This window comes from Shinella curvata, from assembly GCF_022899935.1.
Taxonomy (GTDB): Bacteria; Pseudomonadota; Alphaproteobacteria; order Rhizobiales; family Rhizobiaceae; genus Shinella; species Shinella curvata.
In genome coordinates this window covers 466,597-520,378 of record NZ_JALJCJ010000003.1, presented here as the reverse complement: position 1 = coordinate 520,378, position 53,782 = coordinate 466,597, and the positions used below count along the sequence as shown (strand labels likewise).

59 protein-coding genes (2 of these 59 running past the window's edge) are annotated in these 53,782 nt (G+C 64.3%); 20 read left to right on the top strand and 39 right to left on the bottom strand.

Going from position 1 to position 53,782, the window contains the following annotated elements; translation table 11 throughout:
* The 3 genes from ybaK to MUU55_RS14050 all read left to right on the top strand — a co-directional run.
* On the top strand, nt 1–174 hold the final stretch of the coding sequence (gene ybaK, locus MUU55_RS14060; protein ID WP_244761360.1) for a Cys-tRNA(Pro) deacylase. Its footprint begins 300 nt before the window's first position; only the last 174 of its 474 coding nucleotides appear in the window; its start codon lies beyond the left edge, outside the window; the stop codon is at nt 172–174.
* Nucleotides 175–242: 68 nt separating this feature from the next.
* On the top strand, nt 243–1,508 hold the full coding sequence (locus MUU55_RS14055) for an aminopeptidase (RefSeq protein ID WP_244761359.1): 1,266 nt from the start codon (nt 243–245) through the stop codon (nt 1,506–1,508).
* Nucleotides 1,505–2,293, top strand: coding sequence for a pyrroline-5-carboxylate reductase family protein (locus MUU55_RS14050; protein WP_244761358.1), 789 nt, complete (start codon nt 1,505–1,507; stop codon nt 2,291–2,293). Before MUU55_RS14055 ends, MUU55_RS14050 begins: the two co-directional genes overlap by 4 nt.
* Here MUU55_RS14050 and MUU55_RS14045 read toward each other — a convergent pair.
* Nucleotides 2,253–3,155, bottom strand: a complete 903-nt coding sequence (locus MUU55_RS14045; protein WP_244761357.1) for an EamA family transporter — start codon at nt 3,153–3,155, stop codon at nt 2,253–2,255. The two genes, MUU55_RS14050 and MUU55_RS14045, sit on opposite strands and share 41 nt — an antisense overlap.
* Before the next feature lie 83 nt (nt 3,156–3,238).
* On the opposite strand from MUU55_RS14045, the gene MUU55_RS14040 reads away from it, so the two are divergent.
* Nucleotides 3,239–3,721 carry a MarR family winged helix-turn-helix transcriptional regulator gene (locus tag MUU55_RS14040; protein ID WP_244761356.1) on the top strand — a complete coding sequence of 161 codons (483 nt, stop codon included), beginning with the start codon at nt 3,239–3,241 and terminating at the stop codon, nt 3,719–3,721.
* Between the two features lie 53 nt (nt 3,722–3,774).
* Here MUU55_RS14040 and MUU55_RS14035 read toward each other — a convergent pair whose 3' ends face one another.
* The 3 genes from MUU55_RS14035 to MUU55_RS14025 form a co-directional block, all read right to left on the bottom strand.
* Nucleotides 3,775–4,365 (bottom strand): NAD(P)H-dependent oxidoreductase, encoded by a 591-nt coding sequence (locus MUU55_RS14035; RefSeq protein ID WP_244761355.1) that lies wholly within the window; start codon nt 4,363–4,365, stop codon nt 3,775–3,777.
* A gap of 7 nt (nt 4,366–4,372) precedes the next feature.
* Nucleotides 4,373–5,974 carry an exodeoxyribonuclease VII large subunit gene (gene xseA, locus MUU55_RS14030; protein ID WP_244761354.1) on the bottom strand — a complete coding sequence of 534 codons (1,602 nt, stop codon included), beginning with the start codon at nt 5,972–5,974 and terminating at the stop codon, nt 4,373–4,375.
* 72 nt (nt 5,975–6,046) lie between these two features.
* On the bottom strand, nt 6,047–6,823 hold the full coding sequence (locus tag MUU55_RS14025) for a helix-turn-helix domain-containing protein (protein ID WP_244761353.1): 777 nt from the start codon (nt 6,821–6,823) through the stop codon (nt 6,047–6,049).
* Between the two features lie 126 nt (nt 6,824–6,949).
* Here MUU55_RS14025 and MUU55_RS14020 point away from each other — a divergent pair, with 126 nt between their 5' ends.
* The 4 genes from MUU55_RS14020 (at nt 6,950) to MUU55_RS14005 (ending at nt 10,339) form a co-directional block, all read left to right on the top strand.
* Nucleotides 6,950–7,360, top strand: a complete 411-nt coding sequence (locus tag MUU55_RS14020; protein WP_244761352.1) for a hypothetical protein — start codon at nt 6,950–6,952, stop codon at nt 7,358–7,360.
* Between the two features lie 141 nt (nt 7,361–7,501).
* Entirely contained in the window at nt 7,502–8,527 is a 1,026-nt protein-coding gene (locus tag MUU55_RS14015) for a histone deacetylase family protein (RefSeq protein ID WP_244761351.1), read from the top strand.
* 163 nt (nt 8,528–8,690) lie between these two features.
* The gene (locus MUU55_RS14010; RefSeq protein ID WP_244761350.1) at nt 8,691–9,599 is read left to right on the top strand and encodes an EamA family transporter; all 909 of its coding nucleotides are present in this window, start codon (nt 8,691–8,693) and stop codon (nt 9,597–9,599) included.
* A gap of 74 nt (nt 9,600–9,673) precedes the next feature.
* Complete coding sequence (locus MUU55_RS14005; RefSeq protein ID WP_244761349.1) at nt 9,674–10,339, top strand: YiaD family glycine zipper/OmpA-like lipoprotein; 666 nt, start codon at nt 9,674–9,676, stop codon at nt 10,337–10,339.
* A 255-nt stretch (nt 10,340–10,594) separates the two neighbouring features.
* On the opposite strand, the gene MUU55_RS14000 is transcribed toward MUU55_RS14005, so the two are convergent.
* Nucleotides 10,595–11,374 (bottom strand): C40 family peptidase, encoded by a 780-nt coding sequence (locus MUU55_RS14000; protein WP_244761564.1) that lies wholly within the window; start codon nt 11,372–11,374, stop codon nt 10,595–10,597.
* Nucleotides 11,375–11,538: 164 nt separating this feature from the next.
* Here MUU55_RS14000 and mbfA point away from each other — a divergent pair, with 164 nt between their 5' ends.
* The gene (gene mbfA / locus MUU55_RS13995) at nt 11,539–12,522 is read left to right on the top strand and encodes an iron exporter MbfA (protein WP_244761348.1); all 984 of its coding nucleotides are present in this window, start codon (nt 11,539–11,541) and stop codon (nt 12,520–12,522) included.
* Nucleotides 12,523–12,913: 391 nt separating this feature from the next.
* Here the strand turns inward: mbfA and pheT are convergent, their stop codons facing one another.
* The 6 genes from pheT to infC all read right to left on the bottom strand — a co-directional run bounded on the left by pheT (nt 12,914) and on the right by infC (nt 18,804).
* A complete protein-coding gene (pheT, locus tag MUU55_RS13990; RefSeq protein ID WP_244761347.1) occupies nt 12,914–15,340 on the bottom strand; it encodes a phenylalanine--tRNA ligase subunit beta in 2,427 nt (808 codons plus the stop codon).
* Between the two features lie 24 nt (nt 15,341–15,364).
* Complete coding sequence (gene pheS / locus MUU55_RS13985) at nt 15,365–16,450, bottom strand: phenylalanine--tRNA ligase subunit alpha (protein WP_244761346.1); 1,086 nt, start codon at nt 16,448–16,450, stop codon at nt 15,365–15,367.
* Nucleotides 16,443–17,309, bottom strand: coding sequence for a lipopolysaccharide kinase InaA family protein (locus tag MUU55_RS13980; protein ID WP_244761345.1), 867 nt, complete (start codon nt 17,307–17,309; stop codon nt 16,443–16,445). The genes pheS and MUU55_RS13980 overlap by 8 nt, the downstream gene beginning before the upstream one ends.
* Nucleotides 17,310–17,396: 87 nt before the next feature.
* Nucleotides 17,397–17,801, bottom strand: a complete 405-nt coding sequence (gene rplT / locus MUU55_RS13975; protein WP_119257270.1) for a 50S ribosomal protein L20 — start codon at nt 17,799–17,801, stop codon at nt 17,397–17,399.
* A 38-nt stretch (nt 17,802–17,839) separates the two neighbouring features.
* The gene (rpmI, locus tag MUU55_RS13970; protein ID WP_029620731.1) at nt 17,840–18,043 is read right to left on the bottom strand and encodes a 50S ribosomal protein L35; all 204 of its coding nucleotides are present in this window, start codon (nt 18,041–18,043) and stop codon (nt 17,840–17,842) included.
* 224 nt (nt 18,044–18,267) lie between these two features.
* Nucleotides 18,268–18,804, bottom strand: coding sequence for a translation initiation factor IF-3 (gene infC / locus MUU55_RS13965; protein ID WP_244761563.1), 537 nt, complete (start codon nt 18,802–18,804; stop codon nt 18,268–18,270).
* Nucleotides 18,805–19,040: 236 nt separating this feature from the next.
* On the opposite strand from infC, the gene MUU55_RS13960 reads away from it, so the two are divergent.
* Together MUU55_RS13960 and MUU55_RS13955 are read left to right on the top strand one after the other, a co-directional pair.
* The gene (locus MUU55_RS13960) at nt 19,041–19,856 is read left to right on the top strand and encodes an alpha/beta hydrolase (RefSeq protein ID WP_244761344.1); all 816 of its coding nucleotides are present in this window, start codon (nt 19,041–19,043) and stop codon (nt 19,854–19,856) included.
* A 267-nt stretch (nt 19,857–20,123) separates the two neighbouring features.
* Complete coding sequence (locus MUU55_RS13955) at nt 20,124–20,732, top strand: transglutaminase-like cysteine peptidase (protein WP_425314181.1); 609 nt, start codon at nt 20,124–20,126, stop codon at nt 20,730–20,732.
* A gap of 226 nt (nt 20,733–20,958) precedes the next feature.
* Here the strand turns inward: MUU55_RS13955 and MUU55_RS13950 are convergent, their stop codons facing one another.
* Entirely contained in the window at nt 20,959–21,957 is a 999-nt protein-coding gene (locus MUU55_RS13950) for an aldo/keto reductase (protein WP_244761342.1), read from the bottom strand.
* 149 nt (nt 21,958–22,106) lie between these two features.
* Here MUU55_RS13950 and MUU55_RS13945 point away from each other — a divergent pair, with 149 nt between their 5' ends.
* Nucleotides 22,107–22,997 carry a LysR family transcriptional regulator gene (locus MUU55_RS13945; RefSeq protein WP_244761341.1) on the top strand — a complete coding sequence of 297 codons (891 nt, stop codon included), beginning with the start codon at nt 22,107–22,109 and terminating at the stop codon, nt 22,995–22,997.
* Here the strand turns inward: MUU55_RS13945 and MUU55_RS13940 are convergent.
* Nucleotides 22,994–23,437 (bottom strand): GNAT family N-acetyltransferase, encoded by a 444-nt coding sequence (locus MUU55_RS13940; protein ID WP_244761340.1) that lies wholly within the window; start codon nt 23,435–23,437, stop codon nt 22,994–22,996. The two genes, MUU55_RS13945 and MUU55_RS13940, sit on opposite strands and share 4 nt — an antisense overlap.
* A gap of 1 nt (nt 23,438) precedes the next feature.
* On the bottom strand, nt 23,439–24,389 hold the full coding sequence (locus MUU55_RS13935) for an aldo/keto reductase (RefSeq protein ID WP_244761339.1): 951 nt from the start codon (nt 24,387–24,389) through the stop codon (nt 23,439–23,441).
* A gap of 155 nt (nt 24,390–24,544) precedes the next feature.
* On the opposite strand from MUU55_RS13935, the gene MUU55_RS13930 reads away from it, so the two are divergent.
* Nucleotides 24,545–25,531, top strand: coding sequence for a Gfo/Idh/MocA family protein (locus tag MUU55_RS13930; RefSeq protein WP_244761338.1), 987 nt, complete (start codon nt 24,545–24,547; stop codon nt 25,529–25,531).
* A gap of 78 nt (nt 25,532–25,609) precedes the next feature.
* Here MUU55_RS13930 and MUU55_RS13925 read toward each other — a convergent pair whose 3' ends face one another.
* From MUU55_RS13925 to MUU55_RS13915, 3 genes are read right to left on the bottom strand one after another with little or no spacing between them, the layout of a single operon-like run.
* Complete coding sequence (locus MUU55_RS13925) at nt 25,610–25,954, bottom strand: ArsC family reductase (RefSeq protein WP_244761337.1); 345 nt, start codon at nt 25,952–25,954, stop codon at nt 25,610–25,612.
* A 47-nt stretch (nt 25,955–26,001) separates the two neighbouring features.
* Nucleotides 26,002–26,622: a YitT family protein gene (locus tag MUU55_RS13920; RefSeq protein ID WP_244761336.1), complete on the bottom strand. Its 621-nt coding sequence runs from the start codon at nt 26,620–26,622 to the stop codon at nt 26,002–26,004.
* A gap of 8 nt (nt 26,623–26,630) precedes the next feature.
* The gene (locus MUU55_RS13915) at nt 26,631–27,800 is read right to left on the bottom strand and encodes an amino acid aminotransferase (RefSeq protein WP_244761335.1); all 1,170 of its coding nucleotides are present in this window, start codon (nt 27,798–27,800) and stop codon (nt 26,631–26,633) included.
* Nucleotides 27,801–27,949: 149 nt separating this feature from the next.
* On the opposite strand from MUU55_RS13915, the gene MUU55_RS13910 reads away from it, so the two are divergent.
* On the top strand, nt 27,950–28,429 hold the full coding sequence (locus tag MUU55_RS13910; RefSeq protein WP_244761334.1) for an Lrp/AsnC family transcriptional regulator: 480 nt from the start codon (nt 27,950–27,952) through the stop codon (nt 28,427–28,429).
* A 62-nt stretch (nt 28,430–28,491) separates the two neighbouring features.
* Nucleotides 28,492–29,361, top strand: coding sequence for an endonuclease/exonuclease/phosphatase family protein (locus tag MUU55_RS13905; RefSeq protein WP_425314180.1), 870 nt, complete (start codon nt 28,492–28,494; stop codon nt 29,359–29,361).
* Here the strand turns inward: MUU55_RS13905 and MUU55_RS13900 are convergent.
* Both MUU55_RS13900 and MUU55_RS13895 read right to left on the bottom strand, forming a co-directional pair.
* On the bottom strand, nt 29,333–30,793 hold the full coding sequence (locus MUU55_RS13900; RefSeq protein ID WP_244761332.1) for a phospholipase D-like domain-containing protein: 1,461 nt from the start codon (nt 30,791–30,793) through the stop codon (nt 29,333–29,335). The two genes, MUU55_RS13905 and MUU55_RS13900, sit on opposite strands and share 29 nt — an antisense overlap.
* A 129-nt stretch (nt 30,794–30,922) precedes the next feature.
* Nucleotides 30,923–31,981, bottom strand: a complete 1,059-nt coding sequence (locus tag MUU55_RS13895) for a succinylglutamate desuccinylase/aspartoacylase domain-containing protein (RefSeq protein WP_244761331.1) — start codon at nt 31,979–31,981, stop codon at nt 30,923–30,925.
* A 146-nt stretch (nt 31,982–32,127) separates the two neighbouring features.
* Here MUU55_RS13895 and MUU55_RS13890 point away from each other — a divergent pair, with 146 nt between their 5' ends.
* The 3 genes from MUU55_RS13890 to MUU55_RS13880 all read left to right on the top strand — a co-directional run bounded on the left by MUU55_RS13890 (nt 32,128) and on the right by MUU55_RS13880 (nt 33,935).
* Nucleotides 32,128–32,688 carry a methylated-DNA--[protein]-cysteine S-methyltransferase gene (locus tag MUU55_RS13890; RefSeq protein ID WP_244761330.1) on the top strand — a complete coding sequence of 187 codons (561 nt, stop codon included), beginning with the start codon at nt 32,128–32,130 and terminating at the stop codon, nt 32,686–32,688.
* Nucleotides 32,689–32,769: 81 nt separating this feature from the next.
* Entirely contained in the window at nt 32,770–33,348 is a 579-nt protein-coding gene (locus tag MUU55_RS13885) for a TetR/AcrR family transcriptional regulator (protein ID WP_244761329.1), read from the top strand.
* A gap of 101 nt (nt 33,349–33,449) precedes the next feature.
* Nucleotides 33,450–33,935, top strand: coding sequence for a hypothetical protein (locus tag MUU55_RS13880; RefSeq protein ID WP_244761328.1), 486 nt, complete (start codon nt 33,450–33,452; stop codon nt 33,933–33,935).
* A 112-nt stretch (nt 33,936–34,047) separates the two neighbouring features.
* Here MUU55_RS13880 and guaA read toward each other — a convergent pair whose 3' ends face one another.
* From guaA to MUU55_RS13815, 13 genes are all read right to left on the bottom strand, one after another.
* Nucleotides 34,048–35,610 carry a glutamine-hydrolyzing GMP synthase gene (gene guaA, locus MUU55_RS13875; protein WP_244761327.1) on the bottom strand — a complete coding sequence of 521 codons (1,563 nt, stop codon included), beginning with the start codon at nt 35,608–35,610 and terminating at the stop codon, nt 34,048–34,050.
* A gap of 53 nt (nt 35,611–35,663) precedes the next feature.
* Entirely contained in the window at nt 35,664–36,308 is a 645-nt protein-coding gene (locus MUU55_RS13870; protein ID WP_244761326.1) for a 5'-methylthioadenosine/S-adenosylhomocysteine nucleosidase, read from the bottom strand.
* Nucleotides 36,305–36,754, bottom strand: coding sequence for a PaaI family thioesterase (locus MUU55_RS13865; RefSeq protein WP_117368392.1), 450 nt, complete (start codon nt 36,752–36,754; stop codon nt 36,305–36,307). The genes MUU55_RS13870 and MUU55_RS13865 overlap by 4 nt, the downstream gene beginning before the upstream one ends.
* 80 nt (nt 36,755–36,834) lie before the next feature.
* A complete protein-coding gene (locus tag MUU55_RS13860) occupies nt 36,835–37,290 on the bottom strand; it encodes a TspO/MBR family protein (protein ID WP_244761325.1) in 456 nt (151 codons plus the stop codon).
* Nucleotides 37,291–37,328: 38 nt separating this feature from the next.
* The gene (locus MUU55_RS13855) at nt 37,329–38,435 is read right to left on the bottom strand and encodes a DUF1513 domain-containing protein (protein ID WP_244761324.1); all 1,107 of its coding nucleotides are present in this window, start codon (nt 38,433–38,435) and stop codon (nt 37,329–37,331) included.
* Complete coding sequence (locus MUU55_RS13850; protein WP_244761323.1) at nt 38,435–39,562, bottom strand: imelysin family protein; 1,128 nt, start codon at nt 39,560–39,562, stop codon at nt 38,435–38,437. Before MUU55_RS13850 ends, MUU55_RS13855 begins: the two co-directional genes overlap by 1 nt.
* Nucleotides 39,562–41,097 carry a di-heme oxidoreductase family protein gene (locus MUU55_RS13845; protein WP_244761322.1) on the bottom strand — a complete coding sequence of 512 codons (1,536 nt, stop codon included), beginning with the start codon at nt 41,095–41,097 and terminating at the stop codon, nt 39,562–39,564. Before MUU55_RS13845 ends, MUU55_RS13850 begins: the two co-directional genes overlap by 1 nt.
* Nucleotides 41,098–41,145: 48 nt before the next feature.
* Complete coding sequence (locus MUU55_RS13840) at nt 41,146–42,423, bottom strand: imelysin family protein (protein ID WP_244761321.1); 1,278 nt, start codon at nt 42,421–42,423, stop codon at nt 41,146–41,148.
* A gap of 199 nt (nt 42,424–42,622) precedes the next feature.
* The gene (locus tag MUU55_RS13835; protein ID WP_244761320.1) at nt 42,623–43,912 is read right to left on the bottom strand and encodes an RsmB/NOP family class I SAM-dependent RNA methyltransferase; all 1,290 of its coding nucleotides are present in this window, start codon (nt 43,910–43,912) and stop codon (nt 42,623–42,625) included.
* 77 nt (nt 43,913–43,989) lie between these two features.
* Entirely contained in the window at nt 43,990–44,352 is a 363-nt protein-coding gene (locus MUU55_RS13830; protein WP_244761319.1) for a septal ring lytic transglycosylase RlpA family protein, read from the bottom strand.
* 362 nt (nt 44,353–44,714) lie between these two features.
* A complete protein-coding gene (locus MUU55_RS13825; protein ID WP_244761318.1) occupies nt 44,715–45,593 on the bottom strand; it encodes an SDR family oxidoreductase in 879 nt (292 codons plus the stop codon).
* Nucleotides 45,590–46,732 (bottom strand): tRNA epoxyqueuosine(34) reductase QueG, encoded by a 1,143-nt coding sequence (queG, locus tag MUU55_RS13820; protein WP_244761317.1) that lies wholly within the window; start codon nt 46,730–46,732, stop codon nt 45,590–45,592. Before queG ends, MUU55_RS13825 begins: the two co-directional genes overlap by 4 nt.
* Nucleotides 46,733–46,742: 10 nt before the next feature.
* Nucleotides 46,743–47,435 (bottom strand): glutathione S-transferase family protein, encoded by a 693-nt coding sequence (locus MUU55_RS13815; protein WP_241599652.1) that lies wholly within the window; start codon nt 47,433–47,435, stop codon nt 46,743–46,745.
* A 188-nt stretch (nt 47,436–47,623) separates the two neighbouring features.
* On the opposite strand from MUU55_RS13815, the gene MUU55_RS13810 reads away from it, so the two are divergent.
* Nucleotides 47,624–48,430: an undecaprenyl-diphosphate phosphatase gene (locus MUU55_RS13810; RefSeq protein WP_244761316.1), complete on the top strand. Its 807-nt coding sequence runs from the start codon at nt 47,624–47,626 to the stop codon at nt 48,428–48,430.
* Nucleotides 48,431–48,469: 39 nt separating this feature from the next.
* Here the strand turns inward: MUU55_RS13810 and MUU55_RS13805 are convergent, their stop codons facing one another.
* From MUU55_RS13805 to dnaN, 7 genes are all read right to left on the bottom strand, one after another.
* Nucleotides 48,470–48,619, bottom strand: coding sequence for a hypothetical protein (locus MUU55_RS13805; RefSeq protein ID WP_226920886.1), 150 nt, complete (start codon nt 48,617–48,619; stop codon nt 48,470–48,472).
* A 253-nt stretch (nt 48,620–48,872) separates the two neighbouring features.
* Complete coding sequence (locus MUU55_RS13800; RefSeq protein ID WP_244761315.1) at nt 48,873–49,853, bottom strand: complex I NDUFA9 subunit family protein; 981 nt, start codon at nt 49,851–49,853, stop codon at nt 48,873–48,875.
* A gap of 120 nt (nt 49,854–49,973) precedes the next feature.
* On the bottom strand, nt 49,974–50,261 hold the full coding sequence (locus tag MUU55_RS13795) for a DUF1330 domain-containing protein (RefSeq protein ID WP_226920884.1): 288 nt from the start codon (nt 50,259–50,261) through the stop codon (nt 49,974–49,976).
* Between the two features lie 16 nt (nt 50,262–50,277).
* Nucleotides 50,278–50,976, bottom strand: coding sequence for an orotidine-5'-phosphate decarboxylase (gene pyrF / locus MUU55_RS13790; protein WP_244761314.1), 699 nt, complete (start codon nt 50,974–50,976; stop codon nt 50,278–50,280).
* Nucleotides 50,977–50,978: 2 nt separating this feature from the next.
* The gene (locus MUU55_RS13785) at nt 50,979–51,560 is read right to left on the bottom strand and encodes a histidine phosphatase family protein (RefSeq protein WP_244761313.1); all 582 of its coding nucleotides are present in this window, start codon (nt 51,558–51,560) and stop codon (nt 50,979–50,981) included.
* Between the two features lie 9 nt (nt 51,561–51,569).
* Complete coding sequence (gene pmtA, locus MUU55_RS13780; RefSeq protein ID WP_244761562.1) at nt 51,570–52,172, bottom strand: phospholipid N-methyltransferase PmtA; 603 nt, start codon at nt 52,170–52,172, stop codon at nt 51,570–51,572.
* Between the two features lie 218 nt (nt 52,173–52,390).
* Nucleotides 52,391–53,509, bottom strand: a complete 1,119-nt coding sequence (gene dnaN / locus MUU55_RS13775; protein WP_244761312.1) for a DNA polymerase III subunit beta — start codon at nt 53,507–53,509, stop codon at nt 52,391–52,393.
* A gap of 246 nt (nt 53,510–53,755) precedes the next feature.
* On the opposite strand from dnaN, the gene rsmI reads away from it, so the two are divergent.
* A protein-coding gene (gene rsmI / locus MUU55_RS13770; RefSeq protein WP_244761311.1) for a 16S rRNA (cytidine(1402)-2'-O)-methyltransferase crosses the window boundary here: on the top strand, nt 53,756–53,782 show its start. 900 nt of this gene lie beyond the right edge of the window; 27 of the gene's 927 nt are visible here — the first part of the coding sequence; it begins with the start codon at nt 53,756–53,758; the stop codon falls past the right edge of the window.

Sequence of the window (53,782 nt, the reverse complement as noted above, 5' to 3'; positions counted from 1 at the left end):
GGCGGCATCAGTCCGTTCGGGCAGAAGAAACAGGTGCCGACCGCCATTGAAGAGGCCGCGCTGGCGCATGAGGCGGTCTATATGAACGGCGGCCAGCGCGGTTTGCAGGTGCGGCTGGCGCCGCGCGATGTCCTGTCGGCGCTGAAGGCGATTTCCGCTTCCGTCATCGCCTGATTGCGCCTTCTCATTCGGCCTTGAGCACACTAAGTTTCATTCATCGATTTCAGAAAGACAGGCCTGCCATGACATATCCCGCTAATTCCGCTGCCGCCGTCGATCCCGCAAAACTCGACAAGCTCGCCGAGGTCGCCGTGCGTGTCGGCCTGCAGCTTCAGAAGGGGCAGGACCTCGTGATGACGGCGCCGATTGCCGCCCTGCCGCTCGCTCGCCTCATCACCAAACATGCCTACAAGGCGGGTGCAGGTCTCGTCAGCACCTTCTATGCCGATGAGGAGGCGACGCTCGCCCGTTACCACAATGCGCCGGACGAAAGCTTCGACCGCGCCTCGGACTGGCTCTACGAGGGCATGGCCAAGGCCTATGCCAATGGCGCGGCGCGCCTCGCGATCGCCGGCGACAACCCGATGCTGCTCGCCAACGAGGACCCGGCCAAGGTCGCCCGCGCCAACAAGGCCAATTCCATGGCCTACAAGCCGGCGTTGGAGAAGATCGCCAATTTCGACATCAACTGGAATATCGTCTCCTATCCGAACCCGTCCTGGGCCAAACAGGTGTTCCCGAACGACCCCGAAGATGTGGCGGTCGAAAAGCTCGCCAACGCGATCTTCGCCGCCTCGCGCGTCGATGTCGCCGATCCCGTCGGGGCCTGGGCCGCGCACAATGCCGGCCTTGCCAAGCGTTCGGCCTGGCTGAACGGCGAGCGCTTCGCAGCGCTTCACTTCAAGGGTCCGGGCACCGATCTGACGGTTGGCCTCGCCGACGGCCACGAATGGCATGGCGGCGCGTCGACCGCCAAGAACGGCATCACCTGCAATCCGAACATTCCGACGGAGGAAGTGTTCACGACGCCGCATGCGCTGCGCGTCGAAGGCCACGTTTCCTCGACCAAGCCGCTGTCGCATCAGGGCACGCTGATCGACGATATCCAGGTGCGCTTCGAAGGCGGCCGGATCGTCGAGGCGAAGGCGTCCAGGGGCGAGGCGGTGCTGAACAAGGTGCTGGATACCGACGAGGGCGCGCGCCGGCTCGGCGAAGTGGCGCTGGTGCCGCATTCATCGCCGATCTCGGCGAGCGGCATCCTGTTCTACAACACGCTGTTCGACGAAAACGCCTCCTGCCACATCGCGCTCGGCCAGTGCTATTCGAAGTGCTTCCTGGATGGCGCGAACCTTTCGCCGGAACAGATCCGCGCGCAGGGCGGCAATGAAAGCCTGATTCACATCGACTGGATGATCGGTTCCGACAAGGTGGATATCGACGGTATCCGCGACGACGGAAGCCGCGTTGCCGTCATGCGTGGCGGCGAGTGGGCCGGCGAGCGAGCATGACCCATCTCGGCGTGATCGGTGGGGGTGGATGGCTGGCGGGGGCTTTGCTCCGGCCGGTCCTGATAGACCGCATCGTCAAGCCGGCAGATCTCGTGCTGTCCTCGCGCTCCGGCAACATTTCGGGTTTCGAAGCCTGGCCGGGTGTGCATATGACGACGGACAATTCGATCCTGGTCGATGCGTCCGACGTCATCCTCCTTTCCATCCGCCCGGCCGACATCGAGGAGCTCGACCTGGACCTCCGTGGTCGTTTCGTGATCTCCGTCATGGCGGGGGTGACGGTGGAGGAGATCACTGAACGCTTCGGCGCGCAACGCATCGTGCGGGCGATGCCGAATGCCTGCGCCGAACAGCGCCTTTCCTTCACGCCTTGGTTTGCGACGCAGGATGTTCGCAGGTCCGATCTGGATTTTACACGGCGGTTCTTCGAGGCTTCCGGTCGTGCGCATGTCATCAGCGACGAGCAGGAGCTTGATTATTTCACGGCGCTGACGGGCTCGGGAGCGGCCTTTCCGGCGCTGATGGCGGATGCGATGATCCGCCATGCCATCGAGTCCGGCATCGATCCCGACATGGCCGATATCGCCGTGCGCCAGCTCTTCCTGGGGGCCGCCACGCAGATGGCGAGCCTGACCGAGACACCCGCCGATATCGTCGATCTGTTCATGGACTATCGCGGCACCACCGCCGCCGGCCTCTCCGCCATGGTCGAGGCCGACCTTGCCCATGCCGTCTTCAAGGGGCTTACGGCCGCGCAGCGAAAGGCGTTGCAGCGCGACGCTTGACCGATGTCGCCGCCGGGGCGGATTGTGCCCATTGGCTGAGCCACACGCTTGCGAGAATCACCACCATGCCGATGCCCTGCAGGGGGCTGAGATCCTGTGAAAGCAACGCCCATCCCACGATGACGGCAACGAGCGGGCTCAGGAAGCCGAGTGGCGAGACGGTCGCCGGATCGAGCCGCGACAGGCCGCGGAACCAGACGATATAGGTGGCCGCCGCGCCGATGCCGCCGAGATAGACAAAGCCGAGCAGGTTCTGCGCGGAGGGAACCGGCAAGGCGGGCTCGAAGAACAGCGCGACGGGCACCAGCAGCAGGCCGCCGGCCGTCAGCTGCCAGGCGGTGAAGGTGAGCGGCGGCACGGGCGGCTGCCAGTGGCGCGACAGAACCGTGCCGAACGCCATGGAGACCGCGCCGGCGAGACCGGCGGCGATGCCGATCGGATCGAGGTGGGCGGCCGGCGTCAGCACGAGAAGCGCCACACCACCGATGCCGGCAAGGCCCGCGAGCACGGAGAGCGGCCGCACGGACGTGCCTATGACGGCGCGCGAAAGGCCGAGAACGATCAGCGGCTGGATGGCGCCGACGGTGGCGGCAACGCCGCCGGGCAGGCGATAGGCGGAAACGAAGAGCATGGCCCAGAAGAATGAGAAGTTCAGTGCGCCGAGCAGGACCGTGCGCGGCCACCAGATGCCCTTCGGCAACTGGCGAACGAGAAGCATCAGGATGAGGCCGGCCGGCAGGGCGCGCAGCATGGCGACGGTGAGCGGGTACCCGGCCGGCAGAAACTCGGTCGTCACGAAATAAGTGCTGCCCCAGATGGCGGGCGCGGTTGCGGTCAGCAGGATGTCGGAATTGCGAGACATAAGTATCTCCATACAAAGAATCTTGACGTCAAGATATATGAATTTATCTTGACGTCAAGATATTTGACGTCTTTAGTCCTGCCATGGATCATGTCGACAGAATTCTTGCCCAATGGAACCGCGAACGGCCCGACCTCGATGTCGAGCCGATGGGTCTTCTCGGCCGCATCGCGCGGCTGCGCACACACCTAGCGCGCGAAGTCGAGAAGGCGCTTTCGGCGCACGGGCTCAATTCGGCGAGTTTCGACGTGCTGGCGACGCTGCGTCGCTCCGGACCGCCCTATCGGCTGTCACCCGGCGACCTCATCGCCACGACCATGGTGTCGTCGGGCACCATGACCAACCGGCTCGACCAGCTGGAAAAGGCAGGTCTCATCGAACGCGAAAACAACCCGGACGACCGGCGCGGCGTGATCATCGCGCTGACGCCGAAGGGGCTGGCGCTGGTCGATGCGGCGGTGACGGACCATGTCGAGAACCAGCATAAGCTGCTTGACGGCCTCGACGCGCAGGAGCGCGCGGCGCTCGATGGCCTGCTGCGCAAGTTTCTCGGTGCGTTTGAGTAAAGCAATCGCAGCAAAAGTGCCGAGCGGTTTTGCGTCCGCGATTGCGCGATGTCTCAGATCCGGTCGACGAGCCTTTCGACACGCAGCAGATGCGCGCGGCGCCTTGTGTCGTCGATGCGGTCCATGTCGTGCAACGAGACCAGCTTGAAATCCAGCCCCTTGGCGCAGAAGGCGGCGATGCCACGCTTCAACAGGCGCTTGACGGGATTGCCCATGTAGAAATTGACCACCCACCAGGGCGAGCCCGTCGTGGTGAAGGCCCAGAACAGGTGGATATTGCCAAGCCGCGGCTGGATGCGGCCGCCCTTCGGATCGTTCTCGAAGGCGACGCCGGGCGCGAAGACACGGTCGAAAAAGCCCTTCAGGATGGCCGGGAAATTGAACCACCATTGCGGGAAGACCAGAACCAGCCCATCGGCTGCTCTCAGCCGGCTGATATAGGGTTCGGCTTCGGAGGGATCGTAGTCCGGCTCGAAATAGCGGTTGCGCTCGGACACGCTGAGGCGCGGGTCGAAGTTTTCGCGATAGAGATCGAGAAGATCGACCGTGTGGCCGTTCTCCGTGAGCTTGCGGCGCACCGCCTCCGCCGTGCTGGCGGCAAAGCTGTCTTTCAGGGGATGGGCGAGCACGAGCAGGATACGCATGGCGGCCTCAGAACAGCGAGCCCTGGCGAGGCGCCGGTTTGGCCGCCTCCGCTTCCGGCTTGGCCGGCTTTTTGCGCGGTGGCGTACTGCCGCCCGAAGGGGTGCCCGCGCCGGTGACGGCTTCGACGCTGCCATCGGCGAATTCGATGGCGATGGCGCGGCCGGGGCCAAGCGCGGCGGCACCCTTTACTGGTACGCCGGCTTCATCGTGAACGATCGCATAGCCGCGTTTCAGCACGTTGCGGTACGAGAGCGATTGCAGCACGCGGTCCTGCGCCTGAACGAGGGCGCGGCGGCGCGAGAGGTTGCCCGACAGCGCGCTCTCGGCCCGCAAGGCGAGGCCTTTCAGCCTGTCGCGTGACCGCTCGGTCTGCGTCTTGATGCGGGCGGGCGTGGCGCGCAGCGACACGTCGAAGGCGGAGAGGCGTGCGCGCAACTGGTCGAGGCGACGCTCGACGATGCGCTCGGCGCGTTGCACGCGATCGGCGACGCGCTGGCGGCGTTCGGCGATGCGGGTCAGCAGCATGTCGGGGCGCAGATGCGCGGCGGTGCGCTCGAAGGCGCGCCGCTTGTTGACGGTGTTCATCTGCAGGCCACGGCCAAGCCCGGCGGCGGCCTCGTCGAAGCGGCGGCGCGGCAGCGCGAGAAGCTGATCGAGAGACGGCAGCGCGCGGGCAAGTGCACGCACGCCCTGCCGGCGATTGTCCATCTGCCGCGCCGTCGCGCCGCGCAGCCGGGCGGTAAGCGAAGCGATTTCGGCGTCGAGATCGGCCTTCACGGGTACGGCCATTTCGGCGGCGCCCGTCGGGGTGGGCGCACGGCGGTCGGCGGCGTGGTCGATCAACGTCCAGTCGGTTTCGTGGCCGACAGCCGAGATCAGCGGGATTTTCGAGGCCGCCGCGGCGCGCACGACGATCTCGTCGTTGAAGCTCCAGAGGTCTTCCAGACTGCCGCCGCCGCGCGCGACGATCAGCACGTCCGGGATGCGGATCGGGCCTAACGGATCGAGCGTGTTGAAGCCCTCGATGGCGGCCGCCACCTCCTGTCCCGAGCCCTCGCCCTGCACCTTGACGGGCCAGACGACGACATGGACCGGGAAGCGATCGGCGATGCGGTGCAGGATATCGCGGATGACGGCGCCGGTCGGCGAGGTGACGACGCCGATGACCTTCGGCAGGAAGGGCAGCGGCTTCTTGCGCTCGGTATCGAACAGGCCCTCGGCGGCGAGCTTGCGGCGCCGTTCCTCGAGCAGTGCCATCAGCGCGCCGGCGCCGGCCGGCTCCAGCGCCTCGATGACGATCTGGTATTTCGACGAGCCGGGGAAGGTGGTGATCTTGCCGGTAGCGATCACCTCCATGCCCTCTTCCGGCTTGAAGCGCAGGCGCGAAAAGCTGCCCTTCCAGATCACGGCGTCGATGCGCGCCTTGTCGTCCTTCAGCGAAAAATAGGCGTGTCCCGAGGAATGCTGGCCACGATAGCCGGAAATCTCGCCGCGCACCCGGACCTGGTCGAAGGCCTGCTCGATGGTGCGCTTGATGGAGCCGGACAGGTCCGACACCGAATATTCGGTGAGGTTGGTCGGCGAATCAGTCTCGGAAAAGAAGCTCATGGGGCAAGTGTAGTGCGTTTGGCGCGGCAGGACAGGGTGGAGCGGCCGGCATCCCCAGCGCTGTTGCGGACGTCATATGCCCTCGAAATGCGCACGCGTCTCGGCATCGGCCGGGAAGAAGCTCTCGATCAGCACGCCCTGCACGAGCGCATCTTGCGTCGAGCCGAAGGAGGTGAGCGTGGTGATCCAGTTGAAACGCTTCGTGCCGATCTTCATCTCGATGGGCAGGATCGGCAGGCGGTCGCCCTCCGGGAAGGTTTCGATTGCTGTCTTGATGTCGTCCTGCGCGGCGAGCCGCTCGATGCGCTTGAGCAGCGGGCTGCGTGGTCCCTGCAGCCAGGCTTCCGCGCGGATGCGGTGCACGAGATCGGCGGCCGATTGCGCCCAGTTGACGACGATGGTGCGTAGCGGTGTGGGGCCAAGATAGGCATCGAGGAAATTGTCGCCGGGGGAGACGGCAATGCCCGCCATGCCGGCAAGGCCGAGAAAGGCCTGGTTGGCGGTGAGCACATTGTATTCATGATCGAAGACCACGCCTGGATAGGGATCATGCCGGCCGAGAATGAGGCCGATCGCCTCGGCGACAGCGGGTGGCACGGAGGCGAGGCTTCTGGCCGGCGCCGTGCCGAAGCGCGGGCGAAAGCCGGCGGCGGAAAACAGCAGGCCCTGATCGCGCGCGGGAATGTCGAGCACGGCGGAAAGGCGGAGAATCATGCCTTCCGAAGGACGTGAGCGGCCGGTTTCGAGGAAGGAGAGGTGGCGCGAGGAAATGCCGGCCTCGTTTGCCAGTTCCAGCTGGCTCATGCGCCGGTGGCTGCGCCATTCCTTCAGGTGTTCGCCGAATTCCATCTTAGCCTCCCTTGATTGCCCGCGCACTCAACACGAGACGGGGCATGATTTCCATTACCTCTGACGTAATTGGTTTGCCGCACGGCGGCCGGCAGGATGGCTTCATCGAAACGAAAGGAGCCCACCATGTTCGCCACCCTCAACCGCAATCTCCTGAAGTCCATCATGCTCTTCGACGGCGTCTTCTCACTCGCCACCGCCGGCCTGCTCTTTGCCTTTTCCGGCCCGATCAGCGGCCTCGTCGGTCCGCTCGCCACGCCCGACGTCCTCCGGGCCTTCGCCGTCTTCTTCGTCTTCTGGGGTGGTTTTCACCTCGCCGTCGGCCGGCAGGAGCAGCCGTCACCCGCCGCTGTGCGCTTCGTCATGATCGGCGATGCGCTCTGGGTGCTCGGCAGCGTCGCCGTGCTCGTTCTCGGTCACGGCAGCCTGACGGCGGTCGGCATGGGCCTCATTGCTGTCGCCACCGTCGCGGTCGCCGATATCCTGCTGATCAAGCAGATCGGCCTCGGCCGCCAGCGCAAGGCCCTGCTCGCCTGACGCATCCTTGGCCCCGCAATCCGCTCCTGCCATCGGCCGGGGCGGATTTGCATTTTGGGCGAAAACCTACCCCGCGGGAGAGATTTCCCTTGCCGGAAAAATGCACTACCGTCCCGGCCATTAAAACAATGGGGACTTTTCATGCGCGTTATCTTTTCCGAGGACCACAAGCTCAGGAACGCTCGCAGCGAGCTTTACGGCGGCGAGCTCGTGCCGCCGTTCGAGGCACCGTTCCGGGCCGAATGGATTCTGGCCGCGGTGAAGGATGCCGGCTTTACCGACATTGCGGCACCCGAGCGCCACGGCCTCGAAACCGCGCACAAGGTGCATGACGCCGGCTACCTCTCCTTCCTCCAGACCGCCTGGGACCAGTGGAAAGCCGCCGGTTATAACGGCGAGGCGATCGCCACGTCCTTCCCGGTGCGGCGCACTTCGCCGCGCATCCCGACCCAGATCGACGGTCTGCTCGGCTACTATTGCAACGCCTCGGAAACGGCGATCTCGCCCGGCACCTGGGAGGCGGCGCTCTCCTCCATGCAGACGGCGCTGACGGCGGCCGATATCGTCGTCGGCGGCGCAAAGTCCGCCTTCGCGCTCTGCCGCCCACCGGGCCACCATGCCGGCATCGACAGTTTCGGCGGCTATTGCTTCATCAACAACGCGGCCGTCGCCGCACAGCGCTTCCTCGACAAGGGTGCCAAGAAGGTCGCGATCCTCGACGTCGATTTCCACCACGGCAACGGCACGCAGGATATTTTCTACGAACGCGACGACGTCTATTTCGCTTCGCTGCACGGCGATCCGGCCGAGGCCTTCCCGCATTTCCTGGGTTATGCCGAGGAGACCGGCAAGGGTGCGGGTGCCGGCACCACGCAGAACTATCCGATGCCGCCGGGCACGCCCTATTCCGTCTGGGAGGCGGCTCTGAAGGATTCGCTGAAGCGCATCGAAGCTTTCGGCGCGGAGGTGATCGTGCTCTCGCTCGGCGTCGATACGTTCGAGCAGGATCCAATCTCCTTCTTCAAGCTGACCTCGCCGGATTACATCACGATGGGCAAGGCGGTCGCCGCGAGCGGCGTGCCGGTGCTCGTCTGCATGGAAGGCGGCTACGGCGTGCCGCAGATCGGCCTCAACGTCGCCAACACGCTGCGAGGCATTGCAGGCTGACATCCAAAGCAATTCCAGCAAAAGTGTGCTGCGGTTTTGCGTCCGGAATTGCGCAAGAGGAGATGCGCTTGCATCAAATTTCCTGAAGCAAGGCGTCACGATTATCCATTTGTGTGATGGCAGACCCTCCTCTAGGACTGGGTGCCCTAGGGGAGGAGTTCTTATGGCAGATCAACAGGCGGCGGCCGGCGGCGGCGGCCTCTCGGGCTCGGGCAATGCGGGGCTCTTCACGGGCATCCTGCTGTGCTTCGGCTCCATGTCGAGCATCCAGTTCGGTTCGGCCTTTTCGGCGACGGCGATCCATGCCTTCGGCCCGTCGACCACGACTTTCCTGCGCCTCGTCATGGCTGCCGTCATCCTCGCGCTGATCGTGCGCCCGCCCATGCGCTCCTACAGCCGCGAACAGTGGAAGAGTGCCGCCCTGCTCGGCGCCACCATGGCGGTGATGACGCTGTGTTTCTTCGCGGCGATCGCCCGCATTCCACTTGGCCTTGCCGTCGCCATCGAATTCCTCGGGCCGCTGGCGGTTGCTACCTGGTCGCTCGGCAAGGGCTGGCGGCTGGTCTGGCCGGTTGCGGCGTTCATCGGTGTCGTGCTCCTGTCGCATGACGGCGCGGGCTGGGTCGGCGATCCCGTGGGCATGCTGTTTGCCGTCGGCGCGGGCATCGGCTGGGGCACCTATATCATCCTCATGAAGAAGACCGGGGCGGTGTTCAAAGGCCTTGAAGGTCTCTCGATGTCGCTCCTCTTCGCCGCCATCGCCGCCGCGCCTTTCGGGCTGCCGAACGTCGGCGAGGCCATGAACCCGGAAGGGCTGGGCATGATGCTCGGCCTTGCCATTCTCGTGCCGCTCTTTCCCTATGCGCTGGAGATGATCGCACTGCGCCGCATGCCGATGTCGGCCTTCGGCATCCTGATGAGCCTCGAACCGGCGCTCGGGGCGCTGGCCGGTTTCCTGGTGCTCAGCCAGCCGATGACCCCCTTGCAGATGTTGGGCACGGCGCTCGTCGTGGCGGCCAGCGCAGGCGTCACCTCCAGCGGAAACGGCAACGGCGAGGCCAAATCGGCCTGAAATGCGCCCCCTTTCATGTTCCTGCCGCAATCGCTAGGTTGAAGCAGAATCATCGACGTTTCCGGGGACACTCCATGTTGAAGAAAGTTGCGCTCGTCGCGCTCGCAGCGACCTACCTTTCCGCCTGCACGACGACGGATCCCTATACGGGCGAACGAAAGGTTTCCAACACTGCCGGTGGCGCCGCCATCGGCGCCGGCGTCGGCGCGGTCGCAGGCCTTCTCATCGGCAACAATCCGGTGCAGCGCCGCAACGCGGCCCTGATCGGTGCGGGTATCGGCGCGCTCGCCGGCGGCACCATCGGCAACTACATGGACAACCAGGAAGCCGAGCTGCGTGCACAGCTGCAGGGCACCGGCGTCTCGGTGACGCGTGTCGGCGACCGCATCGTTCTCAATATGCCCTCCAACGTGACCTTCGCGACGGATCAGGATCAGGTGAACTCCGCCTTCTATCCGACGCTCGATTCGGTCGCGGTCGTGCTGCGCAAGTTCGACAGGACGCTGATCGACGTCGACGGGCACACCGATTCGGTCGGCAATGCCGGCTACAACATGGACCTCTCCAACCGCCGTGCGAACTCGGTCGCCAACCATCTTGCCTCGCGCGGCATCGATCCGCGCCGCATGTCGGCCATGGGCTATGGCATGGACCGGCCGATCGCCTCCAACGCGACGGAAGCCGGCCGCGCGCAGAACCGCCGCGTGGAGATCTCGATCTCGCCGCTCAGGCAGAGCTGATAGCGGCCGCGTTCATTGCCGGATTGTGGAAGGGCCGTTTTACGGCCCTTTTGCTTTTGGGGATGATGTCTGGTCGTGCCGTGCGGGTGGATCCTCGGGTCAAGCCCGAGGATGACAGAGAGGAGGAAACGGCCTGCTCCACAAACGGGTTGTGGTGTCCGCCATACCTCTCCGTCGTCATCCTCGGCTTGTCCCGAGGATCCACGCCACGAGCGCGGCCTGTGCGCAAGGCAATGGCCCGGCAAACCGCCGCCTTTACGGCCCTTCCCGATTTGGCGCCCATTCCAGCCGTTTGTAGTCGAAACCGTATTCCAGCGTCGGTTTGACGATCTCGAAATAGGGCGAGAGGTCGAAGTCGCGCGGGGTGTAGAGCGAGTGGTGGCGGATGTGCAGGATCTCTTCACGCGAATAGGTCGAGGTGGCCGCGGCGTGGCCGGGCGCGCGCGTCACGTCGGGCAGGATCGGATAGCGGATGCGCTCGAAGGCTTCGGCGATCAGCGTCGAGCAGATCGCCCGCGTCGGATCACCGGAGCCGAAGGCGATCATGCGGCGGCGCCAGCGCACCGGAATCGGCGGCGTCGGCAGGAAATAGCGCAGCATGTCGGTGATGTTCTTCAGGTCGTACTTCATGCCAAGGCGCGAGACCATGAAGGAGACCAACATGTCGCGATCGTCGGGTGTCAGACCGACCGGGCGGCAGATACGGGTGTTGTAGGTGCGGTATTTGGTGAGCGGCACGGCCACGCACCCCTCGCCGAGATTGACCTCGATGAGCTGCGGCCGCTCGGTCGCGCGCAACGCCGCCTGTTCCAGCGTCAGCGGCACCTGGTCGCCGACGAAGAGCGCGGCATGCGACCAGGTCGATTGCGTCAGATACTTGATCGCCGCCGAAACCTTCTGGTTGCCCTCGACGAGCAGGATATCGCCAGGACGCAGCGTGCGCGCCAGCGTTTCCGGGTCGGAGGGCGTATAGGGCTCGTAGCCGGAGGTCTGGCTTTGCAGCCGATCGGCGAGTGTTCGGCCGAGACGGTCCATCAGCGTGTCGCGGCTTGTGGAAAGCGGCCTCAGTGCGGCGGTCACGTCTCTTCCCTTGCAGTCTTGTCGGTTTCCACTCTAGCCCTACGAGCGACATCCTGTCGAGGTTGACCAAACGCCACCGCATCCTATATTTAGAATAATTCTAAACTGGATATTCGACGATGTTTTCCCGCCTTCGCCGCCCCGGCAAACGCAGCCTCGAATCGCTGAGCGAACAGGAAATCCTGGCGCTCGCCATCTCCTCGGAAGAGGACGACGGGCGCATCTACCTCGCCTATGCGGATGCGTTGCGTGACGCCTATCCGCATTCCGCCCGCGTTTTCGAAGAGATGGCGGCGGAGGAGAGCCACCACCGCCAGATGCTGATCGACCGGCACATTGCGCGCTTCGGCGATCGCATTCCGCTGGTGCGGCGCGAATTCGTGCGGGATTTTCCGGAGCGCAAGCCGGACTGGCTGATCGGCAACATGCCGCTCGAAAACATTCGCGCGCAGGCGGAGGCCATGGAGGAGGCGGCGCACCGTTTCTATCTGACGGCGGCGGCGCGCACGCAGGATGCGGCGACGCGCAAGCTGCTCGGCGATCTGGCGCTGGCGGAGAAATCCCATGAATCGCTCGCGCGGCGTCTCGGCGAAGAGCACACGCCCGTGGATGTGAAAGAGGAGGAGGACCAGACGGCGCGGCAGCAATTCGTGCTGACCTATGTGCAGCCCGGCCTTGCCGGCCTGATGGACGGCTCGGTCTCGACGCTGGCGCCGATCTTCGCTGCCGCCTTCGCCACGCAGGATACCTGGCAGACCTTCCTCGTCGGCCTGTCGGCCTCGGTCGGCGCGGGCATTTCCATGGGCTTTACGGAAGCCGCGCATGACGACGGCAAACTGTCCGGGCGTGGCTCGCCGGTCAAGCGGGGCCTCGCCTCCGGCATCATGACGGCGCTCGGCGGCCTTGGCCACGCACTGCCCTATCTCATTCCGAATTTCATGCTGGCGACCAGCATCGCGGTCTTCGTCGTGTTCGTGGAGCTGTGGGCGATCGCCTTCATCCAGAACCGCTATATGGAGACGCCGTTCTGGCGCGCGGCGATGCAGGTGGTGCTGGGCGGCAGTCTCGTGCTGGCGGCGGGCGTGCTGATCGGCAATGCCTGAGGGAAGGGCTCAGCGTCCGGTGGGGCGGTTCATGTCGCGCACGACCCAGCGGAAAAAGAGATAAAGACCCGCGCCCATGGCGATGACGGGCAAAAGATTGGCAAAGAATTCCATTTCGACCTCATTGTCCTCCCGATGCAGGAGTTAAGGTCTTGCTAACCAATCCGCAAGCGCCGGGCGGGTGACGCAGCGTTCACGAATTGCGATATCCGCTCACGAAATCTTTGGAGCGCGTCGGCCGTCCTCCTCGTCATCCTCGCCCTGAGCCGAGGATACACCACTCACGACGTGCCGGCGGATGGATGCTCGGGTCAAGCCCGAACATGACGGAGAGGGAGAGAGGGCTTTGCCCAATAGAAAACGGGGCGTTGCCGCCCCGTTTTGGTCTCGATCAGGCGCGCAGCGTGCCGCCGGTCGTCTTCACGACATTGCCGACGATCTTGCCGGTCAGCGCCTCGAAATCCTCGTCGGTCAGCGTCTTGTCGGTCGGCTGGATGACGACCTCGATGGCGATGGATTTCTTGCCTTCGCCGACCGATGCGCCCTCGAAGACGTCGAAGACGTTGACGGCGGAGATCAGCTTGCGGTCCGCGCCCGTCGCGGCGCGCACGATGGCGCCGGCTTCCACCGTCTTGTCGACAACGAAGGCGAAGTCGCGTTTCACGGCCTGCAGCGAGGAGAGATCGAGCGCCGGCTTGGTGCGTGTCGCCTTCTTCTTCGGATCGGGCATGGCATCGACGAAGATCTCGAAGCCGGCGAGCGCGCCGGAGACATCGAGCGCACCGAGCGCCTTCGGATGGAACTCGCCGAAGTAACCGAGAACGATCTTCGGACCCATCTTGATCGTGCCGGAGCGGCCGGGATGATACCAGGCCGGCGCGCCGGGCTCGATCTGGACATTGCCCATCGGCAGGCCGCAGGCCTCGATTACGGCCAGCGCATCGGCCTTGGCATCGTAGACGTCGACCGGCTTGCCGCCGCCCTTGGCGGCGTTCGACCAGAGGCGGCCCGATCCGGCAAGCGTTGCCGTGCCGCGACGCACGCCACCGGCCACGCGGCGCTGGCCCTCGGGCCTGTCGTTCTCATAGGTGCCGGAGACTTCGAACAGCGCGACGTCGCCATAGCCCTTGTCGGCATTGCGCTGGGCGGCTGCGAGCAGGCCCGGCAGCAGCGAGGGACGCATGTCGGACATGTCGGCCGCGATCGGGTTCGACAGCGCGAGCGACGGCGCGCCGCCGCCGAAGAGCTCGGCATGGGCCTTCGGGATGAAGGACCAGGTGACGGCTTCCAGCATGCCGCGCGCGGCGAGTGCTCGCTTGGCAAGACGCGAGCGGATCTGCAGCGTCGTCAGGATGCGGCCATTGACCGATCCGTGGCTTTCGAGCGGCGCCGGGCGAATATTGTCGACGCCGTGGATGCGCATGACTTCCTCGACGAGATCGGCCTTGCCATCCACATCGGGACGCCAGGAGGGAACGGCGACGGAAACGCGTTCGCCCGAGCCCGTCACGGTGAAGCCGAGGCGGGTCAGGATATCGACGCTCTCTTGCGAGGTGACGTCGAGGCCGGTCAGACGCTTCACTTCGGCGAAGGGGAAATCGACGATCTTGGCGTCATAACCCTTGTAGCCGACGACGTCGGTTTTGGCCGGCGTGCCGCCGCAGAGTTCGAGCACCAGTTTGGTGGCGCGCTCGAGGCCGGTAACCATGTATTCCGGGTCGACGCCGCGCTCGAAGCGGTAACGGGCGTCGGTGATGATGCCGTGCGCGCGGCCGGTCTTGGCGATGTTCATCGGGTCCCAGAGGGCCGATTCGATCAGCACGTCGACGGTGTTTTCGTCGCAGCCGGAATGCTCGCCGCCCATGATGCCGCCGATCGATTCGACGCCGTTGTCATCGGAGATGACGACGTTGGCCGGGTTCAGCGTGTATTCGCGCGTATCGAGCGCCAGCACCTTTTCGCCCTCGGCCGCGCGACGCACGACGAGGTCGCCCTTCACCTTGGCCGCGTCGAAGACGTGCAGCGGACGGCCCTGGTCGAAGGTCATGTAGTTGGTGATGTCGACGAGCGCATTGATCGGGCGAAGGCCGATGGCGATGAGCCGCTGCTGCATCCAGCGCGGGCTCGGGCCGTTCTTCACACCGCGCACGAGGCGGAGTGCAAAGCCGGGGCAGAGATGATCGTCGCCGCCAAGCTCCAGCTTGACCTTGACCGGGGTCTCGCCCTCGACCTTGAAGGACGGGGCCTTCGGGGTCTTGAGCGTGCCGAGGCCGGAGGCCGCGAGATCGCGGGCAATGCCGAAAATGCTCGTGCAGTCCGGGCGGTTCGGCGTCAGGTTGATCTCAATGACAGGATCATCGAGGCCGGCATAGGAAGCGTAGCTCGTACCGACGGGCGCATCGGCGGAAAGCTCGATGATGCCGTCATGGTTGTCGGAGATTTCCAGTTCCTTCTCCGAGCACATCATGCCGCGGCTTTCGACGCCGCGGATCGTGCCGATGGCGAGCGTCACGTCGATGCCGGGCACATAGGTGCCGGGGGCCGCAAAGGCGCCGATAAGGCCGGCGCGGGCATTCGGCGCGCCGCAGACGACCTGGATAGGGTCGCCCTTGCCGGTATCGACCATCAGGACACGCAGCTTGTCGGCATTCGGGTGCTGTTCGGCCGAGACGACCTTGGCGATGACGAAGGGCTTGAAGGCAGCCTTGTCGTCGACGTCTTCCACTTCAAGGCCGATCGCCGTCAGCTTCGCGCAGATCTCGTCGAGCGAGGCGTCGGTGTCGAGGTGGTCCTTCAGCCAGGAGAGCGTGAATTTCATGGATATTTTCTCCTTGGATGCCGGTTATGCGCTGAGGCCGCCGAACAGGGTCGGCATGTCGAGCGGGCGGAAGCCGTAGTGGCTCAGCCAGCGGACGTCGGCGTTGAAGAAGTCGCGCAGATCAGGCATGCCGTATTTCAGCATGGCGATGCGGTCGAGGCCCATGCCCCAGGCAAAACCCTGGTATTCGTCGGGATCGAGACCGCCGGCGCGCAGGACGTTCGGGTGGACCATGCCGCAGCCGAGGATTTCCATCCAGTCGGTGCCTTCGCCGAACTTGACGATCGGGCCGGACGAGCGGTCGCACTGGATGTCGACCTCGAAGGACGGCTCGGTGAAGGGGAAGAAGGACGGGCGGAAGCGCATGGTGACGCTGTCGACCTCGAAGAAGGCCTTGCAGAACTCCTCCAGCACCCAGCGCATGTTGGCGACATTCGCCTTCTTGTCGACCACGAGGCCTTCGACCTGGTGGAACATGGGCGAATGGGTGGCGTCACTGTCCTGGCGATAGGTCTTGCCGGGAATGATGATGCGGATCGGCGGCTTCTGCGCTTCCATCGTGCGGATCTGCACGGGCGAGGTGTGCGTGCGCAGCACCTTGCGGTCGCCGTTCTCGTCCGCCGGGAAGAAGAACGTGTCGTGCATCTCGCGGGCCGGGTGGCCCTCGGGGAAGTTCAGCGCCGTGAAGTTATAGTAGTCGGTCTCGACATCGGGGCCTTCGGCGATGGAAAAGCCCATATCGGCGAAGATCGCGGTGATCTCGTCGACGATCTGGCTGATCGGATGGATGCGGCCGCGCTCGGCCGGCGAAGAGCGGACCGGCAGGCTGACATCGACCGTCTCGGCCTTGAGGCGGGCATCGATGGCGGCGTCGCGCAGCGCGGTCTTGCGCTCGGTGATGGCGTCCGTCACGCGTGTCTTCAGCGCGTTGATCGCGGCACCCCGCGTCTGGCGCTCTTCCGGCGACATGGTGCCGAGCGTCTTCAGGAGGTCCGAGACGGAGCCCTTCTTGCCGAGCGCGGACACGCGCACGGCTTCGATCGCTGCCTCGTCGGAGGCTGCGGCAACGTCGGAGAGGAGCTGCTTTTCCAGTGTGTCGAGTTCAGTCATCTTTACCTGCTTTGCTTGCGTCGGCCGGGCGGGGAGCGTTCAGGAGAACGTCGGATAGGTAGCCAGTTGCGGCGAGGAAGCGCCGGAGATCACTACCCATGTGCACGCGCCCGATCAATCGGGTTGGCGACAAAAACTTGCCGAGGAACCGGAGCATCTTTGCCAGTTCCCCGTCTATCCCGGCTGGTGCGACCGAATGCCAGGCGGCAAACGCCCGGTCGTTCGTCTCGCGGCCCATCAGCGCACGGTCGGCGAGCTGCAGGAAGAGCAGCCAGAGGTCGCGCGCCTGCGCGGTGGCGAGCGGCATGGCCGCCTCCGGTTCCTCCTCGAAATCCATGAAGCCGATAGCCTCGCCCGCGATGAAGAAATCGCGCGGATGCGGTCGGCCATGGCAAAGCCCTTTGGCATGCAGGGCGCCGAGATGGGCGGCGCAGGCGACCAGCAGGTCGTCATGGCCGGCAGGATCGCTCGTGGCCAGCGTCTTGAGGCGGGATGTCACGGTGGGGGCGACATCGGAGAGCACAAGCGCGCTGCCGGAGGAATAAAGCACGTTCGGCACCGGCACGCCGGCCTTTGCAAAGGTCTCGATGCGGCGGATTTCCCGCGCGATCATGCCGTTGCTGTCGAGATACGGGGAGGGGCGCAGGAAGGGCTGGCCGAACAATCCCGCCAACGCCGTCTGCGCCTTCGTCCAGACCGGCGGGCGCTCCGTGCCGTATCGTTTGATCCAGACGGCGCCGAAGGAGAGATCCACGCGCTCGACCCGGTTGGTCTCGCGCGTCAGCGCGGCAAGCAGCGTCTCGATGTCCCCGTCGGTCATCCGGGGGATCGTCTCAAGCGCGATGAGCCTGCCGTCCATGGCCACAGTCCTGGTTGAAAGGAAAAACCCGCACCGGTTCCCCGGCGCGGGTTTCACAACGAAGCGAAGATTTGTTGTGAGCGCCGGTTAGTTGACGGCGGTCTCAAACTCGTTCTTCGTGCCGGCGTCCTTGAGGTATTCCAGAGCCTTCTTGGCGGCTGCGACGAGCGCGCCGAAAGCTGCGGTCTCGTGGATCGCCATGTCCGACAGAACCTTGCGGTCAACTTCGATGCCAGCCTTGTTCAGGCCGTCAATGAAGCGGCCGTAGGTCAGACCGTGCTCGCGGACGGCAGCGTTGATGCGCTGGATCCAGAGAGCGCGGAAGTTGCGCTTGTTGACCTTGCGGTCGCGGTAGGCAAACTGCTTGGAACGGTCAACCGCTGCCTTAGCGGCGCGGATGGTGTTCTTGCGGCGGCCGTAGAAACCCTTGGCTGCCTTCAGTGTCTTCTTGTGCTTGGCGTGGGACGTTACGCCGCGTTTTACACGTGCCATGTCATGATCTCCTTAACGTTTCAAAAGCGCGATTAGTCTCAGAGACCGTTCGGCAGGTAGTTCTTGATGACCTTCTTGCCATCGGGCTCGGCCAGCACCATGGTGCCGCGCGCGTCGCGAATGAACTTGTTGGAACGCTTGATCATGCCGTGGCGCTTGCCGGCGGCGGCAGCGACGACCTTGCCGGTCGCGGTGATCTTGAACCGCTTCTTGGCAGACGACTTCGTCTTCATCTTGGGCATTTTGCTACTCCATTCTTCTTGAATTCGAGAGACACTGACGACGGTGCCCCTCCAGCGTAAAGAACGGCCACGGCATGCCCTGCCGGACCGTTCGGACGGCGGCTTGTAACCGAAGTCCTTTTAAAGCGCAACCGGATTCCGTGAAGAGGCCGGATTTGCGGGTGAAAATGGAAAAGCCGCCCCGAAAGGCGGCTTGATCCGTCTGGTCCCGAGGACCGGAGGGCTCACCGCGGGGCGAGCACCATCATCATCTGGCGTCCCTCAAGCTTCGGCTCGGCTTCGACCTTGGCGATGGCCACCGTGTCTTCCTTGACCTGCAGCAGAAGCTTCATGCCGAGTTCCTGGTGGGCCATTTCGCGGCCGCGGAACTTCAGCGTCACCTTCACCTTGTCGCCGTCTTCGAAGAAGCGGTTCATCGCCTTCATCTTCACGTCGTAATCGTGCGTGTCGATGTTCGGGCGCATCTTGATTTCTTTGATCTCGACGATCTTCTGCTTCTTGCGCGCTTCGGCCGCCTTCTTCTGGTTGGCGTATTTCAGCTTGCCGAGGTCGAGAATCTTGCAGACGGGCGGCTCGGAGTTCGGCGAAATCTCCACGAGATCGAGGCCGGCTTCTTCCGCCATGCGGAGCGCCTGATCGGTGGGAACGGTGCCGTGGTTGGTGCCTTCGGCATCGATGAGCTGCACGCGGGGAATACGGATTTCCCGGTTGGAACGCGGGCCGTCTTTGACGGGGGCTTCCGCTTTGAAGGGTCTGCGAATGGTCGTGTTCTCCTCGAACTGTTTCGAACGGTATGAATCTGTGCGGCGACCGGGCCGTTTTGCCGGATGGACGGCGTTTTCGGCAATGTGTTGATCGCGCTTGTGAAGTCAATAGCACGCGGCGCGGAAAAAATCACCACCTGTCCTTGCACGCGCGAATCTGGTCTAGGTCGGGGCCGAAGACTGGCAAAAAGGCGCTTTTGCATAGGTCGGCGCACGGACAGGAGATAGGAACGATGGCGGCAAACGACAACGGTGCGGGGGCGGATTTCATCACGGTCGGTACGGGCGAGGCGGCCCGGCAGATCGCCGTGACAGTCCAGCCGGAAGCGAGCGGCAACATGCTCGCCCATCTCGTCTGGCTTGGCGGCTACCGCTCTGACATGAGCGGCACCAAGGCGGTGGAACTTGCCGCCCTGGCCGAACGGATCGGCACGGCCTGCATCCGGTTCGACTATTCCGGCCACGGCGTTTCGGGCGGGGCCTTCATCGACGGCACGATCTCGCGCTGGCTGGAAGAAACGCTTGCCGTCATCGACCATGCCAGAAAGACGCTCGGCACGCGTCGCGTCGTGCTTGTCGGTTCCTCCATGGGCGGCTGGATCGCGCTGCGCGCCGTCGCCGAGCTTGTGAAGCGCAAGGATATCGCGATTGCCGGCCTCGTGCTGATCGCACCGGCGCCGGATTTCACCTCGGAGCTGATCGAACCGAACCTGACGGAGGCCGAGCGCATCGCCCTTGCCGAACGCGGCCAGTTCGAGGAGCCGACGCCCTACGGTCCTGATCCGAACATCTATACATTGAAGCTGATCGAGGACGGGCGGGAAAATCGCGTGCTGACCGGGGTCATCGAAACCGGCTGCCCGGTGCATATCCTGCAGGGCATGGCCGACCCCGATGTGCCCTATGCCCATGCGGTGCGGCTGATGGAGCATCTGTCCGGCGACGACGTGGTGCTGACCATGATCCGCGACGGTGACCACCGCCTGTCGCGGCCGCAGGATATCGCCAAGATTATCGAGGCTGCTGAGGGTCTGGCCCGTCTCCCCTAGGCCGCTCGACATTCAGGCCATGCCGGCCTGCAAATGGCACTTTTCCGCACTTCCGGTGCTCACGTACTTGAGTACGCTGCTCTCCGGGTTGCGAAAAACCACCATTTTCGGCACGGCCTGACCTGAATGTCGAGCGGTCGTAGCGGGAAGCGTGGCGCGCCGATCACATCTTAACCATATTCCGGCATCGCCAATTCTGATGATTGACGAAACACCCCCTGCACCGTTAACTCTTTGTTAACGATTAGGGGACGTTACATGGCACGAATGATTGGTGCGAAGGCTGGGGCGGCGGCGTTTTTTGCTCTGCTCATTTCTTCTTCCTCGGCTTTCACGGCGCCCGCGTCCGCCCTGTCCATGAAGACAGGCAGCGTGACCTCCCAGCCGATCGGCCATTACGAATTCTGCCAGACCAACAAATCCGAATGCCAAGCCGGCGTGCGCAACCAGGCGCCCGCCAAGGTCACGGAATTCGGCTGGTCGGTCGTTCGCCAGATCAATGCCAGCGTCAATCGCGACATCACGCCGATGACGGACAAGGAACTGCACGGCCGCGACGAATACTGGTCCTATCCCGATGGCGCCGGCGACTGCGAGGACTTCGTTCTTCTGAAGCGCAAGAAGCTGATGGAAAAGGGCTTTGCCGTCGGTGACCTGCTGATCACCGTCGTGCGCAAGCCGGACGGTGAAGGCCATGCCGTGTTGACGCTGCGCACCACCGAGGGCGATTTCGTTCTCGACAACCTCAACAACGAGGTGAAGCTCTGGACGACGACGCCCTACCGCTTCCTGAAGCGCCAGGCCTCGTTCCATGCCGGCCGCTGGGTCTCCATCGAAAACGGCGATGCCGTCATGGTGTCGTCGGTCGGCCAGTAAACATTTTTCCGGCGGGGGGCTGCCGAAAGGCCGCGGAGCGATCCGCGGCCTTTTTTGTTTCAGGTGTCGGTATTTCTGGGCACGTTCTCTCCGTCGTCATCCTCGGGCTTGACCCGAGGATCCATCCACACGCGTTGAGTTTGCCGCGTGGATCCTCGGGTCAAGCCCGAGGATGACGGAAGAGAGCGTGTGCTTCCGGCTGTTCACGCCTGGCCGACAGATGTTCCTACCGGTTGGCCATCGCCGCCTGCTTTTGCGAGTAGCGCTGCCCTGAGACCTTGGCCGGCGAGAGCAGATCGCCGAGGCGGGCGGCTTCTTCCGGTGTCAGCGTGACGTCAGCGGCGGCGGCGTTCTGCTCGAGATGCGGCACCTTGCTGGCGCCGGGGATCGGCACGATGAAATCGCCCTGCGTGAGAACCCAGGCGAGCGCGAGCTGCGCCGGGGCCACGCCCTTTTCCGCCGCAATCTCTTCGAGTGCGGTCACCAGCGCCAGATTGGCATCGAAATTCTCAGCCTCGAAGCGCGGCAGGGAGCGGCGGAAATCATCGGCCGAGAGGCCGTCGAGCTTCTTCAAGGCGCCGGTCAGCACGCCGCGGCCGAGCGGGCTGAAGGGCACGAAGCCGATTCCGAGGGCGCGGCAGGTTTCCAGCACGCCGTTCTCCTCCACATCGCGGGTCCACAGCGAATATTCGCTCTGCACGGCGGCGATCGGATGCACCTCATGCGCACGGCGGATGGTCTCGGCGCCGGCCTCCGACAGGCCGAGCGCCTTCACCTTGCCCTCGCGCACCAGATCGGCCATCGCGCCGACCGTTTCCTCGATCGGCACGGCCGGATCGACGCGGTGCTGATAGTAGAGATCGATGACATCGGTGCCGAGCCGCTTCAGCGAGGCCTCGGCGACGGCCTTGACGTTTTCCGGGCGGCTGTCGGTGCCAGTCATCATCTGGGCGGCCGGCTTGGTGGCATCGATGCGGAAGCCGAACTTGGTGGCGATGACCACTTTGTCGCGCACCGGCTTCAGCGCCTTGCCGACGAGGATTTCGTTCTTGTAGGGGCCGTAGACCTCTGCCGTGTCGAACAGCGTGATGCCGAGATCCACGGCGCGGTGCAGCGTGTTGATCGCCGCCGTCTCGTCGTCGGCGGGGCCATAGGCATGGCTCATGCCCATGCAGCCAAGGCCGAGGGCGGAAACGTCGAGCGTGCCGAGATGTCTGTGTTTCATGACGGGTTCCTTCTGAGTGGGACCAATGCGAGAGGTCCGCGGGCCGGGCGGCGAAGCGGTCGCCGTCATCCGGTAGGTTCAATCTAGGGCGCGGCGCTTCCGCTGAAAATGGATGCAAAAGCCAATGGCTTGTTCTATCTGTTCGAACAATGAACCGGACCCAGCTTTCCCAGCTCGCCGTATTGGCCATCGTCGCCGAGGCGCGCAGTTTCCGCAAGGCCGCGACCGCGCTCGGCATCGCGCCCTCTGCCGTCAGCCATGCCGTCACCGCGCTGGAGGCGAGCCTCGGCGTGCGGTTGATCGCCCGCACCACCCGAAGCGTCGCGCCGACGGAAGAGGGGCGTCAACTGCTCGACACGCTGGCGCCGGCGCTGGCCGATATCGACGCCGCCATGGAGGCGCTGGCCGAACGGCAAACCCGGCCGGCCGGGCCGTTGCGCATCACCATGCCGCTGATCGCGGCGGAAGACATCGTCATGCCGCGCCTCGGCGCTTTCCTTTTGGAATACCCCGAGATCGAGCTAGAACTGCGCACCGACGATCGTTTCGAAGACATTGTCGAGAAGGGTTTTGATGCGGGGCTGCGGCTCGGCGAGCATCTGGAGGCGGATATGATCGCTGTCAGGGCGAGCGGCCCGTGGCGCGGTCTCGTCGTCGGCGCGCCAGCCTATTTCGAGAAATACCCGAAGCCGCTTCAGCCGCGCGACCTCATGCAGCATCGCTGCATCCGCCGCCGCTTTTCCAGCGGCCGCATCTATCGCTGGGAGCTGGAGAAGGACGGGCGGCTGGTGACGGTGGATGTGTCGGGCCCGCTGATCGTCTCCGACCAGCGGCTGATGCGCGCCGCCGCGATGGATGGTGCGGGCCTCGCCTATGTCTTCGACCAGCGTGTGGCCGAGGACATCGCCGCCGGCCGGCTGGTGGCGGTGCTGGAGGACTGGTGCCCCGCCTTTGACGGTTTCTCGATCTACTACCCCTCGCGCCGCCAGATGCGCCCGGCCTTGCGCGCCTTCGTCGATTTCTTCCGCTACCGGAGTTAGGTTTTCAATCGGTAGCGGATGTGTTCGTCGGTCTCGATATAGCTGTCATAGAGCTTTCGGGCGCGCGCATTGTCCTGCGCGGTATGCCAGTAGATGCCGCTCCAGCCGTGGCGCTTTGAAATCGCGATGAGGTCGTCGATCAGCGCCCGGCCGGCACCCTTGCCGCGCACGGTGTCATCGACGAAGAGGTCTTCAAGATAACCTTCCGGCGCGATGCTCCAGGTCGAGTCGTGATAATGGTGGATGGCAAAGCCGATCACCGCGCCGTCCGCCTCGGCAAGGCGCATTGCCATGCGGGAGCCGGGGTCGAGGATGCGTGCCCAGGTAAAGGCCGTCACCTCCTCGGGTACCTCGGTCTTGTAGAAGGCGAGGTAACCAGCCCAGAGTTTGCGCCAGGCCGTTTCGTCGCTTTCGAGCGGATCGCGGATGATCAGGGCCATGTCAGGCTCCCGCCGCGTCGAGGGCGGCAATCTGGTCCGGGGTGAGCGACAGGACTGCCGCCTTCATCAGGCTAGCGAGCTGGGGGAGGCTGGTGGCGCTGGCGATCGGCGCGGTGACGGCGGGTTTCACCATCAGCCAGGCGAGCGAAATTTCGGCCGGTGTGGCCCCCGTCTCCGCCGCCACTTGGTCGAGCGCCCCAAGGATGCGCAGGCCCCGCTCATCGAGATAGCGCGCCACATCCTCGCCGCGCGCCCGTCCCTCGGTATCGGCCGCCGTGCGGTATTTGCCGGTCAGGAAGCCGGAGGCAAGGCTGAAATAGGTGATGACGCCCAAATCTTCCTTGCGGCAGAGGTCGGCCAGCGCGCCCTCGAAGCCGGCGCGGTCGTAGAGATTGTATTCCGGCTGAAGCGCGGCATAGCGCGGCAGGCTCGCCGCGTCGGCGGCGTCGAAGGAGGCCTTCAGCTGGTCGGCATCGAGGTTGGAGGCGCCGAAGGCGCGCACCTTGCCCGCCTTGACGAGACCGGCATGGGCTTCCAGCGTTTCTTCATAGGGCGTTTCGGGATCCGGCCAGTGCGAGAGGTAGAGGTCGATATGATCCGTCTGGAGCCGGCGCAGCGAGTTCTCGACTTCTTCGATGATCCATGACTTGCGCAGGTCACGCCGGCCTTGGCCCATGTCGGAACCGACCTTGGTGACGATGACCACCTTGTCGCGCGACAGGCCCGAGCGCTTCAGCCATTTGCCGATGACAGTCTCGGATTCGCCGCCTTGGTTGCCCGGCGCCCAGCTGGAATAGACGTCGGCGGTGTCGATGGCGTTGAAGCCGGCGCCGGTGAAGGTGTCCAGAAGCGCAAAGGAGGTCTTCTCGTCGGCCGTCCAGCCGAAGACATTGCCGCCGAAGACGAGGGGCGCAATCGAAAGGCCGGTCCGGCCGAGGGAACGAAACTGCATGGCTTCCTCCAAGGGATACGTGCTGAAATGGTGGGCCAGCATAGGCCGGGCGGATCGGCTTTGCACCCGTCGCGGCCGGGATTTTTTGCACGCCTGCGCGCTTGCGAGGAACGTACCTCGGCATTAGTCTTCCGGCGCAATCAGGGAGATATGTCATGCTGCGTTTCGGAATTCTGTCGACGGCCAAGATCGGCCGCGATCTCGTCGTGCCGGCCATCCAGGATGCGGAAAACTGCGTCGTCACGGCCATTGCCAGCCGCGACCTCGCCAAGGCCCGCGCCATGGCCGACCGGTTTTCCGTGCCGCATGCCTTCGGTTCCTATGAGGAGATGCTGGCGTCAGATACGATCGATGCCGTCTATATCCCGCTGCCGACCTCGCAGCATGTGGAATGGACGATCAAGGCGGCGGATGCCGGCAAGCATGTGCTGTGCGAAAAGCCGATTGCGCTGAATGCCGGCGAGATCGATGCGCTGATTGCGGCGCGCGACCGCAACAAGGTGCTGATCTCGGAAGCCTTCATGGTCACCTACAGCCCCGTCTGGCGCAAGGTGCGCTCGCTGCTCGCCGAGGGCGCGATCGGCAAGCTGCGCCATGTGCAGGGCGTCTTCACCTACTACAACCGCGACCCCGGCAACATGCGCAATGTGCCGGCGCTCGGCGGCGGCGGCCTGCCGGATATCGGTGTCTATCCGACGATCACCACGCGTTTCGTCACCGGCAAGGAAGCGATCCGCGTGCAGGCGAGCACGGACCGCGATCCGGACTTCGGCACGGACATCTATTCGAGCGTGCGCGCCGATTTCGGCGATTTCGAACTGTCCTTCTACATCTCCACCCAGCTCGCCCATCGCCAGGTCATGGTGTTCCACGGCGACAAGGGTTTCATCGAGGTGAAGTCGCCCTTCAACGCCGACCGCTACGGTGCCGAGGAAATCGAGCTGACCAATGCCTCGCACAGCGAGAGCCAGCACTTCCGCTTCCAGGATGCGCGCCAGTACAAGCGCGAGGCCGAAGCCTTCACCAAGGCGGCACTCGGCGAGAACGAGGAGATCGTGCCGCTGGAAAGCTCGGTCGAGAACCAGAAGCTCATCGATGCCATCTACCGCGCCAGCGAGAAGGATGGCTGGGAGCCGGTCTGAGACCGGCTCTTTAGAGTCTTTGTTGTCGTTTGCCTTTTCGGGAAAATCGGTTCCCACTTTTCCCTGGCAAACTCTCGCTCAAAACAGCGTTTCGTAGATATCCGGCTTGAAGCCGGCCGTGAGCGCCCCGTCGCGATCGAGCATGGGGCGCTTGATCATCGAGGGCTGGGCGAGCATCAAAGCAATCGCCTTTTTCGCGTCGAGGTCCTGCTTGTCTTCATCCGGCAGGGCGCGGAAGGTGGTGCCGGCACGGTTGAGCACCGTTTCCCAGCCGAGCGCGTCGACGAAGCGCTTCAGGCTCTTCTCGTCGATGCCTTCGGCCTTGTAGTCGTGGAAGCTGTAGGCGATGCCCTTGGTGTCGAGCCAAGTGCGCGCCTTCTTCATCGTGTCGCAGTTCTTGATGCCGTAGATCGTGACGGTCACGCGTCTCTCCTTCAATATCGTGCCGCCTTCATAAGCCGGCAAAACGGTCACGTCACCCCGAGATAGCGGCCGGGGCGGTGATTGATGGCGAGCGTCATGTTGACGACGACGGCGCCGAGCACGGAGAGCGCAAGCCGATCGAGCGGGATGACGAAAAACGCGGCGGCGAGGATGGCGAGATCGACCGCCATCTGGACATAACCGACGCGCAGGCCGAACCGGTCTTGCAGGTAGATCGCCAGCACATTGATGCCGCCAAGGCCAGTGCGGTGGCGGAAGAGGATGAGCAGGCCGGTGCCCGACAGCGCCCCACCCATGACCGCTGCATAGATCGGGTCGAGATGCGAGAAGTTTATAAGCTCCGAGGTTAGCCGGCTAAAGATGGAAACCAGCGTTACAGCCGCGAAGGTCCGCAGGGTGAAGGCCCAGCCGAGTTTTTTGACGGCAAGAATGTAGAACGGCAGGTTGACGGCGAAGAACAGCCACCAGAAGCCAATGCCGCTTGCATATTGCAGGAGGAGTGCCAAGCCTGCCGTACTGCCGGCGAGCAGCACCGCCTTGGTATAGATGACCACGCCCAGCGCCACGAACATCGTGCCGATGACGATGGCAATAAGATCCTCATAGGCGGAGTGGCGCTCCGCCTGGCTGGCAGGTTCGACGGACATGGTTTTTCTCAGAGGCTCAGGAACTTGGCGATGACGTCATCGACCTCGGCCGTCTTGAGACCGGCAATGTTGATGCGGCCCGACGTCGGCATGTAGATGGCGTGCTCGGCGCGCAGCTTCAGCACCTGCGCCTCTTCCAGCGGCAAAAGCGAGAACATGCCCTCCTGCTCGCGGATCGACGTCAGCACCTGCCAGCGGCCGGAGAGGCCGGCGGCAAGCCGCTCGCGGATCGCGGTGACGCGCAGGCGCATCGCCTCGATCTCGGCCATCCAGTCGGCCTTCAGCGCGGCATCACCGAGGATCATGCTGACGATGGCCGCGCCATGGTCCGGCGGCATGGAATAGCTGGTGCGGGCTAGCGCGGCCAGATTGGTGCGAACCGACAACGCCGTCTCGGCATTGCTGCAGGCGGCGTAGATGGCGCCGGTGCGCTCGCGGTAGAGGCCGAAGGATTTCGAGCAGGAGACGGCGACCAGCGCTTCGGGCACGGCCGTCAGCAGAGTGCGGAGACCCGCGGCATCCTCATCGAGGCCGCGGCCATAACCCTGATAGGCGATATCGACGAGCGGCAGCAGGCCCTTCTCGGCGATGAGCGCGGAGACGGCGCGCCACTGGTCGTCCGTAAGGTTTGCGCCGGTCGGGTTGTGGCAGCTCGCATGCAGCAGCACGGCGTCGCCGGGGGCAGCACCGCCAAGTGCTTCCATCATGCGGTCGAACTGCACGCTCTGCGCGGGGACATCGAAGAACGGGTAGGTGACGACCTCAAGCCCGGCGGATTTGAAGATGCTGGCATGGTTCGGCCAGCTCGGCAGGCCGAGCCAGATGCCCTTGGTGCCCATGCGCGCCAGAAGGTCGGCGGCAAGGCGCAGCGCGCCGGAGCCGCCCGGCGTCTGCAGGCCGGCGGTGGCGCGGCCGCGGCCGGCGTCGCCCGTCGTCAGTTCCCAGAGGCGGTCGAGGAACAGGGGATCGCCTTCCGGGCCGACATAGGCCTTGGTCGGCTGCGTCTCGACAAGGCGCTTTTCGGCTTCCTTCACCGCGCGGAAGATCGGCGTGGCGCCCGTTTCGTCACGATAGACGCCGACGCCGAGATCCACCTTGCCGGCACGCTCATCGGCCCGGAAAAGGCCGATCAGGGCAAGCAACGGGTCATCGGGCTGGCGGGTAAGGGCGTCGAACATGGCCGGGGTCCTGTCTGAATTGATGTGCACGTGGTGTAAGTCAAAACACCCGCAAAATCGACCATGATATTGCGGGGAAAACGCAAGAAGCTTTTGTCTTCTTGCGCTTACTCGCTAGATTGATGCAGATTTTTGCGGGAGCGGACGATATGGATAAAAAGACGGGCGACGAGGTTGCCCTGGACCAGACCGACCGGCGCATCATTCGCCTGCTCGTGGAGGATGCGGGGCTCTCCAACAACCAGCTGGCGGAGAAGGTCGGCCTGTCGCCCGCGCCGCTGTCGCGGCGTCTCGCGCGGCTGGAGGCGAGCGGCGTCATCCGCCACACTGTCATCGTCGATCCACGCGCCGCCGGCATCGGCTTCCAGGCCTTTCTCGAGGTGACCTTGGAGCGCACGGCGCCGAAGGTCGGCGAGCGCTTCATCGATCTGGTGCGGCGCATGCCAGAGGTCGTCGAATGCCATACGGTGGCCGGCGATTTCGATTTCCTGCTGAAGATCGCCGTGAAGGACGTGGCGGATTACCGGCGGCTGCTGTGGAGCGAATTCGAACGCATCGGCGAAATCAAGACGCTGCGCTCGACCATCCTGCTCGACAGCCCGAAGATGCAGGTCAGCCCGCTGCCCTGACGGCGTTTTCCGGAACCTTCTTGCGGCTCGGCGGTTGCCGTTGGGGCAAGGCGGACCATATGATGCAGAGAACGCATGAGGAAGCACCCTTGGACAGGAACGGCAGGACCCCATCGGCCACGCTGCTGACGGCCATTCGCAACCGTCGCGGCCACCGGCCGCCGGAAAACAATCGTCCGGGCGACACGGTGATCGCCTCCTACAATGTGCACAAATGCATCGGCGTCGACCGGCGTTTCGATCCCGAGCGCACGGCGAGCGTCATTGCCGAAATCGATGCCGACGTGATCGCCATCCAGGAAGCCGACAAGCGGTTCGGCGAGCGCTCGGGCCTTTTGAAGCTCGATATGCTGGAGCGCGACTGCGGCCTCGTGCCGGTGCCGATCACCGCGCTGTCCTCAACCGGCCATGGCTGGCACGGCAACATGATCATGATCCGCAAGGGCGCGGTCGGCGGTGTGCGCCAGCTGAAGCTGCCGGGTGTCGAGCCGCGCGGCGCACTGGTCGTGACGCTCGATCTGCCCACCGGCAAGCTGCGGCTTGTCGCCGCCCATTTCGGGCTGTTGAAGCGCTCGCGCGAACAGCAGGCCATGGCGATCCTCGCGTCGCTCGCCGAAGACGAGGCGATGCCGACCCTGCTCGTCGGTGATCTCAACGAATGGCGCGTCGGGCGGGGTTCGTCGCTTGCCCGGCTGCATCCTACCTTCGATCCGGCCTCCGGCGCAGTGCCGAGCTTTCCCTCGCGCTTCCCCGTGCTGGCGCTCGACCGGGCGCTCGGCCATCCGCATGACCTCGTCACCTCCGTGGAGGTGCATGATTCACCGCTTGCCCGCGTTGCATCGGACCACCTGCCGATCAAGGCGCATATCGATCTGAAGGTGGTCTCGGAGCGCTCGGCGATGCCTATAGATAGGGCGAGCCAAGCCATGTGATGCGCTCGACGAGGCGATGCACGAAGGGCCGCGCCCTGAGCTCCTCCAGTTTCACCTGTTCGGATCCCGCAAGCGCCGCGTCGATGCGCGCGCCGATGAGATCGGCGAAATCGGGGTCGATCACTTCGATATCCACCTCGAAATTCAGCCTGAGCGAACGCGGGTCGATGTTGGAGGAGCCGACATAGGACCAGGTGTCGTCGATGACCGTCAGCTTGGAGTGGTTGAAGGCGCCCGAGGCGCGCCAGATGCGGCAGCCGTGTTTCAGCATCTGGTCGAACTGCGCGGTCATGGCGAGATCGACGAGCTTCAGGTTGTTGGCCGAGGGCACGATGATGTCGATCTCCACCCCGCGCCGCGCCGCCGTGACGATGGCGCTGATCAGCTCGCGGTCGGGCAGGAAATAGGGCGACATGATGCGGATGTGATGCTTCGCCACTGACAGCGCGCCCATCAGCATGCGGTGGTTGGTCTCCAGGCTCCTGTCGGGACCTGACGGCACGACGCGGGCGAGCATGCCGCTGTCGGGCGCATCCGGCGGCGGCGCGATCTGCCAGACCGCGCCGAAGAGTTCGTCGCCGCCGGAAAAGCGCCAGTCCTCGTAGGCGATGCGGAAGAGGTCGCTGACGACGGGGCCGGTCAGGCGGAAATGCGTGTCGAGTGCGGCCGCATCGCCGGCAAATTCGGTGCAGAAGCCGGCGCGGATGTTGAGCCCACCCGTGAAGGCGACGCTGCCGTCGACGATCAGGATTTTCCGGTGGGTGCGCAGGTTGGCATAGGGCAGGCGCAGGCCCATGACGATATTGCCGTTGAAGACATCGACCGGGACATGCGCCCGTTGCAGCTCCGAGACGATCGAGGGAATGGAATAACGGGCGCCGACCGCGTCGATCAGCACGCGCACCTCGACACCACGTGCCACGGCGGCCGAAAGCGCCTCGACGAAGCGCTGGCCGGCCGCGTCGCGGTCGAAAATATAGGTTTCGAGCAGGATGGAGCGCTCCGCCGCGTCGATGGCTGACAGCATGGCGGCATAGGCCTCGTCGCCGGTCGAGAGTAGCCTGATCCGGTTGCCGGAGGTGAGTTTGCAGCGCCCGACCGTATCGCCGAGCCGCTGCATGGCGGCGAGCGCCCGGCCGAAGGCCACCCGCATATGGTCGTTGGAAACGTCGTATTCGGCGCGGTGGTACCAGCCGGCGGCGATCAGGCCCTCGCGGCTGAGGTTCAGCGTTTTGCGGCGGATGCGGTTCACGCCGCCGATGGCATAGATGACGGGGCCGACGACGGGCGAAAGCACGATGACGCCGACCCAGCCGATTGCCGCGCGCACCTCTTCCTTGGTCATCGTCGCATGAATGGCGGCGGGGATGCCGAGGATGACGGAGAGGGCGACGAGGATATGCGGCCAGTAGGCGGAGAGCGTCTCAAACATGATGCGTGCAGACCACCGCTTACGTCTCCTCCAGTCATAGCCGCTACTGCGGCTCGTATGCTCCTAATTATATATTGCTTCCGGCAGCGGGATTGCGAGGGGTGCAAACCCCTCGCAGGGAAGATTCTCTCAGTCCTCCAGCGTGCCGGGCTTGCGGTCCTTGCGGGTCGCTTCGTGGCAGGCGATCTTCATCAGGTCGTCACCGCGGCGCGCATAGCGGGCAGAGGCGCGGGTGGCGATCAGGCCGTCATGGGCCGCTGTCACACTGATCGCGCCATTGGGCGCGCCCGGCGTGGTGATGAGCGTCGCCAGGAGATCGCCAGCCTTCACGCTCTCGCCGATATCGCGGTGGAAGAGCACGGTGCCCGGCTCGGGCGCGCGCACCATCTCGATATTGTCGAGCGGGATGGCCGACCCGGTATAGGCCTTGGCGGCATGGGCGGGATCGGTGACGACGCCGCGGCCGGCCAGGAAAGCCCAGAGGCCATCGGCATCGCGCTTGGCCATATCGGGATAGACATCGCGCCGGCCGCGCAATTCGACGGTGACGGAGAGGCGGCCCGGCACGCTCTTCAGCTTGTCGCCGCCCTGATGCTTGAAGGCATGGCCGACAGCCTCCTCGAAGGCGGTGCTTTCACCGTCGGAGAGGAACACGGCCTGCATATCGAGGGCCGCCGCAAGATCGGCCGCCTCCGGCCAGAAGGCATCGTCGATATAGGCATATTGCAGGCTCTCGTCGTCGCAGTGCAGGTCGAGCATGAGGTCATGGCCGAGCGCGAGGTGCAGCAACGTGCGCTTCAGCCTGTCGGCGGCGCTGCGATGGGAAAAATTCTCCAGCAGCGTCTCGCGCTCGGCGAGCGCAATCAGCGGGTAATCGCGGTTGAAGTTGGTGCGCGATCCCAGGTCGAAGCGGCCTTCCATCTCGCCGAAATGGAACTGGGCGAGGCCGACCGGGTTGGCCTGCGGGATGACGGTGATATCGCCACGGATCGCACCCTCGGCATCGGCCTTGCGCAGGCGTTCCAGCAGGAAATGCAAGAGTGCGGTGCCGGGCAGTTCGTTGGCATGCAGCGCCGCCTGAATGTAGACGGAGGGGGCGGCCTTGTCGCTGCCCTTGAAGCGGTAGACCGGCACGCGCCATTCGATGCCCGCCGTATCGCCGCCGATGATGATGTCCGAAGTCTCCACGTCGCGCCCTCGCTGAATCGTTTTTCGAAGGTTTATGCGAATTGGACGCGGTGGAAGCAAGTCCCCGGCCGCGCCGCGCAAGAAACGGGTTGAAACAAGCCGGGCAAAGCCCGATCTTGGGGTGGAAACGGCAGGAGGAGCCGCGCGTGACCGGCAAAACCCACTATCTGATCTTCGACACTGCGGGCGGCCCCTGCGGTATCGCCTGGACGCAAGCGGGTGTCGTGCGCTTCCAGCTGCCGGGCGAGGATGCCGCCACGACCCGTCGCCTGTTGCTGCGCCATCTGCCCGATGCCGAGGCGGCCGAACCGCCTCTCGCCGTCCGGAAGGCCGTGGCGGCGGCACAGCGCTACTTCGCCGGCGAAGAGGCCGATTTCACCGCCGTGCCGCTCGATCTTACCGGCCAGAGCGATTTCTTCCTGAAGGTCTATGATGCGGCGCGCCGCGTACATTGGGGCGAGACGACGACCTACGGCACCATCGCGCGCGATCTCGGCGCCGGGCCGGAAATGGCGCGCGAGGTCGGCCAGGCCATGGCGAAAAACCCCGTCGCCCTCATCATTCCCTGCCACCGCGTGCTCGCCGCCGGCGGCAAGGTCGGCGGCTTTTCCGCGCCGGGCGGCTCCATCTCCAAGGTGAAGATGCTGGCGCTGGAGGGCATCTCCTTCGCCCCGCCGGCCCCGGCGCAGCAGTCGTTCGGGTTCTGATCGTGGTGTAGCGTGCCGCTCGATCTTGCAGTCCGATTGGTATGGACTTGATTTTCGACCTACTAGTTGGTAGGTTGTGGCATGAGCAATCTTTCGACCACTGCCGATGACATTCTCCGTTGTGCCCGCACGCTTCTGATCAAGGGCGGCTACAACAGCTTCAGCTATGCCGACATTTCCGACGTCGTCGGCATTCGCAAGGCGAGCATTCATCATCACTTCCCAAGCAAGGCGGACCTCGTCCGCACCGTTGTTGCGCAATATCGTGAGGAGGCCAAAGCCGGGATCGACGCACTGGAGCGAGCGGTTTCAGACCCGCTTGAGCAGCTTCGCGCCTATCTCGGCTATTGGGAGGCGTGCATCGTCGATGCGTCGCATCCATTTTGCGTCTGCGCGATGCTGGCCAGCGAAGTTCAGGTTCTGCCGGAAGAGGTTGCCTTCGAGGTTCGCGCGCATTTCCGGCATCTCTCCGGCTGGCTGACCTCCGTGCTGGAGCGTGGCGCAGCGGGAGGCCGTTTCAGGCTGGCGGGGACGGCCGAGGAGAATGCGGAACTGTTCATGGCGACCGTTCACGGCGCGATGCTGTCGGCGCGTGCCTACGGGGATTCCAGGGCTTTCAGCACCATCACCCGTCCCTTGCTGGAGCGTATCGCCCCATAACCCTGACAATGCCGAGCATGGCATTTGATTCGAAAGCCTACCAACTAGTAGATAGATGTAATCTCACAGACGTTTTCCCAACGGATAGAAAGGCAAATCGCATGTTCGGAATTTCTTCGCTTGGCTGGATCCACACGCTTGGCAGTTTGCCGGCCATTCCCGTGGCGCTCTACATGTTCGGCCGGCATGGCCGGATCGTTCCGCGGTCCAGGGCGGGTGCCGTCTATCTTGGCTCCATGCTGATCGGTGCTCTGACGGTCTTTCTCGTCGCCCGCCAGCCGGTCAGCTACGGAATCGGCGTGACGACGATCCTGGTTCTGCTTGCAGGCTATGGCGCGCAAAGCATTCTCGGTTCGACGCGCGTCGCCCGGTATGTCGAAACGATCTGTCTGAGTTTGAGCGCGTTTCTGCTGATGCTGCCGACCATCACGGAAATCCTGCGCCGTGTGCCGGATGGACATCCGCTGGCGCCGGATTTGAATTCGCCGCTGTTGCTCGGTGCACAGGGCGCACTGCTGGTGATACTCGTCGTCGGATTGGCTGCCCAGATCCTTTATCTCAGGCGAAACAAGGCTGTTTCAAACTGAGTGTCTTGCCCGAGACGCAAGCATCCGGCGCGGCCGCCGGATCGATGAAAAGCAAGCAGGAGAGGGATGTTTCGATGATGGCTTTATCGCCGAAACATCCCTGCCGTATTGCTTATTCCCACTCGATCGTGCCCGGCGGCTTCGACGTCACGTCATAAACGACGCGGTTGATGCCGCGGACTTCGTTGATGATGCGGGTCGCGGCGCGGCCGAGGAAGTTCATGTCGTAGTGGTAGAAGTCGGCGGTCATGCCGTCGACGGAGGTGACGGCGCGGAGCGCACAGACGAATTCGTAGGTGCGCCCGTCGCCCATGACGCCGACAGTCTGGACGGGCAACAGCACGGCGAAGGCCTGCCAGATCTTGTCGTAGAGGCCTGCCTTGCGGATCTCGTCGAGATAGATCGCGTCGGCTTCGCGCAGGATCTCCAGCTTGTCGCGGGTGATGCCGCCGGGGCAGCGGATGGCAAGGCCCGGACCGGGGAAGGGGTGGCGGCCGATGAAACTATCCGGCAGGCCGAGCTCGCGACCGAGCACGCGCACTTCGTCCTTGAACAGTTCGCGCAGCGGTTCGACGAGCTTCATGTTCATGCGCTCGGGCAGGCCGCCGACATTGTGGTGCGACTTGATGGTGACCGAAGGGCCGCCGGTGAAGGAGACGCTTTCGATGACGTCGGGGTAAAGCGTGCCCTGGGCGAGGAATTCCGCGCCGCCGAGCTTCTTGGCTTCGTCCTCGAAGACTTCGATGAACAGGCGGCCGATGATCTTGCGCTTGGTTTCGGGATCCGAAACGCCTTCCAGCTCGCCGACGAAACGATCGACGGCATCGACATGGATGAGGTGCAGATTGTAGTGCTCGCGGAACATGGCGACGACGTCGGCCGCCTCGTTCTTGCGCATCAGGCCGTGGTCGACGAGGATGCAGGTGAGCTGCGCGCCGACGGCCTCATGGATGAGAAGAGCCGCGACGGATGAGTCAACGCCGCCCGACAGCGCGCAGATGACGCGCTTGTCGCCGACCTGCTCGCGGATCGCTTCCACGGCGCGGGCACGGTAGGCCGACATCGACCAGTCGCCCTTGATGCCGGCGATCTTGTGCACGAAGTTCGAGAGCAGCTTGGCGCCATCGGGCGTGTGCACCACTTCCGGATGGAACATCGTCGTGTAGTAGCGCTTCGCCTCGTTGACGCAGATCGCGAAGGGGGCGTTTTCCGAGACGCCGATGATCTCGAAACCTTCGGGCGCGACGGTGACGCGGTCGCCGTGGCTCATCCAGACCGGATACTTGTTGCCAACCTCCCAGAAGCCGTCGAAGAGTGGGCTGGACTTCAGGATTTCCACATCGGCGCGGCCGAATTCGCGGGCGTGGCCGCCTTCGACGGTGCCGCCGAGCTGGGTGGCGAGCGTCTGCTGGCCATAGCAGATGCCGAGGATTGGCAGGCCGGAATCGAAGACCACCTGCGGGGCGCGCGGGCTGCCCTGGTCGAGCACCGAGGCGGGGCCACCGGAGAAGATGATCGCCTTCGGCTGCATGCGGTGGAAGGCTTCTTCCGCCGACTGGAAGGGGATGATCTCGCAATAGACGCCTGCTTCGCGCACGCGCCGCCCGATGAGCTGGGTCACCTGGCTGCCGAAATCGATGATGAGAACGCTGTCGGGATTGGCTGTCTGGGTCATGGCGAGCCTTTAAAGAATATCTCTTTGCCGCGCAACGGGGGACGGCCGGATTTTCAGCCTTTCAGGGCGATGGTTCCGTCGAGCATGGCGGCCTCCAGACGATCGACGGCAGCGGCGAGCTTTTCGTCGATGACATCAAGGTATTCCGTCCAGTTGCCGATATGGGTGAGCTCCGCCTTGCCGTCGGAAATGCCGCGAAGGCCGATGAGGGGAACGCCGAAGGCCTGGCAGGCCCGCAATGCGCCAAAGGTTTCCATCTCCACCATGTCGGCGTCGATGCCGGTATAGGCGGCACCCGAGACGATGTTGGCGCCGGTGGAGAGCCGCGCGGCGGGAATGCCGGGAATGCGGACCGGCAGGGAAACCTCGACCGGCAGATCAAGAAAGGGCGTTGCCCCCCTGGTGAAGCCGAGCGGCGAGGCATCCATGTCGCGATAGGATACCGAGATTGCCTGATAGATCTCCGTCTGCTCCAGCGTGGCGGAGCCGGCCGAGCCGAGCGACACGACATAGTCGGGCAGGTTGCCATCCGCCGCCAGGTGGCAGAGCGCCAGCGTCAGCTGCACGGCGGCTTCCACGGGCCCGACACCGGTCATCAACGGCGTGATGCGGGCCTTCAGATGCGGGCCGTATTCGGGATTGGCGGCCATGACATAGAGGATGCGTTTTGCACCGACAGTCTTGAGGGCGAAACTCATTCGGTAATGTCCTCGCGGCCGCGCACCACCATCATCGTGCTGGTCATCGAGGCAATCAGCTTTGCGGGTCCATCGGAAATGGCATAGCCGCGCCCGTCGGCGACGATGATGTTGGAGCCCGGCTTGGTGATCTCGCCGCGGAACAGGAAACGTTCGCCCCGCCCCGGCGACATGAGATTGACCTTGAATTCGATGGTCAGGATCGAGGCGTCGGCATCTATGACGGAATAGGCGGCGTAGCCGCAGGCCGTGTCGAGGGCGGCCGAAATCACGCCGGCATGGAGAAAGCCGTGCTGCTGCGTCAGCTTCTCGTCAAAGGGCAGCTCGATTTCCACCGTGCCGTGCTCGACACGGGTGAGCTCGGCACCGATCAGCGCCATGGCCGGCTGGCGGCCGAAACTTCTGGTGATGCGGCCGGCGAAATCCGGCGGTGGAAAGCCTGTCATGATGCCCACGTTTTTGCGGGCGCGCGGCCCGGAGGAACGGGCCGACGTTTGCATGGCGCATGCTGCACTGCAAGCGGGTTTCAGTTGAGCGTGACGATTGCGCCGTTGAGCGCGGTCGCGAAGGCGACCCAGGCGAGGTAGGGCAGGAAGAGAAGGGCCGCCGTGCGGTCCTGCCGCCAGGACGCGGCGATGAAGCCGCCGACGGCCACGAGAAGGCAGAGGATGACGATCAGGGCCGAGGTCGGATCCTGCAGCCCGAAGAAGATCGGTGACCACGCGAAATTGAGCACGAGCTGGGCATACCAGAGCCGCATGCCCATGGAGCGGCGGAGCGACAGCCAGGTGCGCGCGCCGACGACCGCGATGACGACGTAGAGCACGCTCCAGACCGGCGCAAACAGCCAGTTCGGCGGGTTGAACGACGGTTTGGCGAGCGACTGATACCAGTCGCCGGGCACATTGTTGGCGCCGATCAAGAGGCCGCCGCCGAGAACGAGGATAAGAAAGGCGAGATAGACGAGGGGCTTGTTGTTCATGTCCCTGACCTAGCGCGCTTTCCGCAACCGTCCAGAGGCTATGCGCTCCGGGATATCAGACTGGTTATGTGCTGGTCCCAGGCGACATCGTCGCGGCGTCCGGCAAAGTCGCCGTCATAGGACGAAACGGCAAAGCCGTGCGGTGCGCGCGCGATGCCGGCGGCATCCGTGACGCTTTCATCGCGCAGGACCCCGCCGGTTTTCGCATCGAGCACGACGAAGCGGCCGCCATTCGGCGATGTCAGGCCGACGAGACCTTCGCGGCGGTTGACGGCGATGGCGCCGACATAGTTGGCAAGGCCGATCGTGGTGTCCTCAGGCAGCGACAGGAAGGTCAGGTCCTCGCCCTTGCCGAAATGGCCGACGAGCGGCGGGAGGTCGTTGCGCGGGCCTTCATACTGGCAGGCGAACCAGATGCGGCCCTTGTCGTCGAGATCGATATGGCGGGTGGAGAGCTGGCGCAGCTTTTCCGGCAGCGCGTGGCGTTCGACAAGCGCGCCGGTCTTCGCATCGATCAAGGCGAGCGAGGGCTCCATATGGTCGAGATTGAGCTTGGTGCGGCCGAAATCCGGATGGGTCTCGATGCCGCCATTGGCGGCGATCAAAAGCGTGCCGTCATCGCTGACCGAGAGGTCGTGCGTGCCGATGCCGTAGGTCTGGTATTCGCCGATGCGGCGATAATTGTCCCGCGCATCATAGAGGCCGATGACGCCGCGGTTGGCGTCGAAATCGTTCTCGCTGGCATAGAGCAGTGTGCCATCGGGTGAAAAGCAGCCGTGGCCGAAGAAGTGCCTGTTCTCGGTGGCGGCGATGGTTATCGGCTGCGTCTTGCCGCTGTGGTCGATGACCAGCGCAAAGGTGCCGGGGCGGCGGGCAAAGGCGACGAGGTGGTTCGTGGCGGTCGAAAAGGCCATGCCGTGGCTGCGGGCGGGCAGCGGCGTGCGCTCGATCACGCTGCCGTCTTCGGCAAGCACCGCAATGCCGAAGCTGCCGCCTGCGGTCTTGTAGCCGGAGGCGAAGACGGCGTTGGTGCGCGACAGCGCGAAGGCGGCCTGCGGGGTCAGCGCCGCCGCCCAGGCCGCACCCGCCATGCGCAGGAAGGCGCGCCGGTCGAGGAGCGCGCTTTGGCCGCCCGCTTTGCGCATCAGTCGCCGTCCGAGAAGGAGAAGCCGGAGCCGAGTCCGATGGCGCCGCCATAGCCGCCGTCGAAGGCGAGGATCAGCTCACGCGTGTTGACGAGCAGGAAGTTGATCTTCTGCTGTTCCGCCGGCGTGGACACCGCCTTTTCCATGTCGGTGTCGATGGTCGGGGTCATCCTGCGCAGTGATTTCAGGATGAAATCGATGTTGCCGTTGACCGAGGCGATGCTGGGATCGATGAGATCGCCCATGCCGGATTTGTCGAACAGGGTCTGCAGACCCTCGAGGTTGGCTTCGATCGACGCCCAGGTGTTGCCCGAGCGCCAGAACACTGCCGATTTCGGCCGGGCGATGCCGCCATTGCGGTAGAAGGTTTCGATGCGCTGGTCGCGCACCGCCTCGGCGCCGTGCACGAGAATGCCGAGCAGCGCCGTCATCGCCTCCTTGCTGGTGCGGAAGACCGGATTGTCGGGGCCGGGATGTTTCCAGTCCTTCTGCACGCCGTCGGGTGCATCCCAGGCGGCGGCGAGTTGGCCGGCCGTCGTCCAGATATGGCTGGCGACGGCTGCGGCATAGCGGCAGCGGAAGGCGTCCGGTTCCTTTGCTATGGCGTCAGCGCCGGTGCCGTAGAGCGCGAATTCGAGGGCTCCAAAACCCTGGATGGCGACGCTCTTGCTGCCCATGGTCGCGGCGTCGGTATCCGCCTCGTCCGCCTTCTGCAACAGCGCCTGCACCTGCTTCAGGCCGGTGCCCTTGCGGTCGGGATAAAACAGGATGCGCTCGAAGCGGTTGTCGTCGATGACGGGGCCGATGCGCATGATTTCGATGCGGCCCCAGTCGGTGACGGCCTGGCGGAATGCGGCATCGACGGCCTTGCGGCCCTCGTCCGAGGGCGCCTTGCAATAGGCCGTGGTCGTTTCGGCAAGCTTGCCGGCGGAGGCTTCGAAGGTCCGGTAGCCCGGCCGGATCACGTCGTCGATGGCGCGCGTCATGATGCCGGTGACGATCTCTTCGGTCAGTTCGGGCACGGCGGGCGCGCTGCCTTCCTGTGCGAAGGCCGGCAGGCTCGTTGCAAACAGGAGGGATGCAGCAAGCAGGGAGCCGAACCGAGGGAAAGGTGGGCGCTGGGTCATCAGAGGCTCTCCAGGAAGGTCAGAAGGGCGTCGCGGTCGTGTTTTTCCAGCGCGGCGAAGCGGTCGCGTGCCTTCTGGCCCTCGCCGCCGTGCCACAGAATGGCTTCGGTGAGGGAGCGCGCGCGCCCGTCATGCAGGAAGAACGTATGGCCGTTGACGGTTTTTGTAAGGCCGATACCCCAGAGCGGCGGCGTGCGCCACTCCCGTCCGCTCGCCACCCCCACCGGCTGCCCGTCGGCAAGGCCTTCGCCCATGTCGTGCAGCAGGAAATCGGAATAGGGCCAGATGAGCTGGAAGGCCTGCGCCGTGTTGGCGGCATCGCGGCGGGTCACGAATTTCGGATGGTGACAGGAAACGCAGCCCGTCTCGTAAAACAGGCGTTTTCCCGCGAGCGTTTCAGCGAAGCTCGCCTTGCGCCGTGCCGGTACGGCGAGGTTTTCGGCGTAGAAGGTCACGAGGTCCATGACCGGCGGCGGCGCTTCCGCGTCACCGAGCCGCGTCTGCACGCCGTCGGGGCGCTCGATGCAGGCGGTCTGCGCGGGCATGCAATCGCCCTGGTGCAGCGGCACCTCCGGCGTCGAGATGCCGATATCGAAGGCGAAGGCATCGGCGCTCTGCTGGCGCACGGTGGCCGATTGCGCCTTCCAACCGAAGCGGCCGAGCGCCTGCTTGCCGTTCGTCGGATCGATGGCGATCGCCGCCGTGCCGCTGATGCCGTCTCCATCCGCGTCGGCGGGATCGGCCAGCGCCAGAATGTCCGCTTCGTGGATGGCCTCGACCAGGCCGAGGCCGAGCATGGGCTGGGTGACACGCGGCGAGAGCGTGGTGGTCGCATCGAGAGCGCCATAGGCGAGGTCGGCGACGGAATAGCTCGGGCGGCGGAGAGACACGACCTCGCCACCGGCCAGCGTGACCGGTTCCTCGGTATAGTCGATGACCATGCGGCCCTCGGCCTTGAGGCCGGGAATGGCCTGATCCTGCAACTGCCGTCCGTAGATCGGGTCGGGTAGGCTCATCGCATGGAAGCTCTTCAGCGCCGCCTCTTCTTGGGGCGTTGCCGCCGGGCGGGCGAGGCGCAGGAACATCGAGGTGGCATCTTCTGCCCCCTCGGGCGGATGGCCTCGGCCGTCCTTGATGTGACAGGCCTGGCAGGAGCGGGCATTGTAGAGCGGCCCAAGCCCATCGGACGCCTGCGTGGAGGAGGGCGAGGAGACCCAGAGCTTCTGGAACAGCGCGTTGCCGAGCTTGAAGGTCTCCTGCTCCTCGAAGGTGATGTTTTCGGAAAAGTGGGAAAAACTGTTGCGGTCGATTTTCGCAAGCGACGTCGCAGCACCGGCCGACATCGCCTCGTAGGGCTCGGCCTTGGAGAAGTCGGTGGCCAGGGCCGTGACGGCCTGCACGCGCTTCAAATCTTCTTCAGAGAGGTCATCGCGGCCGCGCGTCTGCGACTGCGCCGTGCCCAGAACGAAAACGCCTGCCGCGACGGTGACCGCGGCGGAAACCGCGAGCAGGCGACGGGCAGGGCGTTCTGTCATGCAGGAAATCGGGCCGCATCCTGGAGGCGAAGCGGCCCGCCTTCTTTCTTATTGGAAGACAGCGTTAGGATTATCCAGGCTGTCGGAGCCTTCAAGCTCGATCTTGCCGAGGTCCAGCGACCCGATGACGCGTTCGATCGTCTTGGTCTGGTCGATCAGGCTGTCGATGGCGGTCTGGACGACCTTGTTGCCGGCTTCGTTGCCTTCGCCGATCATCTGGTCATAGGCTTCGCCGCCTTCCGCGCGGTCCACCAGCGCCTTGAAGGCGGCGTGGCTGGCGTCGAGCTTGGCCTTCATCTCCGTATCGAGTGCCGCGTCCTTTTCCGCGACGAGCTCGGAGAGCGACGGGCCGGTGAGCTTCGAGCCGTCAGGGCGGGTATATTCACCCGTGTAGACGGTCTGGATGCCGGCGACATCGTAGTAGTGCGAGTTGTGCGTGTTGTCGGAGAAGCAATCGTGCTCTTCTTCCGGATCATGCAGAAGCAGGCCGAGCTTCATGCGCTCGCCGGCCAGTTCACCGTAGGAGAGCGAGCCCATGCCGGTCAGCATGGCGGTGATGCCGGCCTTCGGGTCCGCGGTCACGTTCTTGGTGGCGTCGCCATCGGCAGCCCAGGCCTTCACCATCTCTTCGAGATCGGTGACGAGCAGCGACGAGGCGGCCTTCAGATAGGCGGCGCGGCGATCGCAATTGCCGTTGGTGCACTTGTCCTTGTCGTAGTCCGTCGCCTGGCGGTTGCCGGCGCCCTTGCCGGTGCCGTTCAGGTCCTGACCCCAGAGCAGGAATTCGATGGCGTGATAGCCGGTGGCGACGTTCGCCTCGACTTCACCGGCCTCGTGCAGTTCCTGCAGAACGGCGGGTGTGATCGTCGTCGCGTCGATCGTCTTGCCGGCGATTTCCAGCTTCGGATTGGCGATGACATTGCCGACGAACAGCGCGTTCTCATCGCTTTCCGTGCCGTAGCTCGGGTCGACATAGTCGATCAGGCCTTCGTCGAGCGGCCAGGCATTCACCTTGCCTTCCCAATCGTCGACGATCGGGTTGCCGAAACGGTAGGCTTCCGTCTGCTGGTAGGGCACACGGGACTTCAGCCACGCCTCGCGCGCCGCCTTCAGCGTTTCGTCGCTCGGCTTGGCGATGAGGGCGTCGATCGCCGCGTCGAGGGCTTTCGCCGCGTCGAGCGAGTCGGAGAACTTGGCGTGCGCGATTTCGGCATAATGCTTGACGATCGCAGCCGGATCGGCCGCCGCATGGGCGGAGCCGATGGCAAGGCTCGACGTCGCGGCAGCAAGCACAAAGGCGGCTGCGCGAAGGAAGGAAGTGGTCATGACGTCTCCTGGTGTCCTGTTTGGCGTGTCCCCCCGACACCGGCATCGCAAGAAAAGCGACCGACCGGATGAACCGGCATAGAGCCGGGCCGGGTTTATTCAGGCCTTGGTGTCATGGACCAAATAAAAACTGGTGTCAAAGTGTATAGTTTAGAACGATTTCAAGGTGTTTGCTTTGCACTTGACAGATCACAAGGCGTCAAGCCTTGCGACCCATCGCGCAGAAGAAGAAACCGTCCGTATCGGTCGACGCCGGGGTCAGCGTCACGGTCTTGCCGTCGCGCGAGCGTGGCTGCGGTTTTCCGCTGCCGAACAGGCTCCGCCAGGTGTCCGATGCCGAGAGGATTTCGAAGTCGGGATTGGCTTGGCAGAAGCCATGGACCTGCTCCTCGTTTTCCTGCGGCAGGATCGAACAGGTGACATAGAGCAGGAAACCGCCGGGGCGCACGAAGACACTGGCATTGGCCAGCGCTTCCTGCTGCTGGGCGATACGCTCTTCCAGGTTCTTCTCGGTAAGGCGCCATTTGGTGTCGGGACGACGGCGCCAGGTGCCGGTGCCGGTGCAGGGCGCATCGACCAGCACGCGGTCGAAACGGCCCTTGAGGGGGGCAAGGCTCGACAGACTCTCGTGGACCTGCACGTTGCGGGTGCCAGCGCGCTTCAGCCGCTCGATGATCGGGGCGAGGCGCTTGCGGTCGGTGTCGTAGGCGTGCACCTGGCCCTTGTTGTTCATCGCGGCCGCCATGGCGAGCGTCTTGCCGCCACCCCCCGCGCAGAAATCGAGCACCTGCTCGCCCTCCTGCGGCACGACGAGATCGGCGACGATCTGCGAGCCCTCGTCCTGCACTTCGAACCAGCCCTTCTGGAAGGCGAGGTCGGCGGTGACGTTGGGCAGGCGGGACGGACCTTCACCGGCGGGAATGCGGATGCCCTGGCGGGCGATTGCGGATGCGACGGCGGCGTTGCGCTCCAGCGCCTTCAGCACCTTGTCGCGGCTGGCCTTGAGGGTGTTGGCGCGCAGGTCCAGCGTCGGCCGCTCGGCCAGCGCCTTGGCTTCCGCCAGCCAGTCGTCCGAAAAGTTCGCCTCGAAGGCCGGCTGGATCCAGTCCGGGATGTCGCCCTGCACATGCGGGGCGGCATCATCGAGACTGCGGGCGCGGAATGCGGCGAGCCTGTCTTCCGACGGAGCCTCCGGCGCGAACCGGTCGCCGTCGAATTCGGCGGCGAGCGCCTCGGGCGAAAGGCCCCATTGGCGCAGCAGCACGGCGTAACCGAGGGCGGTCGGGCTGTCGTCGTCCATCAGGAAAGCGTGCGACAATTTCATGCGCAGCGCGTCATAGACGATGTTGCCGATCGCGGCGCGGTCGCCGGAGCCGGCGAACCGATGGGCAAGGCCCCAATCCTTGAGCGCATCGGCGACCGGGCGCCGCCGCGTCTCGATATCCGAGAGAACCTCGATGGCTCCCGAGAGCCGCCCACCCAATCGCATCCGTTTACTCCGTTTTGCGTCGTGGTAGCGGCGGAACGCGCCGAGAGCAAGCCGGCGCCGTCAGTTTAGGGGCTGGATCAGCCGATGACCTCGTAACAGATCTTTGCATGGCCGGAGCGGATCATGCCGATGTTGGAGGCGGCGGCCTTGGAGAGATCGAGCACGCGGCCGCGGATGAACGGGCCGCGATCGTTGATGCGCACCACGACGCTCTTGCCGTTGTTCGCATTGGTGACCTTCACCTTGGTGCCGAAGCGCAGGCTGCGGTGGGCGGCCGTCATCAGGTTGGGGTTCATGCGTTCGCCGGACGCGGTGCGCGAGTGCAGCGCATACCAGGAGGCGCGACCGCAACCGGCGGCCTGTGCATCGGAAAAGGAAACGAAGGAAGAGGAGGCGGCGACGAGAGAGGCGAGCGCCAGGCTGGAGAACTTTGACAGCATGTATCGTGTGACCCTTACGGCGAGTTGCGGAAATCCCCTTTGATTGATCGCCCTATGAGGAAGCAAAAATGGCGAAAACGTGCCTCAACCGGCCACACTTGCTGTCGAAGTGCTGGCGGATATACAGTCCATCGCCCACGATGGATTTTTAATCTTCGTTAATGGGTCGAAAAGAATCTTGCGAATCAGTGACTAAACTCATTCAACTTGTCGCGTGAAATGCTCGTGCGACATTTCCGCAAATTTTCGGAAAAAACTTTCAATATTAGCATCTGCTGCGCATGAGTTCGGCGGCAAAAATAGGGCAGATAAATTTATGGTTGTGCAAAATCGCAAAAGCGGCCGTTGCCGGCCGCAGCCGGCTAGCCCCGCCAGCGCCCGGAAGCCTTGAGCTCCGCGAGCGACTGGCGGTAATTCGGGAAGCGGAATTCGAAGCCGGCAGCCTTGAGCTTGGCGTTCGAAACACGCTTGTTCTCCCCGTAGAAAGACCGGGCCATGGGAGAAAGTTCCGCCGTCTCGAAAGGAATATCAGGCGGTGTCGGCAGATCCATCAGGCGGGCAGCCTCCGCCACCACGTCCTGCGGCGGGCCGGGCTCGTCGTCGGTGATGTTCCAGAGGCCGCCGAAATGGTTCTCGGACAGGAAGAGTGCCGAGCCACCGATGTCCTCGACGCGGATGCGATTGAACACCTGGTCCTTCTTGATGAGGCGGCGGGCGTTGCCCTCTTCCATGTTGCGAAGCGCATTGCGGCCCGGCCCGTAAATGCCGGCAAGCCGCAGCACGGCGACGGGGATGCCGGAGGCCTCCCCGAAGGCCAGCCAATGGTTTTCCGCCTCGACGCGCTCGACGGAGCGGGCGGAGACCGGGTTCAGTGCCGTTTCCTCGGCCACCCAGGCGCCCTTGTGGTCGCCATAGACGCCGACGGTGGAGAGATAGCCGGCCCATTCGAGTTTCGGCATCAGGGAGGAGAGAGTGGGGCTTTCCGCGCGAAACAGCGGATCGCCATCCTTGCCGGGTGCGATGGACTGCACGACATGGGTGGCACGCGCCATATCGGCGGCGAGACTTTCCGAAATCGTGCTGCCGTCAAAGACGATGGGCGTGATGCCGAGGGCGCGCAGGCTTTCAGCCTTCTCCGCGGAGCGTGTGGTGCCGGAAACCGAGAAGCCGGCCGCCTTGAAAGCGTCGCCGATGGCCCTGCCGGAAAAACCGGCGCCGAGGATCAGGAGGTGTTTCGTCATGGGGTGGCCCTCGCTCTCTCATATTCCGCGCGCACATCCGCGTCCGCATCGTCAGTCCTTCCTGCCGCAAATTTCACGAATTCGGAAGCGTCCATCAGCCGCGAAAGCGCCCATGCGGCCATGCCACGCACCACGGGGGATGCATCGTCGGCAAGATGGATGCATTGGGCAATCAGGCTGCGGTCGCCGGAATTGCCGGCGGCGATCAGGACATTGCGCACGAAGCGGTCGCGGCCGATGCGCTTGACCGGCGAACCGGAGAAATGCGTGCGGAAGCCCGGATCGTCGAGGGTGAGGAGATCGGCAAGCCTGGGCGCCTTCAGATCATCGCGGGCGACGAGCTTCATTTCGGAGGCGCTGGCGGCGAACTTGTTCCACGGGCAGGCGGCAAGGCAATCGTCGCAGCCATAGATGCGGTTGCCGATCTTTTCGCGGATGGTGGGGTCGATCGTGCCCTTGTGCTCGATGGTCAGGTAGGAAATGCAGCGCCGCGCATCGATCTTGTAGGGCGCGGGGAAGGCGTCGGTCGGGCAGGCATCAAGGCAGGCGCGGCAGGAGCCGCAATGATCGCGCTCGGGCTCGTCCTTATAAAGATCGGCCGTGGTGAAGAGGCTGCCGAGGAAGAGCCACGAACCGTGCGTGCGGCTGACGAGGTTGGTATGCTTGCCCTGCCAGCCAAGGCCCGCGGCGGCGGCGAGCGGCTTTTCCATGACGGGCGCGGTATCGACGAAGACCTTCACATCCGCCCCGCCGCGTGCGGCAAAGCGGGTGGCGACTTCCTTCAGCCGGCCCTTGATGATGTCGTGATAGTCGCGGTTCTGGGCATAGACGGAGATCGCCGCCCGGTCCGGCTTTTCCAGCACGGCGCGCGGGTCGTGCTCGGGCCCGTAGTTCATCGCGAAGACGACGATGGAGCGCACCTCGCTCCACAGCACACGCGGATCGGCGCGGCGCGCCTCAGTCTCCGCCATCCAGTCCATCGTGCCGTGGTAGCCGGCGGCAAGGAAATCGGCGAGCCGGGCTGGCGCCTGCGGGATGGAATCGGGGCCGGTGATGCGACAGAGGTCGAAGCCCTTGTCGACCGCTTCCGCCTTGATGAAATCGGTCAGGCGGCGCCGGATCTTTTCGTCGCCCGACATGGTCGCGTCCTCAGAAGTCGAGATCCGCGTAGTGCGAGACGGGGGTAACGCCGCGCACGCGCTCGGCAAGCAGCGGGCGGAAGGAGGGGCGCGACTTCAGCCGCTGATACCAGTCCTTGGCCTGCGGCGCGTCCGCCCAGTTGATCTCGCCCATATAGTCGAGCACCGAAAGACAGGCTGCGGCGGCAAGGTCGGCGTAGGAAAGGCGATCTCCGGCCAGATAGGTGCGCGAGCCCGCAAGCCACGACAGATACTTCATATGCTGGCGGATATTGGCGCGGGAATTGCGCAGGATCTTGCTATCGGGCGGGCCGCCGCCCTGATCGGACGTCATCTGAAGCTTGAAGATCCGCTCGCGCACCAGTGGGCGCGTCACGTCCTGCTCCATCTTCTGCAGGAACCATTCGGTCAGACGGCGGATCTCGGCGCGCTGGAAGGGATCTTCCGCCAGCAGCCGGCGGTCGCGCTTGAGAACGCCATGCGTCTCATCGAGATATTCCGAGATGATGCTGGCGCCGCAGAGCGCGCGCATGCTGTCATCGACATAGACGGGCAGCGTGCCGGCCGGGTTCAGCGCCAGAAAGTCGCGTCGGTTTTCCCAGGGCTGCTCCTCGGCAAGCTCGGTCTGGAACCCGTATTCCGCCAGGATGAGGCGGACGAAGCGGGAAGCGGCGGACATCGGGTGATGATAAAGTGTGGGCATTCGGGCTGCTTTGCTGATCTTGCGGAAAGGAGCTTCGCCGGGCCTGTCGCTTCGTTGTGAGCTGATTTGGTCACGGCTGATTTGACGAACCTATAGAAATTTGGTGGTACAAACACAAGCGAATCGGGCTTTTTGCCGTACGCCTGCTTCGTATCATGCCTTCCTTTCCCAATTCCCAAGGAACCTTCATGGCAGACCAATCCATCGTCAGCGCCCTCATTCTCGGTCTTATCGAGGGTCTGACCGAATTCATCCCGGTGTCTTCCACCGCCCATATCCTGCTTGCCGGGCACTTTCTCGGCTTCAAGTCGCCGGGCAATTCCTTCGCGGTGCTGATCCAGCTTGGTGCTATTCTCGCAATCCTTTCGGTCTACGCCACCAAGCTGCTGCGCATCGCCTTCGCCTTGCCCTCGAGCCCCGAGGCGCGACGCTTCGTCATCAGCGTGCTCATCGCGTTCCTGCCGGCGGCCGTCATCGGCGCCCTGGCCCATGATTTCATCAAGACGGTGCTGTTCGAAACGCCCATGCTGATCTGCATCGTGCTGATCATTGGCGGCGTCATTCTCTATGTTATCGACCGCATGCCGCTTCAGCCGCGTTATACGGATGCGATGAAGTATCCGCCGTCGCTCGCCTTCAAGATCGGCCTGTGCCAGTGCCTTGCCATGATCCCCGGCACGTCGCGCTCGGGCGCGACGATCGCCGGCGCCCTGCTCATGGGCACCGACAAGCGTTCGGCTGCGGAATTCTCGTTCTTCCTGGCGATGCCCACCATGGTCGGCGCGTTCACGCTCGATCTCTACAAGAACCGCGATGCGCTCTCGTCCGACGACCTCCTGGTCATCGGTGTCGGCTTCATCGCCGCCTTCGTGGCAGGCCTCTTCGTCGTGCGTTCGCTGCTCGACTTCGTGTCACGCCGCGGCTTCACGCTGTTCGCCATCTGGCGCATCATCGTGGGCACGCTGGGCCTGATCGCCCTTCTGATCTGGGGTTGAAAGACCGGCTTCGGCCGGTCGCTTCAGGCTGGTCGAAGCTTACTTGACCGAAGCGGTCGTGCATGGATCGACGCCGTAAGCCGGCGAGCAGCCGTGCTTGCTGGCGGAAACCGTCGAGGGCGCGGCAAAGGATCCGGCCACGATGATCAGAGCCGAAAATCCGAAGAAGATTGCAATTGCCTTGCCCATGGGCGGATAAGCCTCTCGAAGTCCTGAAAAACGCCGCTCTCTGCCTCTCCAGCAGGACGCGACGGGGGCGGTGTTTATTCGCTGGCCCGACAACAAGCAATAACGCGACATGTTGAATCGTGCGTAAATGCCGCAACGCTTTTTTTAACCGCTGCATAAGTGCAACAGCTTGCCCAAAGCGCTTTCGAAAAATGAAACGGCCGCCGTGGGGAAAGCCCAGCGGCGGCCGTTTTCAGATGCGTAAAGCGGCGGCTCAGGCGGCCCTGTCGACCTTCGTGAACTGGCCCTGTACGCGGTAGCGCACGAGATAGCTCGGCAGGATCGCTTCGACGAGGACCGGCTCGATGCCGATGGCCTCGAGCGTGCGGCCCTCGTTGCGGGCCGCGTCGGAGACGACGTTGTCGGAGCGCAGCAGCGTCACCTGATCCGACGTGAGCGGCGGCGTGACGAAGGGGATGAGCGAGGCGACGGAGCCGATCAGCGAGGCGATGCCGAAGGGCAGCGAGACGAGCGGGTTCTTGCGATCGACGACACGCAGCATCAGCTCGAGACACTGGCGGAAGCTCAGGACTTCGGGGCCGCCGAGTTCATAGACGCGGCCGCGTTCGATTACGCCATCCACCGAGCGGGCAACCGCTTCGGCGACGTCATTGACGTAAACCGGTTGGAACTTGGTGTTGCCGCCGCCGATGAGCGGCAGGACAGGCGCATACCGCGCCATGGTGGCGAATTTGTTGAAGAAGCCGTCTTCCGGGCCGAACACGATGGAGGGGCGCAGGATCACGGCATCCGGCACGCTGCGCAGCACGGCCGCTTCGCCGCGCGCCTTGGTGCGGGCATAGCTGGAGCCGGAGTTTTCATCCGCGCCGATGGCGGAGATGTGCGTGAGCCTCGCACCGACGCTGCGGGCGGCTTCGGCCACCGCGCGGGCACCAAAATCCTGCACGGCGTCAAAGGTGTTGCGGCCAGACTCGAACAGCACGCCGACGCAGTTGATGACGTGGTCGGAGCCTTCGACGGCGCGGTCGACCGACTGGCGGTAGCGCAGGTTCGCCTGGACGAAGGAAATCTGGCCGACGCCGCCGATCGGCTGCAGGAAGCCGGCGAGATCGGGACGGCGCACGGCGACGCGGATGCGGTAGCCGCGGCGCGCCAGCGCGCGCACCACATGACGCCCGACGAAGCCCGAGCCGCCGAAGACGGTGACGAGCGGCGGAAGGTTGGACAAGGTCATATGGCTGCTCCTGGAGAGTAGGAAAGGTAGGTAGGGCCTACATAGCCCAAACTGCCGACAAGGTGAAGCGCGGCGAAGCGTCTCTCCGGCCGGGTTTTACGAAGGTTTTCAGCGCGGCGATCAGAGGCCTTCGACCACCACCATTTCGGCATCCGCCACTTCCTGGCGGATGGCGGCGGCGATCTGGTATTCCGGCGAGTTGTAACAGTCGACGGCGGCCTGCAGCGAGGGGAACTCGATGATCACGTTGCGGGCGCGCACGCGGCCTTCCAGCTGCGCATAGGCGCCGCCACGGGCGACGAAGTTCGCGCCGTATTTTTCGAAGGCCGGCTTGGCGGCGGCAACATAGTCCTTGTAGCGCTCGGGGTCGCGCACATCGACCTGTGCAATCCAGTAGCCCTTGGGCATGGTTCTCTCCCTCTGGTTATGCTTGAAGCGCGCCGTCCATCTCGGCGAGGATCGCCTTGGCGGCGGCGAGCGGGTCGTCGGCCTTGACGATGGGGCGGGCGACGACGAGGTGGCTGGAGCCGGCCTTCAGCGCGTCGGCCGGTGTCATCACGCGCTTCTGATCGCCGAGTTCGGCGCCGGCGGGGCGGATGCCGGGTGTGACGATCGCCATGTCGGGGCCGACGATTTTTCGCACGGCCTTGGCTTCTTCGGCGGAACAGACCACGCCACCCATGCCGGCAATGCGCGCCTGTTCGGCGCGGCGCAGCACCAGTGTGTGCGGGTCATATTCATAGCCGGCGTCGATGACGTCCTTGGCATCCATGGAGGTGAGCACGGTCACGCCGAGCAGACACAGGTCGGAGCCCCTGGCAGCCGAGACGGCGGCGGCCATCGCCTTCGGATAGGCGTGCAGGGTGAGCATCGACATGCCCATCTTGACGATGTTCTCGACGCCCTTGGCCACCGTGTTGTCGATGTCGAGCAGCTTCATGTCGAGGAAGACCTTCTTGCCGTCCCTGGCGAGGTCGCGGGCGAATTCCAGCCCGCCGGCAAAGACCAGCTGGTAGCCGATCTTGTAGAAGAGGGCTGTCTCGCCCAATGTCCGGACCACCTTTTCCGCCTCCGCGATGGTCGGTACATCGAGGCCAACGATCAGGCGGTCGCGCGCGGACATGGTCAAAACCCTTTCCAAGATTCCATTGCCGTCCAGTCGCATGTGACGGCGCGGTCCGCAAGCCGGAATGCAAAAAGATTGCCGCCGCCGGCCGGCTGGTCGCCGTCGCGGGCAATCGGCTTGTCCAGCAGATGGCATTTCAGCAGTGTGCCGACGCCGCCATGGCCGACGAAGGCGATGGGTGTTTTGGGATCATGGCCGGCCAGCACCCGCTCGACCGTCGCGACGATGCGCGCCTGTGCATCCACCGCCCGCTCCCAACCTTTGAAGCTTTCCTGCGGGTGTGCGAAAAACCAGTTGGCGGCGTCTTCAAAAGCGTCTGGTGGCAGGAAGCCGGTGGCGGAGCGGTCGTTCTCGCCCATGGCATGGTCCGTTTCGACCGGCAGCCGTCGGGCGGAGAGGATTTCGGCGGTCTCGATGGCCTTGCGTTCGGTGCTTGCGGCGAAGCGGCCGATTTCTTTCACCCAGCCCGAGGAGGCCGCAAGCAAGGCTCGTTCGCGGCCGCGTTCGGAAAGACCCCAGTCCGGCACCGGCACGACCGGGTCGATCTGGACCTGCGGGTGGGTGATGTAGAGGGCGTACATGACCGCAGATCAGTGGGTACGGCGGTAGGTCCAGAGCTGAGCCGGCGGGATGTTGCGCACGACGAAGTCGAGATGGGTGATCTGGTAGCGGTCCGGCATGGCGACGACAGGCGAGAGCGGGCCATAGGAGATCTGGACGATCGGCCGTCCCACGGGCATGCGCGACAGCAGGTCTTCGATCAGCGAGACGCGCCGGTGCATGGGGAAGTTGAGAAGCGGCACGGCGGAGATGACGCTGTCGAAGGTCGCGTCGCGCAGGTTGCCGAGCGTCTTGTCGAGATCGAAGGCATCGCCGTTGATGAAGTTGACGCCATCGAAGCGGGCGATGAGATGGTTGTAGAAATCCGTCGAGAATTCGATGGAAGTCAGCTTTTCCGGGGCAAGCCCGGTCTCCAGGATCGCCTTGGTGATGACGCCGGTGCCCGGGCCGAGCTCCAGGACCGGAAGGCCGGATTTGGGGTCGATGACGCTCGCCATGCGGCGCGCGGTGATCGAGGAGGTGGGGATGATCGAGCCGACGGCCCGCGTATTGTTCATCCAGCCCTTGAAGAAGCGGATTTCGTCGCCGAACTTCTTGCCGAGCCGTTCCTTGACCTTCACGCGCAACGTCATGCCATCCCCCTTCATGGTGCACTCCTGGCCGGCGTCAGGATTCATTCCCATCCGCTTCGTCCGGCCATGGCGAATATGTGACGCGGTTTGCGTCAAAAACAAGTCTGATTGCGCCGCCACATGCAAGTTTCCCCGACATGCGAAAGCGCCTGCTAAAAAAAGAACCCGCCGGCGGCCGGCGGGTTCCAGAACGGTTTCCCAATGCCGCACAGACGGTCCTAGACGCGCATCGGCATGAGCACGTAGAGCGCGTCGTCGCCGGCAAGGTCGCGCACCAGCGTCGGCGAACCCGGATCGGCGAGCATGAAGACGGCCTCGGAGCCGGAAAGCTGCGAGGTGATGTCGAGCAGGTATTTCGCGTTGAAGCCGATTTCCAGCGGGTCGTTGTCGTAGCCGACGGCCAGTTCTTCCGTCGCGCTGCCAGAATCCGGATTGTTCACCGTCAGCGTCAGCTGGCCCTCGCCAAGCGCCAGCTTCACGGCGCGGCCGCGCTCGGAGGAAATGGTGGAGACGCGGTCGACAGCCTGCGCGAAGGATTGGCAGTCGATCTTCAGTTCCTTGTCGTTGTTGGTCGGGATCACACGCTGGTAATCCGGGAAGGTGCCGTCGATCAGCTTGGAGGTGAGTACGATCGAGCCGATTGTGAAGCGGATCTTCGCGTCGGAGACTTCGACCGTCACCGTCAGGTCGGGATTGTCGACCAGCTTCTGCAATTCGCCGACCGTCTTGCGCGGAATGATGATGCCCGGCATGCCCTCGGAACCCGAGGGGGCCTCGACATCGGCGCGGGCAAGGCGGTGGCCGTCGGTGGCGACGGCGCGCAGCTTCAGCTGGCCGGCGCTTTCGATCGTGTGGATGAAGATGCCGTTGAGATAGTAGCGGGTCTCTTCGGTGGAGATCGCAAACTGTGTGCGATCGATCAGCATCTTGAGGTCCGTCGCCTTGAGGCGGAACGTGTGCGAGAAGCTGCCGGCGGTGAGATCGGGGAAGTCCGACTGCGGCAGGCATTGCAGCGAGAATTTCGAGCGGCCCGAGGTGACCGTCATCGACGCGCCGTCGGCGCTGGTGGCGAGCAGCACTTCCGACCCGTCGGAGAGTTTGCGCACGATGTCGTAAAGGAGGTGGGCGGGCACGGTCGTGGCGCCGGCCTGCTCGACCTGGGCGGGCGTCGCCTCGGTGATTTCGAGGTCAAGATCGGTCGCCTTCATGTCGAGGCTGGCACCGTCTGAGCGCAGGAGCACGTTCGAGAGGATCGGGATCGTGTTGCGCCGCTCGACCACGCGGTGAACGTGGTTCAACGACTTCAGAAGATTGGACCGCTCGAGAGTAATGCGCATGAACTGTACCGCTTTCGACCGCTGGCACGCCGGAAACCGGCGCGGCATTGCCTTGAAACTCCGGCGAGGCCGGAAAGATGGGACGGGCAAAATGGCAGAATTTCCCGCCCCATTGCAAGTGCTAACGGCGCGGGACACGCGATAGTCAACCGTCGTCTCTTGCGAGGCCATCTGCGCTCGCCCATAAGGGGAGACATGCGCGGCCGTCCAAACGGCCGGAAAGGGCCGGCTGGAAGAGGAATGGCAATGCGGGACGAAACGGTGGCAGGCGGC

What these genes read in the sequence shown, in the direction of transcription:
- MUU55_RS14055 (WP_244761359.1), top strand. Translation starts at nt 243, where the DNA reads ATGACATATCCCGCTAATTCCGCTGCCGCCGTCGATCCCGCAAAACTC.
- MUU55_RS14050 (WP_244761358.1), top strand. Translation starts at nt 1,505, where the DNA reads ATGACCCATCTCGGCGTGATCGGTGGGGGTGGATGGCTGGCGGGGGCT.
- MUU55_RS14045 (WP_244761357.1), bottom strand. Translation starts at nt 3,155, where the DNA reads ATGTCTCGCAATTCCGACATCCTGCTGACCGCAACCGCGCCCGCCATC.
- MUU55_RS14040 (WP_244761356.1), top strand. Translation starts at nt 3,239, where the DNA reads ATGGATCATGTCGACAGAATTCTTGCCCAATGGAACCGCGAACGGCCC.
- MUU55_RS14035 (WP_244761355.1), bottom strand. Translation starts at nt 4,365, where the DNA reads ATGCGTATCCTGCTCGTGCTCGCCCATCCCCTGAAAGACAGCTTTGCC.
- xseA (WP_244761354.1), bottom strand. Translation starts at nt 5,974, where the DNA reads ATGAGCTTCTTTTCCGAGACTGATTCGCCGACCAACCTCACCGAATAT.
- MUU55_RS14025 (WP_244761353.1), bottom strand. Translation starts at nt 6,823, where the DNA reads ATGGAATTCGGCGAACACCTGAAGGAATGGCGCAGCCACCGGCGCATG.
- MUU55_RS14020 (WP_244761352.1), top strand. Translation starts at nt 6,950, where the DNA reads ATGTTCGCCACCCTCAACCGCAATCTCCTGAAGTCCATCATGCTCTTC.
- MUU55_RS14015 (WP_244761351.1), top strand. Translation starts at nt 7,502, where the DNA reads ATGCGCGTTATCTTTTCCGAGGACCACAAGCTCAGGAACGCTCGCAGC.
- MUU55_RS14010 (WP_244761350.1), top strand. Translation starts at nt 8,691, where the DNA reads ATGGCAGATCAACAGGCGGCGGCCGGCGGCGGCGGCCTCTCGGGCTCG.
- MUU55_RS14005 (WP_244761349.1), top strand. Translation starts at nt 9,674, where the DNA reads ATGTTGAAGAAAGTTGCGCTCGTCGCGCTCGCAGCGACCTACCTTTCC.
- MUU55_RS14000 (WP_244761564.1), bottom strand. Translation starts at nt 11,374, where the DNA reads ATGGACCGTCTCGGCCGAACACTCGCCGATCGGCTGCAAAGCCAGACC.
- mbfA (WP_244761348.1), top strand. Translation starts at nt 11,539, where the DNA reads ATGTTTTCCCGCCTTCGCCGCCCCGGCAAACGCAGCCTCGAATCGCTG.
- pheT (WP_244761347.1), bottom strand. Translation starts at nt 15,340, where the DNA reads ATGAAATTCACGCTCTCCTGGCTGAAGGACCACCTCGACACCGACGCC.
- pheS (WP_244761346.1), bottom strand. Translation starts at nt 16,450, where the DNA reads ATGACTGAACTCGACACACTGGAAAAGCAGCTCCTCTCCGACGTTGCC.
- MUU55_RS13980 (WP_244761345.1), bottom strand. Translation starts at nt 17,309, where the DNA reads ATGGACGGCAGGCTCATCGCGCTTGAGACGATCCCCCGGATGACCGAC.
- rplT (WP_119257270.1), bottom strand. Translation starts at nt 17,801, where the DNA reads ATGGCACGTGTAAAACGCGGCGTAACGTCCCACGCCAAGCACAAGAAG.
- rpmI (WP_029620731.1), bottom strand. Translation starts at nt 18,043, where the DNA reads ATGCCCAAGATGAAGACGAAGTCGTCTGCCAAGAAGCGGTTCAAGATC.
- MUU55_RS13960 (WP_244761344.1), top strand. Translation starts at nt 19,041, where the DNA reads ATGGCGGCAAACGACAACGGTGCGGGGGCGGATTTCATCACGGTCGGT.
- MUU55_RS13955 (WP_425314181.1), top strand. Translation starts at nt 20,124, where the DNA reads ATGATTGGTGCGAAGGCTGGGGCGGCGGCGTTTTTTGCTCTGCTCATT.
- MUU55_RS13950 (WP_244761342.1), bottom strand. Translation starts at nt 21,957, where the DNA reads ATGAAACACAGACATCTCGGCACGCTCGACGTTTCCGCCCTCGGCCTT.
- MUU55_RS13945 (WP_244761341.1), top strand. Translation starts at nt 22,107, where the DNA reads ATGAACCGGACCCAGCTTTCCCAGCTCGCCGTATTGGCCATCGTCGCC.
- MUU55_RS13940 (WP_244761340.1), bottom strand. Translation starts at nt 23,437, where the DNA reads ATGGCCCTGATCATCCGCGATCCGCTCGAAAGCGACGAAACGGCCTGG.
- MUU55_RS13935 (WP_244761339.1), bottom strand. Translation starts at nt 24,389, where the DNA reads ATGCAGTTTCGTTCCCTCGGCCGGACCGGCCTTTCGATTGCGCCCCTC.
- MUU55_RS13930 (WP_244761338.1), top strand. Translation starts at nt 24,545, where the DNA reads ATGCTGCGTTTCGGAATTCTGTCGACGGCCAAGATCGGCCGCGATCTC.
- MUU55_RS13920 (WP_244761336.1), bottom strand. Translation starts at nt 26,622, where the DNA reads ATGTCCGTCGAACCTGCCAGCCAGGCGGAGCGCCACTCCGCCTATGAG.
- MUU55_RS13915 (WP_244761335.1), bottom strand. Translation starts at nt 27,800, where the DNA reads ATGTTCGACGCCCTTACCCGCCAGCCCGATGACCCGTTGCTTGCCCTG.
- MUU55_RS13910 (WP_244761334.1), top strand. Translation starts at nt 27,950, where the DNA reads ATGGATAAAAAGACGGGCGACGAGGTTGCCCTGGACCAGACCGACCGG.
- MUU55_RS13905 (WP_425314180.1), top strand. Translation starts at nt 28,492, where the DNA reads ATGCAGAGAACGCATGAGGAAGCACCCTTGGACAGGAACGGCAGGACC.
- MUU55_RS13900 (WP_244761332.1), bottom strand. Translation starts at nt 30,793, where the DNA reads ATGTTTGAGACGCTCTCCGCCTACTGGCCGCATATCCTCGTCGCCCTC.
- MUU55_RS13885 (WP_244761329.1), top strand. Translation starts at nt 32,770, where the DNA reads ATGAGCAATCTTTCGACCACTGCCGATGACATTCTCCGTTGTGCCCGC.
- MUU55_RS13880 (WP_244761328.1), top strand. Translation starts at nt 33,450, where the DNA reads ATGTTCGGAATTTCTTCGCTTGGCTGGATCCACACGCTTGGCAGTTTG.
- guaA (WP_244761327.1), bottom strand. Translation starts at nt 35,610, where the DNA reads ATGACCCAGACAGCCAATCCCGACAGCGTTCTCATCATCGATTTCGGC.
- MUU55_RS13870 (WP_244761326.1), bottom strand. Translation starts at nt 36,308, where the DNA reads ATGAGTTTCGCCCTCAAGACTGTCGGTGCAAAACGCATCCTCTATGTC.
- MUU55_RS13865 (WP_117368392.1), bottom strand. Translation starts at nt 36,754, where the DNA reads ATGACAGGCTTTCCACCGCCGGATTTCGCCGGCCGCATCACCAGAAGT.
- MUU55_RS13860 (WP_244761325.1), bottom strand. Translation starts at nt 37,290, where the DNA reads ATGAACAACAAGCCCCTCGTCTATCTCGCCTTTCTTATCCTCGTTCTC.
- MUU55_RS13855 (WP_244761324.1), bottom strand. Translation starts at nt 38,435, where the DNA reads ATGCGCAAAGCGGGCGGCCAAAGCGCGCTCCTCGACCGGCGCGCCTTC.
- MUU55_RS13850 (WP_244761323.1), bottom strand. Translation starts at nt 39,562, where the DNA reads ATGACCCAGCGCCCACCTTTCCCTCGGTTCGGCTCCCTGCTTGCTGCA.
- MUU55_RS13845 (WP_244761322.1), bottom strand. Translation starts at nt 41,097, where the DNA reads ATGACAGAACGCCCTGCCCGTCGCCTGCTCGCGGTTTCCGCCGCGGTC.
- MUU55_RS13840 (WP_244761321.1), bottom strand. Translation starts at nt 42,423, where the DNA reads ATGACCACTTCCTTCCTTCGCGCAGCCGCCTTTGTGCTTGCTGCCGCG.
- MUU55_RS13835 (WP_244761320.1), bottom strand. Translation starts at nt 43,912, where the DNA reads ATGCGATTGGGTGGGCGGCTCTCGGGAGCCATCGAGGTTCTCTCGGAT.
- MUU55_RS13830 (WP_244761319.1), bottom strand. Translation starts at nt 44,352, where the DNA reads ATGCTGTCAAAGTTCTCCAGCCTGGCGCTCGCCTCTCTCGTCGCCGCC.
- MUU55_RS13825 (WP_244761318.1), bottom strand. Translation starts at nt 45,593, where the DNA reads ATGACGAAACACCTCCTGATCCTCGGCGCCGGTTTTTCCGGCAGGGCC.
- queG (WP_244761317.1), bottom strand. Translation starts at nt 46,732, where the DNA reads ATGTCGGGCGACGAAAAGATCCGGCGCCGCCTGACCGATTTCATCAAG.
- MUU55_RS13815 (WP_241599652.1), bottom strand. Translation starts at nt 47,435, where the DNA reads ATGCCCACACTTTATCATCACCCGATGTCCGCCGCTTCCCGCTTCGTC.
- MUU55_RS13810 (WP_244761316.1), top strand. Translation starts at nt 47,624, where the DNA reads ATGGCAGACCAATCCATCGTCAGCGCCCTCATTCTCGGTCTTATCGAG.
- MUU55_RS13805 (WP_226920886.1), bottom strand. Translation starts at nt 48,619, where the DNA reads ATGGGCAAGGCAATTGCAATCTTCTTCGGATTTTCGGCTCTGATCATC.
- MUU55_RS13800 (WP_244761315.1), bottom strand. Translation starts at nt 49,853, where the DNA reads ATGACCTTGTCCAACCTTCCGCCGCTCGTCACCGTCTTCGGCGGCTCG.
- MUU55_RS13795 (WP_226920884.1), bottom strand. Translation starts at nt 50,261, where the DNA reads ATGCCCAAGGGCTACTGGATTGCACAGGTCGATGTGCGCGACCCCGAG.
- pyrF (WP_244761314.1), bottom strand. Translation starts at nt 50,976, where the DNA reads ATGTCCGCGCGCGACCGCCTGATCGTTGGCCTCGATGTACCGACCATC.
- MUU55_RS13785 (WP_244761313.1), bottom strand. Translation starts at nt 51,560, where the DNA reads ATGTACGCCCTCTACATCACCCACCCGCAGGTCCAGATCGACCCGGTC.
- pmtA (WP_244761562.1), bottom strand. Translation starts at nt 52,172, where the DNA reads ATGACGTTGCGCGTGAAGGTCAAGGAACGGCTCGGCAAGAAGTTCGGC.
- dnaN (WP_244761312.1), bottom strand. Translation starts at nt 53,509, where the DNA reads ATGCGCATTACTCTCGAGCGGTCCAATCTTCTGAAGTCGTTGAACCAC.